We start from the raw sequence: 57671 nt of genomic DNA, 5'->3' as shown, positions 1-57671 counted from the left end.
ACAACGGACCCCCAAATTTTACTATCGACATTGTTAACAATAATAAAAATTATCAAAGTAACAACCATCTAGCGAAACCGAGGTAATCAGGCAATCACAAGTCATTAATAAAATAAATGAACTAGTAGAGCTAACCTTGCATTACGAGGGATAAAATACCTTTTTTTTTAAAGATGTCCACTTAAAAAATCAAATATTGAAAGTTTAAAGATTGAGTGGTTGTATTTTAACCACCCAAGGAGTAAGGAACAACCAATTAACAATTAGATAACAAAATTATTCAGCACTTGCTTGCATAGTTTTAGCATTTGGTTGCCAAACACGATATTTAATTTGCAAATCGTTCGGAACATAAAAGACTAACGGTAATTGGCTGTTATAGCTAAACAAACCTAAATTATGGTTGATTGTCACAAATTGATTTTTATTAGTACCTTCAGGGCAAACCATTAATGTTGAAATGTTACCAACAGTCTTTTCAACTACGTAATAAGAGTATCCCCAACCTTTAAGCTCTTCTTGCTTAACTACACCACCTAAATTTTGCAAATTACAATCAACATTCATTTCTTTACCAATGATCACCTCAACTTTCGCATTGTTTTCATTAGCAATAGTTGGTAAATGAATAGCATACCGCGTATAGCCAACTTGAGCTGCAGGGAATGGCGCTATATCATTGACACTTTGTGCAACAGGTTGCGTTTTTTGTGAATTTGCGCATGCTGTTAATGCTACACCTAATAATGTTAATAACAATAATTTTTTCATTTTTATCTCCTTTAACTAATTAATCATAAACACCATCGTATTAATTTTCAGTGATAATGCGTATAATAACACCATCTAGATTAATAAAATTGGTGTAAAAATGCCAGCAGAAAAAAATACTACCGATTTACTTAAATTGATTTTAAACCTGTTAATAATTGGTTTACTAATCATTATTACCTATCGTGTTGTTGAAGTTTTTTTATTCGGTTTCTTCTGGGCGGTGATGGTCGTAATTGCCACTTGGCCCTTAATGATAAAAATACAACGAAAATTATTTAACAAACGCTGGCTATCACTACTAGTAATGGCACTAATATTAGCCTTTGTTTGTATTATACCTTTCATATTAATTATTAGCTCGGTAGCACAAAACGGTCACCATCTTATTGAATGGGCAAAAACGCTATCTCACCAAAAACTACCAACACTTGACTGGCTTGAAAGCGTACCTGCCTTCGGCTCTGAACTACACCAAAAATGGTTAAACTTAATACAAACTGATGGCTCTGATTTAGTTTCAAGCATACAACCTTATATTGGCACCATGATAGGTTGGCTACTTGAGCAAGCCACCAATATTGGACTATTTATCTTTCATGCTGGTGTAATGATTATTTTTAGTCTATTGCTATTTTTAAAAGGCGAAAGTATCACCAAATACGTTTACCTACTAGCCAACCGATTATCAAAACAATATGGCGAAATCATTGTCACATTAGCAGGACAATCCATTCGAGCTGTTGCTCTTGGTGTTGTGGTTACTGCCATTACCTTAGCCTTAATTGGTGGATTAAGTTTTATATTAACCGACATGCCGTTACCAGGTATACTCACTCTAATTTTATTTATTTGTTGTGTCGCACAAATTGGTCCTGTGATTGTAATGCTTGGGTGCATTTTTTGGCAATTTTGGGCGGGCAACACCATAGCTGGTATCGTATTAATTGTTGTGGCAATTATCTTAACCACCTTAGATAGCGTAATGCGAGCTTACTTAATAAAAAAAGGTGCCAATTTACCGTTTTTACTTATATTATTTGGTGTGATTGGTGGCTTACTTGGCTTTGGTATAATGGGATTATTTATTGGTCCTGTCGTACTAGCTTTAACTTACAAAATAATTCAAACTTGGGTTGATGAACAATCTTAAACAATTTATTATCACCCAGTAAGAAGCATAAGAGCATAAACAAGTTGCTAAATACGCTACATGACTTAAAGCAACTGAGCTAAAATGCATACAAATTAAAAGGAGTGTTATTTTTACTGGCTTAGCTTATTATTAGAAAACAAGTTTCTAAAGTAACTTGACAGTTATAATGACAAAAAATAATGCGAATACCATTTATAAAATACAATCACCAAAAGCATCTTGACGAATTAGGTAAAATTCAGCAAGATGCCAAGCAATATCATATCTACTATACTCCAAAAGCATATCGACTGGCTTTAATTGAAAATATAAAAAGAGCCCAGCACCGAATTTATATAGTTGCGCTCTATCTAGAGCAAGATGAGGCTGGTCAAGAAATTCTTAATGAACTGTACCAAATCAAACGGCAACGCCCTAATTTAGATATCAAAATATTTGTTGACTGGCACCGTGCACAGCGGGGTAGAATTGGCGAAGAAAAAGCCCATACCAACGCCAATTATTATTACCAACTAAAACAGCAATATCCAGATATTGACATTCCTATTTATGGTGTACCTGTCAATCGTCGTGAAGTACTAGGCGTACTGCATTTAAAAGGTTTTATTATTGATAATACTGTCATTTATAGTGGGGCTAGCATTAATAACGTATACCTACACAAGCGTGAAAAATACCGTTACGACCGTTATCACTTTATTACTAACCCACTATTAGCAGACAGCATGGTGCAGTTTATTCACGACCACTTTTTACCATATCAAGCGTTGCAACTACTTAATACTGGCACCCATAAAACCCGCAAACAAATTAAGTCTGAAATTAAAGAGCTACGCCAACACTTAATGAATACCAACTACCAATATAACAGCAATACCGACAACAACACCTTATCGGTTGCACCAATAATGGGGCTTGGTCGCAATAACTCGCTCAACAAAATCATCCATCATTTAATCAACGTAGCCGAACAAAAAATCATATTTTGCACGCCGTACTTTAATTTGCCTAACATCCTAGTTCGCGATATCATTCGCTTGCTTCGTAAAGGTCGTCAAGTTGAACTGATTATTGGTGATAAAGAAGCAAATGATTTTTATATTCCACCAGACCAACCTTTTAACATATCAGGTGGATTACCCTACTTATACGAAATCAATTTAAGAAGCTTTATTGAGCGCCTACAATCTTTTATTGACAAAGAGCAACTTATCATACGTCTGTGGAAGGATGGAGAGCAAACCTATCATCTTAAAGGTATCTGGGTGGACAATACTTGGGTACTTATAACAGGCAACAACCTAAATCCACGCGCTTGGCGACTTGATCTGGAAAATGGCATATTAATACATGATCCAAAGCAAGAATTAAGCCATAAATTTAACCAAGAACTTGACACTATTCGTCAAAAAACCACATTGATCACACATTTTCAACAAATCCAAGCGAGTCAATTTTATCCAAGTCAAGTTCATAAGTTGATAAAGCGACTGAGCCGCATTAAAGTGGATAGGATTATTAAGCGGTTGTTGTAAAGGTAAGATGTTTTGAAAGAAAAGGTTTCTTAAAAAACATAATAAAAACAATATTTTTTCAACTAATTTTGAGAAAAAAGCGCTTTTGCTGTTTAACAACAAAAGCGCAAATTTGATCTAGACTTCATATTAAAGGTCTACAGATAGGTGCGTTCTAATCATTGCAGTAAGGCAATATCGCCTTTAACAAGAAAAGCACATATAGAATTAAGGGGTAACACAAGCCATAAAGTGACTATTAGCTGTACTCTGCAGAAAAATCCCCCCATCGGCTGAATAAACACCATATAGACTGCCATTATATGAATTAGCCCAATATCCTGTATCATTAGCCCAGTTGTTACCAATACTGAGATTCCAATCACTACCTTCATAGAAATTATTCATAGTATTGGCAGTAAAACCCCACTCGTTAAATAGTCCGCCAACCCATTTACCGCTAATATCTTTATAACTGACTTTTCGTTGACAGTTATTAATACTTCTTCCAGGTAAACCTTCTGTCCAACCAGCTCCATTCCCATTGGTATAGTCATTTATATCGGGAATTCGATAACCATTACCTAAATTACGACAAAAGTTTTGAGCATCCGCATACCCATATCTTACTGTGATTCCTGGTTGAGAGATATACCAACGTTCTATCTTAAAGCTATACAGTAATTTTGTATGATTTACATCAGAGTAAAGCTTAAATAACGAAGGGGAAAAAGCCTTATTACTTGAATTTATCGAAGGGCCTTTTAATATAATCTTTAGTGCTTGTTCGCCACCAGGATAAAGGTTACCATCTCTAATACAAGTTCTACATATCCTATCAGTGTCAATAGCCCAATGTTGTGTATTCTCTTTGCTTAACGATAATGATACACCACTACCGCTAACCGCACTCACCATTGTACCATTTGCAGCTATAACTTGTTCAGGAGAGATTCCTCCCAATAATAAATAGAAATATAACCTATCAGATCCTGTCGTCGGAAAGTTTTCTGCTATATTGCTATTATTTGTGACTTTAAACCCTTTTAACGAAACCCAATTTGGACCATCCATATCCCAAATGGTAGTACCAAAAGCATGGTCATCGTAAGCTAAATTTGGTTGCGCATAGCAAGCAACTGGCCTATTCATATTGGCATTAATATAGTAACTATGCTCATTACCAGTAAAATTGCTACTATTGGGAACACCATACTGCGTCGATAAGGTGCTTGCAGTTGCTGTTAAGGTAAGTTTATAAGGCCCATCACAAAGATTTAGCCGTCTATTCGGATTTGCTTTAACTTCTCCTGTAATATCTGTACCATTTTTATCTTGCCATTTTATGGTTAAATTTCCTGTTGCATTTATATTATCATCGCCATCATCGTCTCGACCATAATTATAAGGTGAATCCATTAATTCGCTTAATTGAATTCTTGGGTAATTTACCAATGGTACTATTGCTTGTATATCAGCAAATGTATCTGTTATATTTGGCATTTCAATTGGTGCATCTACGTTAGATTGATCTATTACTGCATTGGGATAAAGTGCACTATTTGCTCCCTGAGGAATATAACTAATATTTGGTAGTCTTATACCCAATAAATCTTCCATACTAACAACTTTAGTTACACCATCAATACTTAAATATGGTGCAGAGCCTTGAATGACCTGTGATGTCTTTGCCGATAACGCCTGCGAGCTCAGCGAATAAGGCAATAAAAGCAATGGAGCAAAAACCAGCGGTGACTTGGATAGCAATCTAAAAATCAAAGATACCCTTGCCAACAACTTTATCGATTTCGATAGATTTGGTGATAAAAATAAGAATCGAATCTGTTTTTGACTACTGTGAAATTGAAAAAGATTTAAGGCGTAGGGTTGCCAGGCCTGGTGCCTGGTGCCTATTATGATATCGCATAACATTCTACCTGTCAAGTAATTCGTTGTTTTATTTGTGTTTTTATGATTATTTGCTTATTTAATAAGCATTATTATACTAAATAATGCGTCGAAATTATAGCTGGTTAAACACTAAAGAGCTAGTATTTTGTTAATTTATTGTAATGTCTTGAATACGATTGAAACATTACAAAAAACTTAGCGTAAATATTTTTTCGCTATATTTTATCGTCATTTATAAAAGTCAAATTACTCATGCCATATTTATGGAAAAGCCCTTTAACGGAAATACTCACTTTAATTTTTTTAAAATAGGGCTTAGGCAGATATTTTCTGAACCTAGTATATAGTCATGGATCGGCTACACTATGTGCCCATTTATTGCTTTAGTATGCCTTATTATCTTGTAAAAAAGATTCAGGAGTTTATACCGTTTCATATCTCAACGAGTCGTTAAAAACTACTAGCTTGAAGATCTTGTTTTTGTAGTCGATTTAAACCGAGCAAGACAAGCTGATAAATGTTGAATATTGATTAAACATTCTTTTTTATTTTTGATCTTTTAAGAAAGTAATTTTGAGACAACTACTGGCATAAATGTAATGCCAGTGCCAAATAATTTTTTTGCTATTTCAGGATGAAGTCCTAGATATCAACAAATATAGATCTTTTTAATATCAAGTAATTTAGGAAAAATTTAACTTTTTAAAAGAATTAGGATGTTGATATTAAACGCTTTGGCAATAATTTGTTATTATGCATTATACCAGCGCCAATAAATTGCTTTCCTTGATAAATTCGCACTAAGGTTTCAACTTTCGTGGAGCTTTCAAGTTCAATGGTTCTTCCTAATAATATATCTTTACCCTGCGTATCGCTAAGGGTAACTTTTGGGCGATCTTGCAATGGGCTGTCGATCGGCATTAGTAGATCATCTTTAAGTTCGATATTTTGTAACTGTTCTAACGTAACCATGTTTTCAATCGGGTAATTGGTAACTTGTAAACGCCTTAAATAAATAACGTGTGCTCCGCAACCCAATAATTCCCCTAAATCATCAATAATGGTTCGGATGTAGGTGCCTTTTGAGCAGTGTATTTCTAACGTTAATTCGTTTTTTATTGTATCAAATTGGATAAATTGATTTTCGTAAACGGTAATTGGTCTAGCTTCACGTTCAACCACAATACCTTGGCGAGCATATTGGTAAAGCGGTTTTCCTTGATATTTTAATGCCGAAAACATAGTTGGCACTTGTAAAATATCACCGCGAAAATGTGTTAAAGCTTGGTTGATTTGTAATTCAGTCACTTTAACAGGTTTGGTACATATAATTTGACCATCGGCATCAGATGTATCGGTTCGTTCTCCTAGTTTGGCGATCACACGATAACGCTTATCTGAATCCAATAAATATTGTGAAAATTTGGTTGCTTCACCAAAACAGATAGGAAGCATCCCTGTCGCTAGTGGATCAAGAGCTCCCGTATGCCCTGCCTTTTTAGCATTAAATAACCATTTTACTTTTTGCAACGCATCGTTTGATGTCATGCCTTGCGTTTTGTCTAGCAACAAAACGCCGTGAAGATCACGGCGAGTTTTTTTTATATTCATCATTTTTATACTGAAACACATAGTTACCTGAAACTTTTTGACAGAGTTCAGGACTATTTTTTAATATTAATCTTTATGACGCTCATTATCTTGTTTGATAACATCCGCCACCAAACTCGACATTTGCATACCTTTAACTAGCGACTCATCGTAAAAGAATTTTATCTCTGGAATGATTCGCAAACGCATCGCTTTGCCAATTAAGGTTCGAATGTAACCTTTAGCATCATTAAGTACCGTTAATCCTTGTTCAATAACTTGTGGATCATCGTCATTCAAAAAAGTCACAAAAACTTTGGCATACGAAAGATCACGCGAGATATCAACGCCTGAAACAGTTACCATACCAAGACGAGGGTCTTTGATTTCTCGTTGTAAGATAATTGCAATTTCTTTTTGTAATTCATGCCCAACTCGAGATGAACGATTAAATGCTTTTGCCATATCTATTTTCCTTATAAATGAATAAGCAAGGACTATACCTTGCTTATAACATCAAATACGTTGTAATTAGATCGTACGTTTGATTTCGATAGTTTCAAAAACTTCAATCGTGTCGCCAACACGAACATCGTTGTAGTTACGCACACCAATACCACATTCGGTTCCATTACGTACTTCGTTAACATCATCTTTAAAGCGACGTAATGATTCAAGTTCGCCTTCATAGATAACAACGTTATCACGCAATACACGAATTGGGTTGTGACGTTTAACAACACCTTCGGTTACCATACAACCTGCAATTGCACCAAATTTAGGTGATTTAAACACATCACGCACTTGAGCAAGACCAATAATTTCTTGTTTGTATTCTGGTGCAAGCATACCGCTCATGGCTTGTTTAACTTCGTCAATTAGATCATAAATAACAGAGTAATAACGTAGATCTAAATTTTCTGATTCAATTACTTTACGAGCTGAAGCATCGGCACGAACGTTAAAGCCTAAAATGATCGCATTTGATGCAGCAGCCAGTGATGCGTCAGTTTCGGTTATACCACCCACACCTGATCCAATAATTTTAACTTTAACTTCATCTGTTGATAGTTTAAGTAATGAATCAGAAATCGCCTCAGCAGAACCTTGAACATCTGCTTTTAGAACAATATTAAGTTCAGAAACATCGCCTTCTGTCATGTTGGTAAACATGTTTTCAAGCTTCGCCTTTTGTTGACGAGCAAGTTTTACATCACGGAATTTACCTTGTCGATAAAGCGCAACTTCACGAGCTTTCTTTTCATCGCGTACAACAGTAGCTTCGTCACCAGCTGATGGTACTCCAGACAAGCCAAGAATTTCAACTGGTATTGATGGACCAGCTTCAGTCACTTCTTTACCTAGTTCATTACGCATCGCTCGGATACGACCGTATTCAAATCCACAAAGTACGATATCACCTTTATGCAATGTACCTGATTGAACAAGTACTGTTGCAACTGAACCACGACCCTTATCAAGGAATGATTCAATCACAACGCCGCTTGCCATACCTGTTTCGTACGCGGTTAATTCAAGCACTTCAGCTTGTAGTAAGATGGCTTCAAGTAGTTGATCAATACCAGTACCTGCTTTAGCAGACACATGAACAAACTGAGTATCACCACCCCAATCTTCTGACATCACGCCATATTGTGCAAGTTCGCCTTTTACACGCTCTGGATCAGCTTCAGGTTTATCAATTTTGTTAACAGCAACAACAATTGGTACATTTGCCGCTTTAGCATGTTGGATTGCTTCTATAGTTTGAGGCATTACACCATCATCAGCAGCAACAACAAGTACTACAATATCCGTTGCTTTAGCACCACGCGCACGCATAGAGGTAAACGCCGCATGACCTGGAGTATCTAAGAAAGTTATTTCTCCATTTGGAGTTTTAACATGATAAGCACCGATATGTTGTGTAATTCCACCAGCTTCGCCTGAAGCCACTTTTGCTTTACGAATATAGTCAAGTAAAGAGGTTTTACCATGGTCAACGTGTCCCATAATGGTAACTACAGGTGCACGAGAAACTTTTTCTGCACCTGTATCACGATCGCTCATAAGAGATTCTTCGAGCTCATTTTCACGACGAAGTACTACTTTATGTCCCATTTCTTCAGCCACTAATTGTGCTGTTTCTTGATCGATAACTTGATTAATAGTTGCCATTGCCCCCATTTTCATCATAGTTTTGATCACTTCGGAACCTTTTACTGCCATTTTATTCGCTAATTCAGCAACGGTAATGGTTTCACCAATAACAACATCACGATTAACCGCTTGGACAGGTTTAGTAAAACTTTGTTGCAACGTGCTTTTACCTTTCTTTTTATTATGGCCGCCACGAGTCACAGCTCGAGCTTCTTCACGTTCCGCTTTGCCTTCTGATAGCTTGTTGCCTTTTTTCTGTTTAGTTTGTTTAGTATTTCGACCACGTCCACGAGCGCTTTCAACTTCACGGTCAGTTTCATCTTCTGCTGCTCTAGCGTATTTAGAGGTTGTCACATGATAATCTTCATCTTCTGTATGATCACTATCATCAACTTCATTATATTGTTCTGCTAGCTTACGAGCTTCTTCAGCCATACGCTTGGCATCTTCCTCTAATTTTCGACGATTTTCTTCTTCCGCTTTACGTTTAATTTCATTCGCTTCAGCTTCTAATCGTGCTTTTTCTTCTTGCGCTTTTTTTACTTTTGGATCAACTACTCGCTCTTGTGCCGCTTTCGCTTTTTCCTCTTGAGCACGCTTTTTCGCTTCTTCTTCAGCTTTCTTTTCTTTTTCTTCCGCTTCTTTACGCGCTTTTAATTCGGCTTCTTGTTTCGCTTTTAGTTCTGCTTCTAAGCGTGCTTTTTCTTGCTCCGCCGCAATTTCAGCTGGATCGCGTTTAACAAAAGTTCGTTTTTTACGAACTTCTACTTTTATTTCTTTGCTTTTGCCACCACCGCTCGACACATTTAAGGTTGAGTGCGTCTTACGTTGCAATGTTAACTTTGTTGGACCTTGCTGAGGTTTTAAATGAGCAAGCAAAGCTTCTTTCTCCTTTTGTGTGACAGTGTCTGTTGCAGATTTCTTCATACCTGCATCAGCAAACTGTTGCAAAAGTGTTTGCACTGGTGTATTGATTTCTTGAGCCAGTGTTTCTATTGATACTTTGGTCATGTATTACTTTTCCTCAATTATTCATCTGCAAACCAACAAATATTACGAGCAGCCATAATAAAATCGCCTGCTTGTTCGTTTGTTATACCTTCAATTTCAGCTAAATCATCAGTACCTTGTTCTGCTAAATCTTCCAAAGTAATGATGTCATGTTGTACTAATTGATAAGCTAACTCTTGTGTCATACCAGGTAGATTTAGCAAATCTTGAGCTGGTTGTTTTTCGCCACTATTTGCTAGTGCAAGTGTTGTTAATGCATCTTTTGCTCGCGTTCTTAAAGCTTCAACAAGATCTTCATCAAGTTCTTCAATTTCAAGCAATTCGTCAACTGGCACATAGGCAAGTTCCTCAAGTGAGGTAAAGCCTTCTTCAACTAATAACTGTGCAAGCCCTTCATCAATATCAAGATGTTTCATCAAATTATTGATTGCAGCAAAAGATTCTGCATGATGTTTTTCTTGTAAATCTTCGTTACTCATCACATTTAGAGTCCAGCCAGTAAGCTGTGAAGCTAAACGGATATTTTGACCATTTCGACCAATGGCTTGTGGTAAAGTTTCAGCATTGACGGCTACATCCATGGTGTGTTTGTCTTCATCAACAACAATTGAAACAACATCTGCCGGCGCCATAGCATTAATTACGTATTGTGCAGGATTATCGTCCCATAAAACAATGTCAATACGTTCTCCACCAAATTCATTAGATACTGCTTGTACGCGCGCACCACGCATACCAACACAAGCACCAACAGGGTCAATACGACGATCATTACTACTAACTGCGATTTTAGCACGTGAGCCAGGATCACGAGCCACGCCTTTGATGTCAATCATCTCTTCACCAATTTCAGGGACTTCAATGCGGAATAACTCTTCCATCATTTCAGGGTTTGAACGGCTAATGCATAGTTGTGCAGGTTTATTATTTTGTTCTACAAGATATAAAATACCACGGACACGATCGCCTATACGGAAGTTTTCACGCGGTAACATATCATGGCGTGACATCATTGCGTCTGCATTGTTACCTAAATCAAGAATCACGCTATCGCGATTGGTTTTTTTGACAATTCCAGTCACAATATCACCAATACGATTTCTAAACATGTCAATGATCATTGCACGCTCAGCTTCGCGTACCTTTTGTACGATAACTTGTTTTGCTGTTTGTGTGGTTATACGGTCAAAAGCAACGGATTCAATTTGCTCTTCAACGTAATCACCAAGTTTAACAGATGGGTCTTCGTATTGTGCAGCGTCTAATGTCATTTCTTTAGTTGGTTGCGTAACTTCATCAACAACAAGCCAACGGCGGAAAGTATCGTAATCACCTGTTTTATGATCTATTTTAACAACAACGTCAATATCAACATTATGCTTCTTTTTTGTGGCCGTTGCTAATGCGGTTTCTAAAGCTTCGAAAATTTTATCACGCGTAAGTGCTTTTTCGTTTGATACAGCTTCAACAACAGCTAAAATTTCTTTATTCATCCTTTACATCCGTACTCTATTTAAGGTTAAAATTAGGTACAATATTCGCTTTTTGAATATTACTAAAAGCAAATACTTCATCTTTATCATCTACAATTAATGTAATCATTTGGCTATCGATAGACTTAATTTGTCCTTTCCATTTACGGCGATTAGCAACAGGTATACGTAGACTGACTGTAACTTCTTCACCAATAAACCGCTGATAATGCTCGAGCGTAAACAAAGGTCTGTCCATTCCTGGTGATGAAACTTCAAGATTGTAAGCATCTTTGATCGGGTCTTCTACATCAAGCACCGCACTGATTTGACGGCTTGCATCAGCACAATCATCAACCGTAATACCATTTTCACTATCAATATAGACTCGTAGTATAGGATAACGACCACGAATATATTCAACTCCGACTAATTCAAAACCAAGTGCATTAACTGGCTCTTGGATAATATCGGTTAATTGTTGTTCTATATTAGCCAAACAAACCTCCACAGCAGAAAATAAAAAAGGGCATAAAGCCCAACATTCTTTTTAAACTTACGCTTAAATCACTACACGAAAAAAAACCTCGACATGCGAGGCTTACATTCAAAAACTAACTATAATGAAGCCACTTTATTCGAACTTTCAGACAATAACAGGATAGATTGGTTTATGAATGAAAATTTAAGTGGTTGCGGGGGCTGGATTTGAACCAACGACCTTCGGGTTATGAGCCCGACGAGCTACCAAGCTGCTCCACCCCGCGATAGATGAATGAGAATTATACGGCATTTTAAATAAAATGCAACTGCAAATCACACCGATTTTATCAGTAAAATTAAAATTATTAAAAATATGTTACACGTCAATTTTAATATATATACCACTTAACTTAAGCATAATTGTTTAACTTATATTGGCACAATAATTCCATTTTCAAGCCTATTATTGTGCCCACTATTTAGTACTATAAAGTAATATAAATTACTTGCTAGTTGCCTGTTTCATTGATTGAACAAATTTGGCTAATTGGCTAAGCATTTGTTCGGGATTGTCGAGGTTTTTCTCAATAATTTTTACTGTTGCCGATCCGCTAATTGCCCCAACTGCACCGGATTTAATCGCTTCGCTAACTTGAGTCGGTTCTGAAATACCAAACCCTTGTAACGCAGGTGGAGCGCCAAACTCAACTAATTTTTTGATCAGATGGGTAAGCGGTTTGTTAGCTCGATTTTCAGCACCAGTAACACCTGCTCGTGATACCAAATAGGTATAACCTTTGCCTTGCTTAGCAATACTTTGAATGACTTTATCATCAGCATTTGGTGGACAAATAAAAATCGGTGCTATATTGTATTTTTCGGCGGCCACTGTAAATTCTTGTGCATATTGAGCTGGCAAATCAGCAATCAATACTGAATCAACTCCCGCTTTGGCACACTTGGCATAAAAGTCGTCGATACCATTTTTGAAAACTAAATTAGCATAAATAAGTAATCCTATTGGAATATTGATGTATTGCGCTCTGACATTGGTTAAAATTTCAAAACACTTTTCAACTGTTATTCCTGCTTTAAATGCCCGAATATTGGCATTTTGAATAGTTGGACCATCGGCCATAGGATCTGAAAATGGGATCCCTAGCTCTAGTGCATCAGCGCCAGATTCAATTAAAGTTTGAATGATTTTAAATGACAGTTCTGGCGTTGGATCACCAACTGGAACAAAAGGAACAAAAGCACCTCGTTTTTCGGCTGTTAATGTTGCAAACAGTTTTTGATAACGGCTCATTCTATTTCTCCTTTTGCTTTTAAAATATCATAAACGGTAAAGATATCTTTATCGCCACGCCCTGACAGATTAACTATTAGTAGCTGTTCTTTAGTTGGATTTTCTTTTATCATTTTCATAGCATAAGCTAATGCGTGTGATGATTCTAACGCAGGAATAATACCTTCATGCCGTGATAACGCTTTAAATGCATCAAGCGCTTCATCATCAGTAATTGAAACATAATCAGCACGACCAATACTATCTAAATACGCATGCTGTGGACCAACTGATGGAAAATCTAACCCTGCCGATATTGAATAAGATTCTTCAATTTGTCCTTCTTCCGTTTGCATCATCGGTGATTTCATACCGAAATAGATGCCAAGCTTACCATGCTTTAACGAAGCGCCATGTTCGCCACTTTCAATCCCATGACCTCCTGGCTCTACACCAATTAATTTGACGGATTTATCATCAATAAAATTAGCAAACATACCAATTGCGTTTGAACCACCACCAACACATGCAATTACTGCATCAGGCAAACGTCCTTCTTTTTCAAGGATTTGTTGTTTAGCTTCACGGCTGATCATCTGTTGAAACTCACGTACAATTGTTGGAAAAGGATGCGGACCTGCTGCAGTACCTAACATATAATGCGCTTTTTCATAACTGCCAGACCAATCACGTAATGCCTCGTTACACGCATCTTTTAAAGTCGCTGAACCAGTTTCAACTGGGATGACTGTTGCGCCCATCAACCGCATTCTAAATACGTTAGGTGCTTGGCGTTTAACATCTTTTGCACCCATATAAATTCGGCATTTTAAGCCAAGTAGTGCGCAGGCTAAAGCCGAAGCAACACCATGTTGCCCTGCACCTGTTTCGGCTATAATTTCAGTTTTGCCCATTCTTTTAGCAAGCAATGCTTGTCCTAAAACTTGGTTAGTTTTGTGTGCACCACCATGCACTAAATCTTCTCGTTTTAAGTAAAGCTTGGTTTTGGTGCCTGCCGTTAGATTTTTACATAAAGTTAATGCTGTTGGTCTACCAGCATAGTTAACTAATAAGTCGTTAAACTCTTTCTGAAAGTTTGGATCGTTGACTGCAGAGATAAAAGCATCTTCAAGTTGTTCAAGCACTGGCATTAATATTTGAGGAACATATTGCCCACCAAATTCGCCAAAGTAAGGATTTAACTTAGACATAACTATTCCTTTTTTTTAAATAAAAATTAAATTTGTTCAAATACAGCTTGGATTTTTTGTTTATCTTTAATTCCTGGGGATATTTCAACACCAGAGTTTAGATCAACGCCTATCACCCCAGTTGCTAAAGCTGACCTTATATTTTTTGAGTTAATACCCCCTGCTAGAATGACATTATTTAAATTATGATTAGTGAGCATTGTCCAATCAAAACATTCAGCTGTACCACCATCCCCGTTATCAAACAAATAACGTGAGATTAAGAGATTATTATGTTCAGGAACGGTGCTACCAATACTTAATGCTTTCCAAATTTGGCAAGTTCTGGGTAATTCTTGTCGCAACATTTCGATATAGTTTTCATCTTCATTACCATGCAGTTGGACAGCATACAAGGATAACTGTTTTGCTATTTGAACTACTGTTTCGATCTCTTCATTTCGAAATACACCAACCCAATTAAGCGGTGCTGCAACAATAACTTTTCGAGCCTTAATTGGCTGTATATAACGTGCTGAATTTGTAACAAAAATCAAACCACCATAAACTGCACCAGCTTGATAAGCACTAACAGCATCTTCGGGACGTGTTAAACCGCATACTTTATTTTCGCCTAACATCACCTTGCGAATTGCCAAAGTTAAGTTTGGTTCAGACATTAACGCACTACCAATTAAGAATCCATCTGCAAAACGACTCAGTTCTTTAACCTGATTGTGAGTATAAATACCCGATTCACTAATAATAATGCGATCGTTAGGAATTGATTTGGATAAGGCTTTTACCCGATTTAGATCAACCGTCAAATCCCTTAAGTTACGATTATTAATACCGATTACTTTCGCACCCAATTGGATGGCTCTTTCAACTTCGTTTTCAGTACTAGCTTCTGTCAAAATACCCATATTTAGCTTATGAGCAATGTTACTTAGATGACGATATTCATCATCCGTCAATACAGATAGCATTAATAGTACTGCGTCAGCTTGATAATAACGCGCTAAATAGATCTGATATTCATCAATAATAAAGTCCTTACAAAGCACGGGTTGTGTGATTTCATTACGAACTATGGGTAAAAATTCAAAGCTACCTTGAAAATATTTTTCATCAGTCAATACTGAAACTACTGAAGCATAATCTTTATAAACTTTAGCAATAGCGGTTGGATCAAAATCATCCCGAATCAATCCTTTTGATGGCGACGCTTTTTTACACTCTAAAATAAAAACCGTTTTAGGTTGATTTAACGCTTGATAAAAATTGCGATCACTAGGGAATATCGCTGATTTAAAGGTATTAATTGGCTTTACTGCTAACTGCTCAGTTAACCATGTTTGTTTATCTTCAATGATTTTTTTCAATACTGTTGCCATTTCAACATTTTTTACTAATGCTGCAATTGCCATGTTATTCTCCACTTATTATCTTGCTGCTAGTTGTTGTAATAATGCATAAGGTTTACCACTTTGCATCATTTCAATTGCCCGTTGTGCATTTTGTTTTAAATTTGACTCGCCAAATAAGCTCATTAACATCGCAACATTAGCGGCAATTGCTGATTGGTGTGCTGGTTTTCCGTGACCTTGTAAAATGGCAATTAACATATCACGATTCTGCTCAGGTGTACCCCCTTCAATATCTTTTAAGGTAAATGTTGGCAAGCCAAAATCATCAGGTTTAAGCGTAAAATATCGAATTTTACCATCTTTAACTTCAGCAACGTCAGTTTCGCCATGAATAGCAACCTCGTCCATACCTGCGCCATGCACCACATAAGCATGTTTATAATTAAGCATTTTTAATGTTTCAGCAATCGGTTGGATCAAATCTGGATGATACACGCCTAATAAAATACGTTTAGGACGAGATGGATTAATCAATGGTCCTAACACATTAAAAATGGTCCGAGTTTTTAATTGTTGGCGTATTGGTGCTGCATGGCGAAAACCTGAATGATATTGCTGGGCAAATAAGAAGCACACACCAAGTTCATCTAATGCCTGACGAGATGTTTGTGCTGACATATTTAATTTAATGCCTAAGGCAGAAAGCACATCGGAAGAGCCTGATTTACTTGATACACCACGATTACCATGTTTAGCCACTTTATAACCTAATGCTGCAGCCACAAAAGCACTAGCTGTTGAGATGTTAATGCTATTGGTGCCATCACCCCCAGTACCAACAATATCAGTAAAATCATAATCTGGAGAATCAAAATGATCGGCATTCTCAAGCAATGCTAAAGCTGCCCCTGCTATTTCATCCGGTTTTTCACCACGAACTTTCATACTAATTATTGCGGTAGCCAATACAGTTGGTTCAATCTTACCTTGAATAATTAAATTAAATAGTATTTTACTTTCCTCTTGTGTAAGGGTTTGCCCTAAATATAATTTATTAACAATAGGTTGAATATTATACTCTTGCTTATCAACAATAGCCTCCTGTTTTGGCTTCTCTTGTTTTTGTGGAGGATTTAGTGCCCATTTAATAGTTTGTTCTAATAATTCTACACCTTGAATGGTTAATATAGATTCTGGATGAAATTGAAAACCACAAACCCGATCCTCATCATTACGAACTGCCATTACAATATTATTGCAAAGCGCATTGATGGTTAGTGTTTTTGGAATATTTTCACCTTTTAAAGAGTGATAACGAGCCACCGGTAGCGGATTTGGTAATCCTTTAAACATCGCTTGCTCATCATGCTCAATTAAAGATGCCTTACCATGCAAAATATCGCCAGCTGGCACAATCGCTCCACCATAGGATTCCACAATAGCTTGATAACCAAGGCAGATACCAATAATAGGCAATTTACCTTTTAAACGTTTTAACAGTTCTGGCATGCATCCAGCGTCACTTGGCGCTCCTGGACCTGGTGATAACATTAAAATAGGGTTTTGCATTTGTGACAATTTTTCAATAATTACATTTGCAGGGATAGTATTTCGATAAATCGTCACACAATGCTTACTATTACGTAATTGATCGACCAAGTTATAAGTAAAAGAATCAATATTATCAATAAATAAGATATTAGCCATTAGAATACACCTTCTACATTATGCGCTACCATGATAGCTCGAATAACTGCACGTGCTTTATTACGTGATTCATCAGATTCTGATTGTGGCTTTGAATCTAGCACCACACCACTGCCAGCTTGTACTGTCGCTATGCCATCTTCGACATAGGCACTTCGAATCACAATACAGGTATCAAGATCGCCATTCGCGGTAAAATAGCCAACAGCACCACCATAGCTACCACGTTTAACTTTTTCTGATTCAGCAATTAATTGCATCGCACGAACTTTGGGTGCTCCTGTTAATGTTCCCATATTCATAGTGGCTTGATAAGCATGAAGCGCATCTAAATCACTGCGTAACTGACCAACCACACGCGAAACTAAATGCATCACAAAAGAGTAACGATCCACTTTTAACAAATCTTTAGTATAACGAGTACCGGGTTTACAGATACGCGCTAAATCGTTGCGAGCTAAATCAACTAACATTAAGTGTTCGGCTAGTTCTTTTTTATCGGTGCGCATTTCAAGTTCTAACCTACTATCTAAATCAAAATCAATTTCACCATTTGTAGTTAATCCACGTGGACGAGTACCGGCAATTGGGTAGATTTCAACTTGATTAGTTGCTTTAGTATACTTAAGTGCACTTTCAGGTGAGGCCCCAAATAACACAAAATCACTATCTTGCATATAAAACATGTAAGGGCTTGGATTATTGTTTTTTAATATCTGATAAGCCGATAATGGTTCAGGGCAAGGTAATTTAAAACGCCGTGAAGGTACTGCTTGAAAAATTTCCCCCTGCTCAATTGCATCTTGCATTTTTTTGATAACTGTATTGAAATCATCATCACTTTTATTACATGTCACATCGATATTAGCAAGGGACTGAGTATGAATGGCTTTCATTGGGCTATTTAATGTTGCTTGTAAATTAGCTAACCGTTGTGTTAAGCGCTCAGTTTCTTTTAAATCAGAAGTGAAAACCGTCGTTTTTAAAATGGATTTATGATCTTTATGATTTATTTCTAATATTGTTTCAGCTAAATAAAAACAGAAATCTTGACAACGCTGCTCTGTAGGTAAATTAGGTAAGTTTTCAAATCCAGCGACAAGGTCGTAACAAAATAGCCCACCAACAAAAATCGCATCTTGACCACATTGTTCAGGGATATTCACAATAGTCAATAATGTGCGTAATGCATCAAAAACTGATAGCGACTTTAATCTTGAATCTTCATCTTGCATACTATCAATAGTGGGAAATACCAATTTAAGTGTTTGTTCATCCACTTGTACATTATCTAACTTGTCTGTAAAAGCCTGTTGTAATAAAGGTAATAGCTTTTCACCATTTGTGGTCAATGCCTTAAAAGTCACTTCATTATTTATTGCCGAAATACGTAATGCACTATCGACAATCATGACACTTTTAATTCCTTGCTTATTATCAATTTCGGCTGATTCTAGTAACAACGTTGCCGGTTTACTATCGCACAATTGATAAAACACTTGGGTTGGATCTTGATAATAACCGATGGTTTGGGTTATTTGTGTTAATGTCGGCTTATTCATTGTTGGCTCTCTACATTTAAATTTTTATTTAGCTGATTCGTTTAACATCCAAAAAACTAAAAAACCCGCATAAAGCGGGTTGTGTAAAAAAGACAATACATCATTACATCACCCGCAAAAGGTAACGCACCACCAACCAAAGCTGGTGAATTGACGAGTAATAAGATGTAAATATTGTGCTTTCATAATTTTTATCGATTAAAAATAAATTTTGTACTATTAAACTAGTTTACTAGCACACTGTCAAGAGATTATTTATTTTTAAAAACAAACTTCGCATTTATAACTAGGCAAAAAATTTAATAATCTATAAAATGGTTGACTCATTTTTATTATAAAAAATTATAAGGATTTTTGAACTATGCCAGTATTTTATATCGTCATTGGTGTTATTGTTTTGCTTGCGTTAATTACTGTCTTAAAGGCAATTACAATTGTTCCCCAAGGTTATCAATATACTATTGAACGTTTTGGTAAATATACCCATACACTTGAACCCGGTTTAAATATCATTATTCCGTTTATGGATGGTGTTGGTCGTAAAATTAATATGATGGAGCAAGTACTCGATATTCCATCACAAGAAGTCATTTCAAAAGATAATGCTAATGTGCAAATTGATGCTGTTTGCTTTATCCAAGTACAAGAAGCAGCAAGGGCTGCATATCAAGTAAATCAATTAGAGCGTGCTGTCATTAATTTAATGATGACTAATATTCGTACTGTTTTAGGTAGCATGGAATTGGATGAAATGTTATCACAACGTGATCATATTAACTCTAAGTTACTAAGTATTGTCGATGAGGCAACAAGTCCATGGGGAATCAAAATTACCCGTATCGAAATTCGAGATGTTCGCCCACCAGCAGAATTGATTGCTGCGATGAATGCGCAAATGAAAGCAGAACGTAATAAACGTGCCGAAATTCTCGAAGCAGAAGGTGTTCGTCAAGCAGCGATTTTACGCTCTGAAGGTGAAAAACAATCTGAAATTTTAAAAGCAGAAGGTGAAAGACAATCTGCCTTTTTACAAGCCGAAGCGCGTGAACGTGCTGCCGAAGCAGAAGCAAGAGCAACTCAAATGGTATCCGATGCTATTGCTGCAGGTAATATTAATGCTATTAACTACTTTGTTGCCCAAAAATATACTGAAGCATTACAACAAATTGGTTCATCGGATAATAGTAAAGTGATTATGATGCCACTTGATGCGTCAAGTTTAATGGGTAGCATTGGCGGTATTGCTGAATTGATTAAAAACACGAAATAAAAAATCAAATTTTATACATAGGCAAAGTGTTCCCTGAAAACTTTTTAACAAAATCGTAAACTCTATATTTAGAAATTTCACTGAATGAATCTTAGAGGTGATTGATAATGAATGGTTTTTTGATGGTTTTCTATAATCCGCCTTATTGGGGATTTATTGTTCTAGGTGGTATTTTGCTAGTTATAAAATTACTCGATACCGGCAAATATGGTTTTTGGAGTGGGATCGCTACTTTTATTATTGTTTTAATTGCTTGGATTTTACCGTTTTCTTGGCCAATTTTGTGGATCATGGACAGCCTTGGAGGCATTAATGAAATAATTAAAAATACTAAATAAAAATCAAATTTTATACTTAAACATAGTGTTTCCTGAAACTTTTTGACAAAATCTATAAACGCTATGTTTAAGATTTTTACTGAATGAATCTTAAAGGTAATTGATCATGACTGATTTTTTTATGGTTTTCTATAATTCGCCTCAATGGGTATTTATTGCTTTAGGCGGTATTTTGCTGATTATAGAATTACTTGGTACCTGCGGATACGGGCTTTGGAGTGGGATTGCTGCCATTATTGTTGGTTTAATTGCTTGGATTTTACCTCTTTCTTGGCCAATTTTGTGGATTTTATTCGCAATTCTAACGCTTGTATCTGCTTATCTTTGGTGGCTTTGGCTCAAAAAGCAAGGTAAAGATAAATCAAATAAAGGCGAAATCAATCAGCCACAACAAGATTTAATTGGTATTAAAACAGTTGTCACAGATGCTATTGTTAATGGCTCAGGTCGAGTAAAAATCAAAGATGGAACATGGTCGGCAAGATGCGTTGAAGATCTTAATGTTGGGCAGCGTGTTGAAATTATTGCTGTGGATGGTCTAATTTTAGATGTGCTACCTATAAATCAATAGTTTTTTGCTAGTTATAAAAATAAATAGGGCGCATTAACAATGCGTCTTTTTTATTATAAGAGCGAAAAATGAATTACAAAAAAATGATTTTCATTGGGGTATATGTCAGAAATTACTTTTTTCAAATCACTCAAAGTCATATTCTCTTGTTGGGCATGGTTTTCGGTAAGTTGATCAAATGTAATTTGTGTAATATTAACTATTTTAATTGTACAAAAATACTCATCAGTTTCAAAAGTTCCAACACGAAGCTTATCACCAACTTTAAAATGTGATTCACTCTTATCTCGAATGGTAATGACTTTTAAACCAGCTAAAATATCAGACTTAAAACGTTGATAAAAAGTAATATCATTTTGCACAGCATTATCCTATGTGAAAATTACCCAAATTACTTAACAAGTATTAATCAAGCAAAGTAAATGTTTGCTTGTCCTGAGTTGTCGAATCACTACCTATATACACATTAAATTTTCCTGGTTCGGCAACATATTGCATTTTATTGTTCCAGAATTTCAGCATATCATATTTAATCACAAATTTTACTTGCCCCTTAGTGTGCGGTTTTAAAGTAATATTATCAAAACCAATTAACTCTTTCACTGGGCGGCTAACCGACGCTGTCACATCTTGCAAATAAAGCTGGACGGTCTGCATACCTTCTCTATTCCCTGTATTTTCAACATTAACGGTGACAATAATTTCACCATCTCGATTCATTTTAGTACTTGATAATGAAAAGTCCATCGTAAAATTGGTATAACTCAAACCAAACCCGAAGGGGAATAACGGCTCATTAGGACTATCAAAATACGAGGTTGTATATTTGCCCATATTTTCCGTACCACGAGGACGGCCTGTATTCAAATGGCTATAATAGACTGGGATCTGCCCAACATTATAAGGAAAAGACATGGGTAATTTACCCGAAGGGTTATAGTCACCAAATAGTACATCGGCAATGGCATTACCTCCTTCAGTTCCTAAAAACCAAGTTTCAAGCATAGCATCAGCTTGAGCATACTCTTCAGATAATGTTAAAGGACGACCATTCATTAAGACAATGACCAAAGGTTTACCTGTTTTTTTCATTGCTTTAATTAATTGTTTTTGAGTTGCTTGCAAAGATAGATCTGTTCGACTTGATGACTCATGAGCCATTCCTTCTGCTTCACCAACAAAAGCAATAACAATATCAGCTTTTTTAGCTATTTTCACCGCTTCTGCAATCATTTTATCGGCTGGTCGATTATCAAATTTAGATGTTTCTCCGTATAAATTTAAAAACCGATATAAATTTTCATCATCAGAAAGGTTGGCACCAAATGCATAGCTAATTGATTCAGGATTTTTAACTGCATTTTTAATACCTTCTAATGGAGTTACCGCTAAATTAGCACGCCCAGCTCCCGACCAACTTCCCAAAATATCACGTTTTGAATCAGCTAATGGACCAATCACCGCAATTTTCTTATTTTTAGCTAGCGGTAATATCTCATTCTCATTTTTTAATAACACAATACTGCGGCGTGCCACATCACGAGCTTCTTCACGATGTAATCGATTATCAGCAAACATTGTATCGATATCTAATTTTGGATCTAAATTACGATTAGGATCACTAAATAACCCCATATCATATTTAAGTTCAAGTACATGACGACAAGCTTGGTTTATTTCATCTTCTGTAATGGCACCTTCTTCGACTAATTCAGGCAAAAATTGTAAGAAATATTCATCATTCATACTTATATCAATGCCAGCTTTAATCGCAACACGTACAGCATCTTTCGGATCACTAGCTACGCCATGATTTATAAGTTCACGAATAGCTCCATGATCACTAACAACAACACCATCAAAATGCCACTGATTCCGTAGTACTTCGGTTAACAACCAATGATTCCCCGTTGCTGGAATACCATTAACGCTCACTAACGAAACCATCACAGCTCGACTACCTGCATCAATTGCTGCTTTATAAGGCACAAGATATTCTTGGAACATTTTGCGTTCGCTCATATCCGTACTGTTATACTCACGCCCTGCTTCAACTGCGCCATAAAGTGCAAAATGTTTTACTGATGCCACCAATGATTTTTTATCGGCAAGCGATTGCTTTTGCATCTTTTCAACAAAAATACGCCCAGCTTCTGAGGTTAAATAAGGATCTTCACCAAACCCTTCAGACACACGCCCCCATCTAGGATCACGTGTAATATCAACCATTGGCGCCCAAGTTATATTTACCCCATCCGAGGTAGCTTCGTCAGCTGATACTTCAGCAGCTTTTGCAATTGCACTACGATCCCAAGTGGATGCAATACCTAAATTAATCGGGAAGATAGTTCTATGTCCATGAATTATATCAAAACCAAAAAATAGAGGAATTTTATTGCGAGATTTTAGAGCACGCTCCTGCATTTGAGAAAGGTCAGGTTCGACAACAGTATTAAAAATGCCACCAATTTCACCTGCTTCGATTTTATCAAGTACTTTATCTAACGTTAGATCACCACCAACACTAATTAGGCGCAATTGTCCCGCTTTTTCTTGAAGCGTCATTTTTGATAATAGATTATCAATAAAAACTTTCTTTATTTCCTTTACTTCGCTATTAGGTTCTTGTGCAAACAAATGCCCAGAAAAGATAAGAAAAAATAAATATATAGCTACTTTTTTCATCATAATAAATATTGTTATAATTAAGAGGATAGACAAGCAGACAGCATAACGTATTTACAAAAAATCTCGTTTTTTATCTACTTACATTCAGGTTTAAAACATCATAATAGTTATTGCATCCCCTTATTCAAACGCTGTCTTTTCTGAAATTTTTTACAAAGTTCAAGGGATAATATTGCCGACAATTGTTGGCAATATCAACTCAATAACACATTAATCTCTAAAATTGGTAAATTGAAACGGTTGACCAAATTCGCTATTTTTAACTAATGCCATAGTAGTTTGTAAATCATCACGTGATTTACCTGTAACACGAACTTGTTCACCTTGAACTTGAGCTTGCACTTTAATTTTGCTGTCTTTGATCGCTTTTACAATTTTTTTAGCTAGCTCTTTATCAATACCCTGCTTAAGCTTAACCGTAATGCTATAAAGTTTACCGCTGTGCTCCATTTCTTCAGGAATTTCAAGTGCACCACCATCAATACCACGTTTAGCTAGCTTATCACGCAGGATATCGAGCAGTTGCTGTACTTGGAAATCAGATTGGCTTGTTACTTTAATCGTTTCATTTTTTTCATTTAATTCAAACGATGCTTCAACATTTTTAAAGTCCCAACGAGTAGCTAACTCTCGAGTGGCATTTTCAACACCATTTTTAACTTCTGGCATTTGAATTTCTGAAACGATATCAAAAGAAGGCATAAATTCTCCTCTTCTAATGGTTATAAAACTAAAATTATCTAGTTAATAAATAGAATAATTGTCGCCTAACAATAATTTAGGCGACTTTAAAATATAAGCGTGAATTAATCGATAGTACGAAGCAATTCATTGATACCTACTTTACCTAAAGTTTTAGCATCAACTTTTTTCACAATAACTGCACAATAAAGACTATATTTGCCATCTTTTGTCGGTAAGTTGCCAGAAACAACTACTGAACCAGCTGGTACACGTCCATAGTGAATTTCACCAGTTGCACGGTCATATATTTTAGTACTTTGACCAATAAATACACCCATTGAAATTACGCTACCTTCTTCAACAATAACGCCTTCAACAATTTCGCTACGTGCACCAATAAAACAGTTATCTTCAATAATGGTTGGGTTAGCTTGTAACGGTTCTAAAACACCACCAATACCAACACCACCCGATAAATGAACATTTTTACCAATTTGCGCACAAGAACCAACAGTTACCCATGTATCAACCATCGTACCTTCATCGACATAAGCACCAATATTGACATAAGATGGCATTAATACAGTATTTCGAGCAACATAGGCACCTTTACGAGCAATAGCAGATGGAACAACACGGAAACCTTCTTGTTGGAATCTTGCTTGATCATATTCAGCAAATTTTAATGGCACTTTGTCATAATAGTTAGTCGGACCGCCATCAATCAGTTGGTTTTCGTTAATACGGAAAGAGAGCAAAACCGCTTTTTTTAACCATTGATGAGTTACCCAATCACCATTGATTTTTTCTGCGACACGCATTTTACCACTGTCTAATAAAGCAATGCATTGGTTAATCGCATCACGTGTAACTGTATCAACATTTGACGGTGTAATCTCAGCACGACGTTCAAATGCTGCTTCAATAATAGTTTGTAATTGTTGCATCTCAAGTTTCCTTTAATTTATAGCCCGTTAGCAAATAATAAATAGATAGACAGTATAATATAATCTTTCTCGCTTTTTAAGTGGTTTAATCATATCCTCTCAATCAATACCGTTTTTGGCCTTTTTTATAATGATGATTCATATTTTCAAAAAACAAAAACATTAAATAAAAAAATATCTAATAAAATAAATGTTCTACCTGAATGATTTTGAACTAATTTCTATCAAAGTTTTATCAATATAAAAAAGTACAATTTATTTGCGTAGCTCATCACAAATTAAAAGCAATAAATAATTAGTTATTTTATTCCAAGCTACACTTGCTTTACTACGATCTTAAAAAAATAACATTATGCAAAATTGGGGATTTTCATTACTAGAACTGTTAATAACTATTTGTATTAGTGCTATTTTAGTCACAATAGGCGTTGAGCATTGGAAAGAGCAACAACTGCGTAATGAATTAGCTTATACAACCAAACAGTTAGCTTATTTTTTGTATGAAGTTCAAATAAAAGCGTCGATTAAAAATGAGAATTACATTATTCATCAATTTACTTCACCTTGGTGTATTGCTATCACTAATGATGAAAAACCCACTTCGTGCAGTGAAGGAGTACTTTATTTTATCAAACCTGATAATTCTGTTGAAATTAGTGAATTATTAAACAATAAAAATGCTTTGATCTTAGGTCGTCGCAACTTAGCACAAACAATGTCTTTCCAATTAAAAAATAAGATAGGTACTAGCAGGATTTTTATTTCTTTATTTGGACGCATTCGATTCTGTGCAGAAAATAGCTATATAACAGGCTTACCTCCATGTTAAAAGCATCTGGATATTCCTTATTTGAAATGCTTATTAGCTTAATATTATCAAGTCTAATTTTTATGGGTATAACCTCGTTTTACATTCAATTACAAACAAGTATGATGCAATATTATCAAAAAACACGTTTACAACAGGCAATTGAACTTGGATTAGCTGGTATGAAAAAAGACATAAGACGAGCTGGTTTTATTGCTAATGACCCCAAAAAAATAACAGCTAAAGCTATTAAAATCGATAAACAAGGAAAATGTATTGTTCTTCGATACGATAGCGAAATTCGCAATTCTTGGGTTTGGGACAAATTTTCCCCTATAAAGTCAGATGTTTTTACCTATCGCTATAAAGAAAACAATATAGCCTATAAAACAGGAGCAATAGATTGTTTTGGAACTAAATGGGAAAACTTATTTGATTCAAACGAAATCAAAGTAACCGATTTTACAATAAAACAGCTACCCGATGCCATTAGTCTATCTGTTACTGCTGAATTAAGAAAAAACAAGCAGATTAATTATCACATAACTGAAATAATCAAAAATGAAAACCTATTTTAAACAAATTTATACTTCGTCTGGGTTTAGCACTATTTTAATGGTAATTATTTTGATGGTTGTGGGATTGGTGCTATTAATTGGTTTTAATATACTTATTACCTCGTGGCAAAAAACTATCTTAATGGAAAGTCAATACTATCAAAAATTTAATCAAGCTAGTTCATCTTTAACTTGGGCAATAACCCAAAATTGGCAAACTCCTAAAACAAATTGGTATTGTATGACTGAACCCACTTATCAATTAAAAGCATGTATAAAAAAGTCTTTATTAAAAATTGATAAGTATGTGTTAGTAAGGGGCGAATCTAAAGGCTTCTATTTATATACACTTGCACATTTTGATAACAATCGATTGATTGTTGAAAAAGGTCATTGGCTCGATTATTGCCCAGAAAAAAGGGCTATTTATTGTGAATAACAAAAAGAAAAAAATAGCTGGCTTTAGTTTAATTGAAGTTATGATAGCAACGCTATTATTTTCAATTATTATGTTAGGATTTGTTAATTACCAACAAGCATTGTTTTATAAACATCACTACTTTACAAACTACTTACGTGCCAACAAAATTGCTTTTCAGCTACTTGATAGCTACCCTTATACCACAAACCAAATTATTCCTTCTGGTTGGCACTATAAGCTCACCAGTAAAACTTATAATGCTCAGTGTAAAATGGTTGTTATAACGGTTAATGCACCTAACAAACAAGTTGCCAAGCAGCAACGATTATTTTGTAATTCACTCTAAATGTTTGCAAGTTAAATACCATTCATCCCTCTATCCAGTTATGTAGAAGTTGCAAAACTTGTGACGTTTTTTCAGCGTGAACATTATGCCCAGCACCTTCAACTACTTCAATTTTTGCATTAGGAAATTGTTCGAAAATCGCTGGATAAGCTTCATTTGTAATATAAGTAGAGTTACCTCCCCGAATAAATAACGTGGGTTTTAAGCAAGGAGAGATATTTTGCCAATCGCATATATGAGCATATTGTGAATTAATTGCTTCAATATTAAACAACCATTTATCATTCTTAAACGATTTTAGTAAAAAAAGAATGGTTGGCATGTTAATCCCTACTTGTTCCATTAAATTGATGATCTGCTTTTTATCGGTAATTTGGTTACTAAGGCAATACATTAACACTCTTAAAATAGTGGCATTGGCCGAACGGTGATATTTTATAGGCGCAATATCGATAGCAACAATTTTTTGGATAGAATCTGAAAGCATTTGCGACAATTGCAAAGCAACCTTCCCCCCCATTGAGTGACCAGCTAATATTATATCTTTTAATTGTAAATCATAACAAAGTTCAGCTACATCTTCAGCCATAGTTTGATAAGTTATCTTATCAGACCAAGGGGAATGCCCATGATTACGAAGATCAACTTGCACGGTTTGATAATGCTGCACAAAATTTTTCGCTATCATATTTAAATTATCTAAACTACCAAACACCCCATGTAAAAACACTATCGGTTGTCCATCACCCTGTAATTTATAGTTTAATTTCATACTCTAATTTGACCAATTATTTTAAGTGGCATTATTATACGTCTATTTTCAATACCATCACCGATTAATTCAATAACCACAATTTACATAAATATGATAGAATTTAACACCAACTTTTTAACTAGTATTAAGCCATATGTTTCAAAATAACCCTCTACTTGCACAATTAAAACAAGAACTCCATGAACAAACACCACGCGTTGAAGGCACTATTAGAGCTCATGAAAAAGGATTTGGTTTTTTAGATGTTGATAATAAAAAAAGTTATTTCATCCCTATTGCTAAAATGAAAAGAGTTTGCAATGGTGATAAGGTATCAGGGACAGTAATAAGTAATAACGATAAAGAGTCTTTTGAACCTGAATCATTAATTGAAAGTGCATTGCAAAAATTTATTGGCAAAATAGGCTTTCAAGATCGTGCAATGGTTATTTATCCTGAAAATATGTCAACTAATCTAGCCATTCGTTGCAAAATAAACAAGCAAGTTAGCGAAAAACTAAAAGAAGGCGATTGGGTTGTGGCAACGCTTGTTTCTCACCCTTTGCAAGAAGAACAGAATCAATTTCTTGCCGAAATTGTTCGTTTTGTTGCTGAAAGCAATTCACCTTATCAACTTTGGCTAAAAACGTTAGCGCGCTACGATTTAGAAACTCACGCCCCACAGTTCGATTCATTATCAATTAACGTTACTGAACTTGATAACCGTCAAGATTTAACCGATGTTAACTTTTTCACCATCGATAGCGAAGATACAGAAGATATGGATGATGCTATTGCGATATCAAAAGGTGAACAAGGAGATTATCAATTGACGGTTGCCATTGCCGATCCTACCGCTTATGTATTACAAGATAGCGAACTTGATCGTATTGCCAAAATCAGAAATTTTACCACTTATTTGCCTGATTTTAATATCCCTATGCTACCCAAAGAGCTTGCCAATGATTTATGTTCATTAAAAGCAAATCAAAAACGTCCAGCAATGATATGTAAAATGAGTATTGACGAAACGGGCAATATTAATAGCGATGAGATCACTTTTATACCAGCTTGGATTGAATCAAAAGCTAAATTAACTTATAACAATGTTTCTAATTTTTTAGAAAATAATGAAGATTTAGAAACTAATAATCCAATTATTAAACAGCAACTTAAACATTTAGCTGACTTAGCAAAAATTCGTATGACATGGCGGCAAAATCATGCATTAGTTTTTAAAGATAATGGAGATTATCGTTTTGAACTTGATGAAAATCGCCAAGTTAAATCAATAATTAAAGAGTCTCGTCGGATTGCAAATCAAATAGTAGAAGAAGTCATGGTTTTAGCTAACCAAGCTTTAACATTGCAATTAAAAAATAAAATTGGTTTTGGAATTTTTAATATTCATTCAGGTTTTGATAATAAATATATTGAACAAGTAGTGACTTTTTTAAATGACAACGGAATCACTGAATTTGATAAAGAATCATTATTATCTTTCGATGGTTACGTAAAGTTGCGTCGTATAATCGACAACACTCCATTTTTGTCAACAAAACTTCGCAAGTTCCAAAGCCCTGCTGATTTTTCAACTGAACCTAAACCACATTTTGGTTTGGGATTTGATGCCTATGCAACATGGACTTCACCAATACGTAAATATGGTGATATGGTCAACCATCGATTAATCAAAGCATTTATCCGATCACAAGAATTAATCGCACCCGATAAAGATCAATTAAAAAACATGAATGAAAGACGCAAAACATTACGCTATGCAGAACGTGATATGGCTGAAAACCTTTATGCTCAATACTTGTCAAATAAAGTAGGTGAAAGTTTTTCTGCTGAAATTATCGATATCAATCGTGGTGGTGCTCGAGTTCGTTTATGTGATATAGGCGCTTTTGCATTTGTGCCACTTTCAATGATTCACTCAGTCAAGGAAGAAATTATCTCGTTACCTGAGGAAGGAATCATCAAAATTAAAGATGAGGTTTGCTACAAACTTGCTGATACTATCTCTGTTGTTATTCATCAGGTTAAAAGCGAAAATCAATCAATCATTACAAAATTAGCCAACAATTAAAAAATAAAAGAAAGATTATTCTTACTTGAATTTACAGCTTTTTTGCTGTTATTTCTTCCCCCGATGTAAATCAGGGGGAATAATTAAAACTTTATTATATTTTTAATATTAAACCTCTTTTTCTTATTAAAAATATCTGTTATCTTTCGCGGCTAGAAATAATGAATTAATCATTAAAATGAACAATAATTCAAGGAGGCTATAATGTCAATTCATGGACACGAAGTATTGCATATGATGAATGGAAACAATTATACCGAATCTTCTTTACTTGATGCTATCAAAAGTAAGTTTGGAGAAGATGCCATATTTCATACTTGTTCAAAATCCAACATGAATGCAGAGCAACTAATCGCTTTTTTAAAAGCAAAGGGGAAATTTAAACCCTCAGTTGATCATGAAACTAAATTTACGGTCGATAATAAAAAAATATGCAAACATTAGAGAAAAATGACCGTATATAAAGTACAATTTTTATAAATTTAATTTAATCTGCTAGTGTTTTTTAAATTAATAAGAGTATATAATTTCGCGCTACAACAATAATCGTTATAAGTGGCTGTTGTTACTAATAACGTGACTAAACTAGTGGCAAAGTTGCTCGCTTTAAAATTAACCTAAAGAATATGCTCATGGAATTTGATAAATGAAAGTAAGTAATATCCTTATATGCACCTTTGTTGCTATTCTTGTCACAAGTTGTGCAAAAAAAAATTTACCTTTAAAAAATAATGAACCAATTTCCGAAACAGAGCAACTATCTCTATTAAAACAACAAACTGAAACTAACGACCCTTATGTTGTTGATGCTAAAAATCAATTAATTCGGTTTGTTGGTGATAAAAACTTCGATAACTACATTATTAAACAAGGTATTCTAAATTGTAAAGGCGATAATAACCTCTCCTCTTGTGTATTGAATTTTTATTTAAATGAACTATATAAATTAAAGTATCATGTGCAACTCAAAAAAGTAGTTGAGGAAAACCAAGCCGAACATAATATGGAACTAAGTAAAATAAAAGCAACTGAAAACAATATAAAAAGTTATTGCCAATATTCAGCTGATTTCGTTGCAGCAATTTATACAAAAGATAATGCAAAAATAACACAATATTTTCGACCACAATTTAGAATGTCAGAACAAGATATATCATCCTTAAAAGCAAAGATTACTAAAGATGACTATTCTTACTTCCTAATAAACGAAAACCCAAGCATTCTTCAAGAAATGAAAGTGGATTACGTTGAGAAATGCTTAGATGATCCAAAAAACAATATTATCAATTATTTTAATATTTTTAGATAATACTAACGCGAGTCTTTTATGTGCAATTTATTTCCAATTCATAAGTTTAATAAAACTTTAATTTGCAAGGTGCTTTGCTTAGCTTCAGCTACTTGTATTAGTTTTTCTGCATGGGCTTTTTCGCTTGATGATGTAGTTGAAAAAGCTGAAAAACTATCTAAAAAGGCTTATGTTCAACCATCTAAAAATATTCCTAATGAATTAGCATCTTTACAATTTGCTGATTACCAAAAAATTCTATTTAATCATAAAAAAGCTTACTGGGGTGATCAAAAAAGCCGTTTCAAACTTGAGTTTTATCACGAAGGAATGTACTTTGATGTTCCAATAAAGATTAATGAAATTGTTAATAACCAAATAACTCCAATACAATATGATCCTAGCTATTTTGATTTAAGCCAGATTAATCTTGATAAACTAGATACTAAAAATTTGGGTTTTGCTGGTTTTAAAGTCCATTACCCAATTAATAATCCAACAAAAACCGACGATGAAATATTTTCAGCTCTTGGTGGCAGTTATTTTCGTGCGGTAGGTAAAGATCAACGCTATGGTCTTTCGGCAAGAGGGCTTGCCATTAACACTGGAGAAATGTCTGGTGAAGAATTTCCACGTTTTAAAGAGTACTGGATTGAAAGACCAGAACCAAATCAAAAACATTTAGTTATCTATGCATTACTTGACTCACCAAGCGTAACTGGTGCTTATAAAATTACATTGATTCCAAGTATTGATACTACTGTTACAGTTCAAGCTAAGGTCTTTTTCCGCGATTCTGTAAAAAAACTTGGCATTGCCCCACTAACCAGTATGTTTTTATTTGGGCCTAATCAACCATCACCATTGTTAAATTATCGACCTGCAATGCATGATTCTAATGGACTATCAATTTTAGCAAATAATAACGAATGGATCTGGCGTCCATTAAATAACCCTAAACGTCTATCGTTTTCATCGTATAGTTTAGAAAACCCAAAAGCTTTTGGCTTAATTCAGCGTGATAAAGGTTTTGATGATTATCAAGATCTCGATGATCACTATGAAAAACGACCAAGCGTTTGGACTGAAATTTTAGGCGATTGGCAAAAAGGACGAGTCGAATTAGTTGAAATCCCAACAGCAGACGAGACTAACGATAATATTGTCACTTTTTGGGTGCCAGAAAAACAATATAAAGCTGGCGACGTGCTTGATATAAAATATCGATTACATTATTCATTACATGAATTACAGCGTTATCCTAATAATACAGCAAGAGCTATTAGTACCCGATTATCACTCGGCGATATAAAACAAGCTAATTTAATTCGTAAACTTGATGGCTCTAATGCGTACGTGATTGACTTTGCTGGTCCTTCATTATCAGAAAAAGAACCTGTCAAAGTAATTTCAAGTATTACTAACGGCTCTATTGTAAGCTGTGATTCACAGTACAATCCAATAATAAAAGGATGGCGTGTAATTGTTAGATTCAACGTCCAAGATAGTAAAAAGGCAACGGATATTCGTGTACAACTTGCTTCGCAAACAACCAATGAAGTGATTTCTGAAACTTGGAGCGGGCAATACCCAGCACAATAGTAATGTAATAGTCATTATTATTATAATAAGATAAAAATATGAAAAAAGATTACTTTACAAATCTACCTGATGCTGAAGCTTGGCGTCAAAAATATGAACATAATACAACACCACCTGATGATGTTGAGTTCTTAAAATATCGCTTAAATCAGATTGGCGATACTAGTTCTTTTATTGATGACCGAAAACAACAACCAAGTTATCCTGAAGTTGAACGCGTTTCAATTCAACCTCAAATCTGGAACCAGCGCTATATTGCCAAGTCAAAACATAACTTTAATATTTTAGCTATAATTCGACGCTTTATTATGTTTGCGTTGATTGTAGTACAAACATATTATGGAACCACTTATCTATCTTCTTTATTACCATACCAGAGTTGGCAAAAAATCAATTTTATGACTAATTGGGATATCAATCCTGAATTAGCCATCTACAGCATAATACCTTATATCATACAAGGGGCGATTATTATCCTGTTTGCTATTTTGTTTTGTTGGATCTCTATTGGATTTTGGACCAGCATTATGGGACTAATTTTAGCCGTCATGGGTAAAGACCGTTACACTATTCCTATTCCCAAGGATCCAGCATCACATATCGACACAAAACATCGAACCGCTCTTGTTATGCCAATTTGTAATGAAGATGTTGCTCGAGTATTTGCTGGGTTACAAGCAACTTATCAATCTTTAGCAGAAACAGGCCACGCAGCTTGTTGTGATTTTTATATATTAAGTGATACTAACGATCCCGATCTATATGTGAACGAACTTAAAGCTTGGGCTGAATTTAATGCAGCAAAACAAAACAATGGTTGCAACGTTTTTTATCGCCATCGCAAACGCCGAGTAAAACGTAAAAGTGGTAATATTGATGATTTTTGCCGTCGTTGGGGGCACCAATATGAATACATGATGATCCTTGATGCCGATAGTATCATGACAGGTGATTGTATTTTAAAAATGATCGCCATGATGGAAATGACACCTAAAGCAGGTATTTTACAATCACCACCAAAATCAGTCAGAATGACGACACTTTACGGACGTATTCAACAATTTGCCAATCAGATTTATAGTGATATATTTTGCTCTGGCACACACTTTTGGCAACTAAGCGAAGCACAATATTGGGGTCACAATGCAATGATTCGCTTAAAACCTTTTATTGAGCATTGCATATTATCGCCATTGCAAAAACGTAAGGGTCCAATTCATATTTTATCGCATGATCTAGTTGAGGCGACGCTTATGCGTCGTGCTGGTTATGGCGTCTGGATTGCTTATAATATGAATGGAAGTTATGAAGAGCTTCCTGGTAATATGATTGAAGATTTAAAACGTGATAATCGCTGGTGTATGGGTAACTTAATTAATTTAAGACTAATCTTCAAAAGCGGTATTAAATTGACCCATCGTTTAATGTTTGCAACTAGTGGCATGGCTTATATTTCTTCATTATTGTGGCTAATATTTTTAATATTTTCGACACTATTACTATTGGTGTTTAATATTTCTGAGCCTCAATATTTCTTCCAACCTAACCAATTTTACCCAACTTGGCCAAGATGGGACGAACAATTAGCAATTCAACTATTATCAACCACAATGGTTTTACTGTTTGCACCTAAATTCTTCAGCTACGGTATTATTATAGCCAGAACTGGAGCAAAAGATGTTGGTGGTATATTTAAATTAACCTTATCAATACTAATTGAAATGATCTGGTCTATGATTTTAGCACCAATACGCATGATCTTTCATAGTAAATTTGTACTAAAAGCATGGATGGGCAGTAAAATACAATGGAAATCACCATCTCGAAATGACGATGCTTTAACATGGGGTGAATCATTTTATTTTTGTTGGCCACTTTCATTATTAGGTATTGTCTGGTTAGGAGTAATTATCTGGTTAAATCCACAATTTACTTATTGGTATATAGCCATATTAATACCTTTAACCATTTCACCTTTAGTAATTAGAGTATCTGGGCTTTCAAGTATCGGCATGAAGGCAAAAAAAGCAGGACTATTTTTAACCCCTGAAGAAACGCATCCTACAAGAGCTGTTACTCTTACAGGCGAATATTTAATTAAAACTGAAACTGCATTTGTTGAGCATGGCTTTGTTATGGCGTTGGTCGATCCTATATATAATGCGCTAACTTGCGCTTTATCGACTTCAAGACATAGAGTTAATAATAAAAACCAACAAAAACGCAATGAGCTTATTGAACAATATCAACACATAGACTTAGAAAAAATGAGTAAAGAAAAGCAGTTAGCTATTTTAGAAGACCCAATTATTCTTTCCGCATTACATCGTCATATTTGGCAGCAACAAGAAAAATACGACAATTTGTTCTCAATATGGCAAAATGAACGCCAACAATAAGAAATAGGGCTTTTGCCCTATTTCACTTCTTTTTAGTAACTAATCAAAATCCATGGATATTTTTATGACTTGGCAACCTTCTGCACCTATAAATAATTTACTTAAGCGCGCGAAAATTGTTTCTCAAATTCGTCAATTTTTTGCTGATCGCTGTATTTTAGAGGTCGAAACACCTACCTTAAGCCAATATGCAGTAACAGACGTACATTTAAGCTCTTTTCACACTAAGTTTTTAAAGCCTGGTGAAATCGATGATCAACAAGGGCGAAACATGTCATTAATTACCAGCCCTGAATATCATATGAAACGCTTACTAGCTGCTGGTAGTGGTCCAATTTATCAAATGTGTAAATGTTTTCGTAATCATGAAGAAGTCAGCCGTTATCATAACCCTGAATTTACCATGTTAGAATGGTATCGCATTCAATTTGATATGATGCAAATGATTAATGAAGTCGATGATCTATTACAAACTATTTTAGATTGTGAACCTGCTGAACGCATCTCTTATCAAAAAGCATTTCAACGACATCTTAATATTGACCCTTTGGAAGCCGATCACGCAACCTTAGCTAATGCAGCAAATCAGCTTGATATCGGACTTAACACAGATAATTATGATAAAGATGGATTGTTACAATGCTTATTCACTTTCGGCGTTGAACCACATATTGGTCAAGACAAACCTATTGCTGTATTTAACTTTCCATCATCACAAGCGGCATTAGCCGCTATTAGCCCGGAAGATCATCGTGTAGCTAACCGATTTGAATTCTATTACAAAGGTGTTGAACTTGCTAATGGCTTTAAAGAGTTGACTAATGCCCAAGAACAACGAATGCGTTTTGAACAAAATAATTTAGATCGTACTAATCAAAACCTACCAGCTCAGAATATTGACATTGAATTACTGGCCGCTATGGAAGCTGGGCTACCAGACTGTGCTGGAGTTGCTATCGGATTAGACCGTTTAATTATGCTTGCTCTAAACTGTAATAGCTTGAATGATGTAATGTCATTTACTTTTGAAAGGGCTTAATTATGTTCAATGCTTTAGGATTCACAGAATGGATTGCCATTATTATTGGGATTGTTGCCTTAATGTTATTTGTGTTTGCTATAAAATCTCAATTAACAATTAATAATTTACAGCAACTATTCGATCTACAACTAATTCAAAAAAAGGAAGAAAACCAAACTTTAATAATTCAAGTAAAACAACTCGAACACGAATTAGAGCAGTATCGACAACAAAATCTAGCGCAGAATGTTAAAATTAGCGAACTCAAAACGCGTTTAGAAGAAACGTTAAGTGCAACACATGAACGACAAACCATACTAGAACAAAGCGAACAACGGCTTACGACTCAGTTTGAAAACCTAGCTAATCGTATTTTTGAACAGAGTGGCAAAAAGATTGAACAACAAAATAAGCAAAGCCTTGATTTTTTACTTTCGCCACTAAAAGAGCAACTAGAAGGTTTTAAAAAACAAGTACAAGATAGTTTTGGAGAAGAGGCAAAAGAACGCCACACACTGACGCATGAAATCCGTAACTTGCAACTACTTAATGAACAAATGAGTAAAGAAGCAACCAATCTAACTAATGCGTTAAAAGGCAATAACAAAACCCAAGGGAATTGGGGAGAATTTATTCTAAGTCAAATTCTGGACAATTCAGGATTACGTTCAGGTTATGAGTACGAAACACAAGTTAATCTAACCAACGAAAACAATCAACGATTACAACCTGATGTCATTGTTCACTTACCGCAAGGAGGTGATGTAGTTATTGATTCTAAAGTGACCTTGGTTGCCTACGAACGCCATTTTAATAGTGATGACGAAAACGTTAAAGCAAAAGCAATGGCCGAACATTTAACGGCTGTGCGTAACCATTTAAAACAACTTAGTCAAAAAGATTATCATAAACTTATTGGAATTAATTCATTAGATTATATTTTGATGTTTATTCCTGTCGAGCCAGCATTTTTAAGTGCAATAGATAATGACCCAACATTAATTAACGATGCTCTGAAAAGTAATATTATGATAGTAAGCCCCACTACTTTATTAGTTGCATTACGGACTATCCATAATTTATGGCGGTTTTAATATCAAAATCGTAATGCTGAACTTATTGCCGATAGAGCAAGCAAATTATATGACAAAATGCGTGGCTTTGTTGAAGATATGGAAAATCTGGGCAATTGTTTAGACAAAGCTCAACAAACCTATCAAAATTCCATGAACAAATTATGTAAAGGTCGTGGCAATGTAATTGGACAAATTGAACGATTTCGTGAAATGGGTATCGAAGTTAAAAAACCGATTAATCCAGATATTACCTTATTATCAATGAATGAATTGAATAACGAAAATGAGAGTAAATAAACAAAACCTAGATTCACGATTAGGGGAAATAAGTGTATACTCATCGCACGCAAAGAGGAATTGAATATGGCAAAAAAAAAGCAAGACAAAGAAGTAAGTTTCGAAGAGACACTTAAACAGCTCGAAACCATTGTAGCTCAATTAGAAAACGGTGATCTACCATTAGACGAAGCACTAAATGAGTTTGAAAAAGGAATCAAATTAGCAAAAGCAGGACAAAAGCAGTTACAACAAGCTGAGCAGCGCATTCAGATTTTATTATCTGAAAATAGTGACGCCGAACTTTCAGAATTCTCAAATGATGATAATGAATAATTTAAAACCATTACAAGAACGAATTGACTCGTTTTTAACTACCTATATTTCACAAATTGAATCATCTCAACTTCAACAAGCAATGAGTTATAGTTTGTTGGCTGGTGGAAAACGAATTCGACCTATTTTAGTCTATTTAACCGGACAAATGTTTAATTGCCCCCTTTCTAAGTTAGATGAAGCCGCTGCTGCCATTGAATCAATTCATACTTATTCATTAATTCATGATGACTTACCTGCAATGGATAATGATGACTTACGCCGAGGCAAACCAACCTGCCATATCCAATTTGGTGAAGCTCAAGCAATACTTGCCGGTGACGCCTTACAAAGTTTAGCCTTTTCAATGCTAGCAAAAAGTAAATTAATCGATGATGAAACTAAAATTAATATGATAACTGAACTTGCACATGCCAGTGGCGTTAATGGCATGTGCCTTGGTCAATCACTTGATTTACAGGCCACACATCAATCAATTAGTCTTGAACATTTGCAAAAAATACATTGTTATAAAACAGGAGCATTGATCAAAACGGCAATCCGTTTGGGTGCTTTTGCATGCGGTGAAATAGCTAAACCTTATCAGCTAATGCTCGATCGCTATGCTGAGGCAATTGGGCTAGCATTTCAAATTCAAGACGATATTTTAGATATAATTGGCGAGCAATCTATTATGGGTAAACCACAAGGTTCAGACATTACTCATGAAAAAAGTACATACCCTGCATTAATTGGGCTAGATAGCGCAGTAAAACTAACCCAGCAACTCTATCAGCAAGCTATCGATAGTCTAAAACAAATACCTTATAATAATCAGCCATTACAGGAACTTGCTGGTTATATTATTAATCGCAATAGTTAATAACTAGCTAAAATACAACATTACATAATGAATTTAGATAATTACCCTTTGTTAAAACAAATAAACTCGCCTAAGGATCTAAGACGTTTTCCTCAGTCACAGTTATCGTCTATTTGTCACGAGCTGAGGCAATACTTACTCGCATGCGTAAGTCAATCAAGTGGTCATTTAGCATCGGGACTAGGCGTTGTTGAATTAACAACAGCCTTGCATTATGTTTATCACACACCTTTTGATAAAATTATTTGGGATGTTGGTCATCAGGCTTACCCTCACAAAATTTTGACTGGTCGACGAGACCAAATGCTCACTATTCGTCAAAAAGGGGGACTTCATCCATTTCCTCATCGTAATGAGAGTGAATATGATGTGCTAACCACAGGTCATTCTTCAACTTCAATTAGTGCAGCACTTGGTATTGCAATTAGCGAACAAAAAAAACAATCAGGTAAAAAAGTAGCCGCTATTATTGGTGATGGAGCATTAACTGCTGGTATGGCATTTGAAGCAATGAATCACGCTGGTCATGTTAAGCCAGATATGCTAGTGATTGTCAACGATAATGATATGTCAATTTCTGCAAATACTGGAGCACTTAACCAACATCTAACTCAAATCTTATCAAGTAAAGCCTATACATCTTTTAGGGAAAATAGCAAACGGATATTAGCTAATATTCCACCATTAAAAGAACTTGTTAAAAAAACTGAAGAACACTTAAAAGGATTGGTCACACCGGCTATCTTATTTGAAGAACTTGGATTTAATTATATAGGTCCTGTTGATGGACATGATATTAATGGATTGGTCGCAACTTTACAAAAAGTTCGCCAATTAAAGGGTCCACAACTGCTTCATGTAATAACACAAAAAGGCAAAGGCTACGCACCAGCTGAAAAAGATCCGACTTTATGGCATGGCGTACCAAAATTTAATCCAAATGATGGTATATTACCTACTACTCAAAAAGTTGCGCCAACATATTCGCAAGTATTCGGCGATTGGTTATGCGAAATGGCGCAAAATGATAAACGTTTAATGGCAATAACCCCTGCAATGGGAGAAGGTTCAGGTATGACAAAATTTGCAAATAGTTATCCTGACCAATTTTTTGATGTTGCAATAGCCGAACAACATGCGGTAACCCTTGCTGCTGGGTTTGCAATTAGTGAATTAAAACCTGTTGTAGCTATTTACTCAACTTTTTTGCAACGCGCTTATGATCAAGTGATTCATGATATTGCTATTCAAAACTTACCCGTATTGTTTGCTATCGATCGTGCAGGAATTGTCGGCGCCGACGGTGAAACTCACCAAGGTGCATTTGACTTAAGTTATCTACGCTGCATACCCAATATGGTCATTATGACACCGAGTGACGAAAACGAATGTCGACAAATGCTCTACACAGGCTATTTACATAATGGTCCTGCAGCAGTACGTTACCCCCGTGGTGAAGGCACTGGAACGCCATTAATCCCATTAACAGCAATTCCTTTGGGACAATCTAAATTGTGCCGGCAAGGTGAAAATATTGCTTTACTAAATTTTGGCTCTTTAATTACCGAAGCTTTACAAGCTGCAGAACAAATCAATGCTACAGTTATCGATATGCGTTTTGTTAAACCATTAGATGAAAAAGTCCTTTTGCACATTAGCCAAACTCATAATATACTTGTCACCATCGAAGAAAACAGTATCAAAGGCGGAGCAGGTAGCGCCGTCTGTGAATATTTATTATCGAAAAAAATAAAATGTGATATTTTAAATATTGGACTCCCTGACAAGTTTATTTCTCAAGGCTCTCAAAGCGAAATAAGGCAAGAAATAGGACTAGATAAAAAACACATTATCGATAAAATTAATCGTTTTATGAATCAATAGGTTAAATATGGAAACTCAAGCTGTCACTATTCAAATTTTTGGACGAACATTAAAATTTAATTGTCCTGTTGATGAAGTCGACGCACTTAACAATGCCGCAAAAGATTTAGATGCGCGCTTAACAAATTTACGAGAAAAGTCTCCACATGTTGGCAGTGATCAACTTATTATGACTGCAGCTCTAAACATTTCTTACGAACTCTCAAAAGAAAAAGAAAAAAGCAATGAATTTGGCGATCGGTTAAAAATGTTACAACAATTACTCGATTCAGCCCTAAATCCTAATAATTAACTACTTGAATTGTAAATTTAATACAAATAATATTGTATGATCCGTCAAATTTTGTATTATAGCACACGACTCTGAGATGATCGCCATATGGGTTAGTCCCCTGAGCCGATATTCTAAACTTAAGAACGGAGTGACTTTTAATTGGTGTGTATGCCTTACTTGTAAGGAAACCTAAAAATTAAAACACAATGTTCACCTTGAACCTTGGGTTCAAGGGTTACGACCCTAACGACATCTTGGAGCACTCTTTTACTTTTAAACAACAGTGAAAACTGATGAATATAAGGCAAATCATTCGTCAAAAACGGCAACAATTATCTTCCAGTGAACGAGACATTGCACAACACGTTATATATCAAAAAATTGCCTGTCACCAAGCGATTAACAAAGCAAAAAATATTGCCATATTTTTATCATTTGATGGCGAAGTCGAAACCCAACCTATAATTAACTATTTATGGCAACAAAATAAATCTGTCTATTTACCTATTATTCACCCTTTTTCCTCTAAACATTTACTCTTCTTAAAATATACTAGCCAAACTCAACTTATAAAAAATAAATTTGGTATATTAGAACCAAAGTTAAATGTATTAAATGTACTTCCTTACCATCAACTCGACATTGTTTTTACGCCACTAGTTGCTTTCGATCAACGAGGTTATCGTATGGGAATGGGGGGTGGATTTTACGACCGATTACTAGCAAATTATCAAACTCAACAAATTTTACCAATTGGACTTGCTTTTGCTTGCCAAAAAGTCCAACATATTGATAACAAACCTTGGGATGTTCAATTACCTGAAATTATCTATGCTTAAGTTGTTTTGTTTTTTATTGAAACTATAAATTACAATCATTCTTATTATAAAGAATAAATTGTAACAGTTTTACCTTCATATCTAGAAATTCAGCCTAGATATAAAAATTAGTTTATTAGGAAAACGAAGATTCAAAATAAGAAGACTTGCCATAATTAGACACCTAAAATAAATAAAATACCGTTGTTTAAGCAAATTTAATGGCTCATGGTTTAAACTGGAAACCATATTTTTATTTATATAAGGCATCTTTTTGTCACTAAAAGTTTGATTAAACAATAAGCCGATCATAATTATGAGAGTAGGACATAGAGATTACCCGTATAAAAATATCTAAAATATAGGATTAAAAGTAATACCCCATATGCTGGCTTATTACTTTAACTCCATAACAAAATTAATAATTTTATTGATTCAAACTGTTGTTTTCTTTTGGTAATAAAGTGAAAATTTTTGGATTTTTACCTAATAATTGCTTCGCTAAATGATTGGTATCCTCCAATGTGATAGCTTCAATGATATTTGGTTGTGTCTTTAACTCATCAAAACGATCTCCATCAGCGGCTATTTGTGCCATAGCTGTTAACCAATAAGTAGAACTTGTCACCTTTTCTTGATGATCGAGTAACCATGATTTTTTCGCCTGCTCTAGTTCATCTAAGGTAATACCATCATGTGCTACTGATTGAATCACTTTATCAGCCAGTAAAGTTAAAGCGTTAACCTTATCTGGTGCCGTGGTGAAATTTAACCTAGCCAAATAATAAGAAGTCGGATATTTAATCAATTGTTGAGAAAAAATAATCGTATAAACACCAGACGCTTGTTCCCTTACATAATGACGTAGCCTTAAATTAACAATATAATCAAGTAATTCAAGTTTCAGTTGATCACTCAACTGCCATGATTTTTGCTCAGAATAAAGTATGCTGACCATCGACTTATCACTGCTAGCCATTGGATAGGCTTTTTGCATTGAATGATGAATTGGTGTGATACCATTATCTATCCATGTCGTTTTCCTATCAACAACAGGTAAACCTGCAAACCAACGTTCCACTAATGGCTTAATGTCATCAATATTAAAACGTCCAGAAATAATAATATTAGCTGATAGCGGTAAGTTAAACGTTTGTGAATAGTATTGTTTAAGTTGATCAACAGTAAAATTGATCCAAGGTCCTTTTGGCGAAACGAGTAATCGCTCGCCATGGTTAAAAGCATTTTTATTGATTAAATCTAAAAATTGTCTTTCAACAGGTTTTTTTTCGTAAGCCAAGCCCAATTTTTGTTTGGTCTTAGCTAATCTTTCTGGGTCAAAATTAGCCGCTGTTAATTTCAAATAGAATAATTTAAATAATGATGCTAATTGATCATTGGGGGCTTTTCCACGTAAACCATGATAAAGTAATTCTGCATAAGGGTAAACGCTAACTTGATGTTGCCGTTCAAATTGGTTTAATTTTGCTGCACTATAAGATCCATATCCACTTGCTTCAGCCAATCTTTGAGACCAACGCATAATACCTAATTGTTGATAGGTATCTAGGGATAATCCTCCTGGAATTTGTAATAATATTTCAACATCACTTGATAAAGTATTATCAGGACGAGCAATAACACGAAGTCCATTGCTTAATTGCCACTCATATGCTTTTATTTCGCTGATGTTACGGGTTGTTTTAATCTTTCCTTGCTCTAACGGTACTATATCAAGCTTAACGTCCACCTTTTTAAAAGAAAAGTCACCAAGCTGAGTTTGCCTAATAGATTGCCATAATTGTTTGATTTGAGATATATTAATAGCTTCTTCATCACTATCAGGTCCAATAATAGCAATCCGTAAATCAGCACTATTTAACCTTTCAGCCACCATTGTTTGCAATTGTTCTGTATTAACCTTTTTTAAAATCTTTTCTGTTTGTGTTAATTGTTGCTGTTTATTTTGTATGGGCAAACTATTGGTGATGTTGTTAACTAATTGATTAGCTAAATAATCATTTTGATAATTACTTTCATTTTCTAATTGTTGTTTTAATTTTGTCAAGATTTGCGTTTTTATCTGCTGCAATTCAATTTCAGATACACGATTGGTTGACATCCGCTGTAATTCAGTAAAAAGATGCTTTATTGCATCTAAATACTGTTGATCTTTTGGCTGTGCAAAAATAAGATATTGCATACGTTTATCATCGAATAAGATCCCTTGTTGATTAACTTGAGAATTAGGCAATATCTGATTTTCTACCAATAACGATAACCGTTGATTAAGTAGTGTTAACCAGACTAGATCAAAAACGTCTTCTTTTATGCCTTGTGGTGTATTTAAGGTTGTTGGCAAATTACGTTGTAATGCTAATTGTATTATCCTTTGCCCTTGTTCACGATCAAGAATAATCTTAACTAATGGCTCACTCTGCGATGCAAAAGCCCTTAATTGAGGAACATCAACAGGTGCATTACCTCGAGGACGTTGGCCAAAAAACTTAGCAATCCATTGTTTTGCGACTTTAGTATCAAAGTTTCCTACAACAACTAGGCTCATTCTTTGAGGTTGATACCAATTGGAATAAAAGGTTTTCGCCTCTTCTACAGGCGCATTTTTTATAATATCTAACGAACCAATCGGTGCTCGATCAGCATATAAGCTACCATGATAACGTAATTCATCTAAGATAGTATTAATACGATAAGCCACACCTTGTCGTAAACGCCATTCTTCGATAATAACATCGCGTTCACTTTCATAATCTTTCGATTCAAAAGAAATATGATAAGCCCAATCAGATAATACCATTAATCCCTTTTCTACCTGTTGATCTGTACTAGTTGGTAACGACAAACGGTATACAGTAGAATTAAAGCTGGTCGCCGCATTTATATGGCTACCTAAATGAATACCATGCTCTTCTAGCGACTTAAAACTTGATTTATCTGGGAAATTTTTTGTTCCTTTAAATGCCATATGTTCAACAAAATGTGCTAAACCTAGTTGCTTTTCATTTTCTTGCAAGGAACCACTGTGCACAATTAACCTTAATTCTAATCCTGCTTTTGGGCGTGGTTGTAGATAAACGGTTAAACCATTCTCTAATTGGTAAGTTTCTATTGCAGGATCAGTGTCAATTGGCGTTATTGCCCAACATAAATGAGGAAAATTTAGCAATAAAATAAATAAAGTACAATATAAATAATTTTTTAACATAGTATTTAAACCTTAGATACAAACATATTAACAGCATTACTGCGCAGTTTAGTTGATTGTTGATTTGACGGAGTAACAGTAGTATCTAAATTGATCATGTATTTAACATAATTTTGTATCGGCTGATGAGAAACAAAGATCACAGCACTTTCAGACAGTTTTTCTTGTAATAACGAAATAAGTTGATAAACGCTTGGTAAATCCAATGCGGAAGTTACTTCATCTAATAATATCAGATCGGGTTTATTAAGTAATAATCGAGCAAACATTAAGCGTTGCTGTTCCCCACCCGATAGACGGTTGCTCCAATCATCTTCCGTTTCTAATTCACTATTTAATTTATCTAAACCCACCAATGACAACGTTTCAATTAGTGCATCTCGAGCAAAACTTTGCCGACACGCTGGATAAGTCAATAAATTATCTAATCTATCATAGCTAAGCCAAATTTTTTGTGGGATCCACAGATAATTATCTGTGCGTTGAATAACACCTTGATAGTTTGCCCCAAAACCACTAATGGCTTTTAATAGTGTCGATTTGCCTATACCAGAAAGCCCTTGAAGTAATAGAGTATCTCCCTTAGCTAACTCAATATTAGTTGATAATAATACCTGCTGATTATCCGCACTTCGTAATACTACTTGTGCATCGAGTAACTTATCCTTATTGGTAGATGGGATAACAGTGTTTTCAGGTAGCTCATCTAAAAGTCGAATAAAATGATAAAGCCGAGTTACCGTTGCTTGCCAAATAGCAATATCTCGGTATGCATAAATAAACCAACTTAATGCCGATGAAACTTGCATAAAGGCTTGCCTAATCTGCATTAAACCACCTAAATTAATTAAGCCAGCAATAAATGCCGGTAAGGCAAAAAAAATGGGCGCTAAAGAAGAAACTTGTTGATAACCTACACTAAAAAATGAAAGATTTCTTTCATTACTCATCAAATTTTGCCAATTATGAATAATAGCAGTAAATTTGTTTTGTAATCTAGCTGTTTCTTGTTTTTCACCATGTTGACCAGCAATTGCTTCGCTAGATTGATGACAATAAATCAAGGCTGCACGATAATCAGCTTCACTTCTTTGTTTTTCCACATTAATCTTATGTAATGGTTTGCCTATAGCATGCGTACAAATAACTCCTAATAATGTATAAATAAGACAGACAAAAACCATATAACCTGGAATATAAATATCTATCGATAGCAAAGTAAAGGAAATAGTACCAGATAGCGTCCAAAGAATGGCAGTGAAAGAGATTAACGTCATACATGAACGCAAAAATGAAAGCAATAAATCCAATGATTGTTTGATTAGTAAATAAACATCTTCCGCAATACGTTGATCGGGATTATCTAGTTTATCTTGCCTACATTTAAGGTGATAATGGTGAGAATGTTTAGATAACCATTGCTTAGTTACCTTTTCTGTCATATGGTGACGCCAAATTATTAACAATTTCTTTTGTAAATAATCAGCGTACACAACAACCAAAATCATAATAACAATAAGAACAATAAAATCGCCTAATAAACGATAAAGAATTTGCCCATTTAAAGTCTGTAAAGCATTATAAAAATCACCATTCCATTGATTTAATTTAACATTAAACCATACAGTAGATAAGCTTAATACGACAACAGAAAGTAATAATAACCAAGCCACCTTTGATGCTGATGAACACCAAAATGGCTTTACTAAATATAAAAATTGTTTAATTTTTTGCATATTTATGCGGCACTAAAATTTATATTATTTTGACAAAAGTATAACGTTTTATGTAAATTAGAAGTCATAACCAACTTGAATCCAAAACTGACGACCTGGAGCATAAGCATTGACAACTCTATCATTACCAACCTTATCAGCACCATAAACATAACGATCGATAACATTTTTTTTATTTAAAATATTATTAACTTCTACCGAAAAATTAGCTCCTTTAGCAAAACTTGGTGTCCAACCGAGTTTAGTATCCCACCGAAAAGTACTGGCAAAGCGTTCTTTTTCGTATTTTGCCATTTTATTACCCGTATTAGGATCTATGTAATATTGGTTGCTATAGCGAACAGCTTGATGCCGTGAACTTTGCCATTGTAGTAAATTATAAAGAGTTAAATCATATTCAGGGATCTTACTTGTGAGCTCAACATTGACTTTAACAGGGATATTAAAATCTGTTGCGGGTAAATCCGATGCATTAATTATTTTGCCGTTATACCAAACTTTATCATGGCGAACGTTATTTGCTGGATCATAATGCGCATATCCTAATTCTTTAGGTGAATTACTTTTGCTTTGCTGCCATGAAATAGATGCTGATGCTGTATGTTCAGCATGATAAAACTCAATAGGTAGCCTATTTTTTACCGTTAGTGAAACAGTATCATGCTTACTACGCCCAGAATTATCAAAGGTTCGAACATTTGATCTACCATTATTATATTTAGGGCGACTGCGAACTTCATCATAGCTTTTACGATGCACATATTGTAATTGCCATAAACTATTATCTACGATTTGCTCAATGCCTAAGCTAATTTCGTCATTGTAAGGCGTAGAAAGTGAATCTAACCCCTCAAAATCGCTTGAACTTATCCAATCTTCATCAACTTGTCCAGGAGTACAAAAATAATAACAGTTCTTTAATCCTGCATTTTGTGCACCATATAAAGCATAAGCCATCATAGTACGGCCATAATAACGGTTAAACCCCGTAGTTAAGACCGTATTACCGTTACCAAAAGCATCAAAACTAGTCACTAATCTTGGGGCCAGATTGGCATCTTTAATAAAACTATCATAATCAATTCGTATCCCTGGACGAACAGTTAAGCGACCATATTGCATTGTATCATCAGCAAATAGTGTGTAATTATCATAGCTTGCTTGATAACGACCTGCTTGGAAAACTGAAGCATGATCAGCAAAAGAGAGCCAAGGAAGAGAATCCCATGTACCAGTATAGGTATAACGATAAAAATCTTCATTGCGAATATAGCGAGCTTTGGTTTTTGTCAATTCAAACCCCATAGAGGGCTCATGCGTTACATTCAACCAATTAATAGGCATAAACTCAAGCTTTGATTTAAATCCCCAATTATTTTGTTTAGTGGTTAAATTACCGACGCCTCCCGAATGATATTGCACGGGATTTCGCCAGTCAGAATAATCAACTAACGTAACAAAATAATTTTGATCATTGGTTCTTTTATCTTCTAGCATTTGATAACTAGTCGTCACATCTAATTTGGCAAAATCAAACTCATGCATTAGTTGCAACGCCATGCTTAACCCATTGTGCTTAGTATCATAGCCAGAATTAGCTACAGTTGCAGCAAAGGAATAATTATCATACTTAGAATAATTGGCCGAAATATTGACGATTGTTTGATCAGTAGCATACCAAGTAAATTTAGATGAAAAATTATCTGAAACACGTGTTTGGTTTTTCATGCCACCGTTTTTTCGAATTTCAATCAAATCATCTCCTTCTAATAATAATGAAGGTCCTTGATAAGTGACTGAAGAAATATCCGATTCTCTTCTAGATGCAGCAAACATCAAACCAAGATTGTCGGTAATCCCCGTTTCAAACCAACCACCAAAATTTTGTTTACTATATTTAGGTTGAAATCGACTCGGATGACTTGCATCATTTGCTGAACTATCAAAATTAATTGCTGGATCAACATGTGTCTTATTCCATGAAGAGTGAGTTCTACGATAAAAAATACTACCATTAGTCTCATGATTCCAATGACGACTAATCACATCCACAACACCGCCTGTAAACCCGCCATATTCAACAGGAATATTATTGTCATATAATTTAATTTCATTGATTAGACGACTATCAATGTAAAGACCTTGTTCATCACTATCGACACGGGTATTGGTTACCCCTAATCCAGGATCAACCGGATCGACATCATTATTAAAACTAACGCCGTCTAACTGATAATTGTTCTGATAACTAGTATTGCCATGAATTGAGATATCGGCGGGTTTAATCTCTCCTTGAGTCATACCATTATAACTACTATTAGACATTTGTACTGCTGGTGACGTCTTTAATAGATCGGTGATGTTACCATCACCTGTATTCATTTGCGTTATTTGAGCAGAATCAACCGATTGTGGCTTCGATATTTTAGGAATAGGTGATGTCACAACAATAACATCATCTTGATTATTGACTTCATCATCACTATTTTCGACGATAGTTTGACTGATTTGATTTTGCTTGGCGAAAACTGCAGGATTATAACTAACTAACAACAAAGGTAAAGCCGATATTACTACTTTTTTCATGTAAAAAATCCATCCACAAATATAATAACGATGCATTCATCATTAAATTTTCACTTTATAATAATAATGATAATCATTCTTAATAACATTTCATCATAAAATTTATATTTGTCAATCGAAAAGAATAAATTTGCTATCAAATAGAGCACTCCTATATACACATAGGGGCCTTACCATCGTAACAAAATAGTAGCTAATCAGTAGTTTGCGCCCCCCTTGTATTAATGTTTAGATGTAACCAAAAATCATTTCTGTTAAACGCACTATGTTTTTATACTGAAACGGTATAGATTCCTGAATATTTTTAACAAGAGTTGATCTATTTAGAACCAATAACCAATAAAATAGGTGATAACCCTCATATAAATGAAAAATTCACTCAACCTGCTAGCCAAGCAACGAATAAGAAAGCCGAAAGATTAATATGCACTTGAATGATGATATGGCATCAACCGGCAAATATTTAGCGATTCAAAAAATAGAAAACAGAAGTTTCAGCGATTTTGGATAAAATACCTTATAGTTTTCTAGAGGATTATTTTAAGCATATAATGTAAACAGTTCGACGTTTATAATAGATTATGTTAGTTGAACAGGTATGAAGTAATTATTAAAGGTTTTATTCAAACAACTTAATGTTTTACAAACAAATATTTGTAATATCTTCAAATAAAAAATATTCTACTTGAAAAGTAAAATATATTTTTTTAAAGTAGGTAAGATCAATTTAAAAATGATCTTTTTTATCACGCTCTACAAGTCCCAAACAAAGTCTCTGGGACACAATATTCAAAAAACGATTGAGTATTTATCCCTCAAGGCTTTTTTAATATCATATAAAGGAGTGTTGCAATGTCAGAAAAAAAAGAACTAACCACCAATAACGGTGCCCCAATAGCCGATAATCAAAACTCTCGAACTGCTGGTCCCCGAGGTCCAGTATTGCTTGATGATTATCAACTCATTGAAAAACTAGCCCATTTTAACCGTGAAAATATTCCTGAAAGACGTGTACACGCCAAAGGCTCTGGCGCACACGGTACCTTTACGGTAACAAATGATATCACTCGATATACTCACGCTAGTATATTTGCTAAGATAGGTAAACAAACCCCTCTTTTTGCAAGATTTTCAACAGTTGGTGGAGAACGTGGCTCATCAGACACCGCCCGTGACCCTCGTGGATTTTCGGTAAAATTTTACACTGATGAAGGCAACTGGGATATAGTAGGTAATAATACACCTGTATTTTTTATACGTGATGCATTAAAGTTTCCTGACTTTATTCACACCCAAAAACGTGATCCCAAAACCAACTTAAAAGATCCACAAATGATGTGGGATTTTTGGTCTTTATCACCAGAATCACTTCATCAAGTTACTATTTTATTTTCTGATCGCGGAATCCCTGATGGTTACCGCCATATGCACGGCTATGGTAGCCATACTTATAGCTTAATCAATAAAGATGGCGTTCGCACTTGGGTTAAATGGCATTTCAGAACTGAGCAAGGAATAAAAAACATTCATCCTAAAAAAGCAGCAGAAATGGATGGAACTAATCCAGATTCAGCACAAGAAGATTTGTTCAAAGCCATTGAGCGAGGAGATTATCCAAAATGGCGACTTTACATACAAGTAATGACAGAAGAACAAGCTAACAACCATCCTGAAAACCCATTTGATGTTACTAAAGTTTGGTCACAAAAACAGTTCCCATTAATCGAAGTCGGCGTAATGGAACTGAATCGTAATCCAGAAAACTATTTTGCTGAAGTTGAACAAGCAGCATTTGAACCAAGTAATGTAGTGCCAGGAACGGGTTTATCACCCGATAAAATGCTTCAAGGTCGAATTTTTGCTTATGCCGATGCGCACCGCTATCGTATTGGTACTAATTATCAACAATTGCCGATCAATGCTCCAAAATGCCCTGTTCATAATTATCAACGCGATGGCGCAATGCGCTTTTATAGCCCAGATAATGCGCCTAATTATGAGCCTAATAGCGTCGATAGCGCACCAAAACAACAACCACAATATGCCGAACCGCCAATGCATGTACCAGCTGGCACAATGGACAGGCATGATCATCGTGTTGATGACGACTATTACTCACAACCACGCGCACTATTTAATTTAATGCAGCCTGATCAAAAACAACTGCTTATTGATAATATCGTTGGCTCTATGAAAAACGTAAATCGAGACATTCAAATCAGACAGCTCAAACACTTCTACAAAGTCCATCCTGATTATGGTTCAGGAATTGCCAAAAGATTAGGGATTGATATTGATCTAATAAAAAGTTAGTACTTAAAAATAAAAATGCCGACAATTTTAGTCGGCATTTTTAATTATTGGCTGTAACTAAATACACAAATATATATTGATCACGGTACAAAATTTATAAAAACACTCCATCAATTTAGCAAAGTTACATATTATTAGCATAGATTGCAGTAAAATTATATAACGGATTGAAGTTAAAAGGATTCTCCGATGAAAATCATTAGTCTAGTTGTTATATTGTTGTTTAATTGTGTCGGAGGATTGTTAAGTTATCAATGGTGTTATCAGTTTATAAGAAAACACAGTACACCAGAATCTCATTTTTTAATATTGTATTGCTTGTGTTATTTCTGTTTTATTCTTATTTCAGTCTTTATGCTAGATAAAATAAAACGACCGTCAGGTTTAATCTTTTGTGGGATAGTTATTGGTGTTTTAATAAACTTTATCTCATGGATTGTCCGCCCATTCATTATGGGAGATCACAATACATTAGTTCTAGATATTGACGCAATTATTGCATATCTGTGTATATCATCAGGTGTTACCCTTAATTTTATAATATACCCAGCTATTTTATTATGCTGTCACTACTCAATTTTTTGGATTGAAAAAATATATAAGAAATGTATTTTCAAGCAATGATAAATGTTTTCCCATAGATAAAATATTAGGCAGTACGCACGAGTATAAATAAAAATAAGATCGCAACTTGTTAAAAAGCATTTAACGATCTAAAAAACAATATTTTTTACTGAAACGTAGGGTTACCTGAAACTTTTTGACAAAATTATACTCACTTGTTTACTTAATTTTTTAAAGACAAATGAAAAATTCATGATAATAAAAAAGATGCTTGCTAATATATTTTTACGATTGTTTTAATTAACCGTATTGAAGATTCAACTAATCTATTGATTTCGTATGAAACTTAAATAGTTAGGTAGCCAATACGGTTATAACCATCTAAATTAGGTTCTGATAGCTGATTTTTGCCGAACAATTTCAAATAAACAAACACCAGTTGCAACCGATACATTTAGTGATGACACAATACCTGCCATTGGAATGCTCACCAATTCATCACAGTGTTCTTTGGTTAAACGACGCATACCTTCACCTTCAGCACCCATTACCAATGCAAGTGCGGTCTGTGTTGATGTTTTATAGAAGTCTGTTTGATAAAGCGTTCTATCAGCTTCTCCAGCGGTGCCCACAATCCAAACTTGGTACTCATCTTGCAGCATTCGCATTGTACGGGCTAAATTGGTCACCCTAACCACAGGCACGCTTTCAGCTGCACCACAAGCAACTTTTTGTGCCGTTGAATTGAGCGGTGCGGAGCGATCTTTTGGCACAATAATAAAATCAACCCCAGCGGCATCGGCAGTACGAATGCAAGCGCCTAAATTGTGTGGATCAGTCACACCATCTAAAATTAAAATAACTGGATTTGGCTGTTGTTCCATGAGCATAGGTATATCATTTTCTTGATAACCTCGATTCGGCGTAACCATGGCTAAAATACCTTGGTGCACGCCGTTTTTTGACTTTTCATCTAACCATTGGCGATTAGCAACTTTAACTGGCAAGCCAAGTTGTTCTAATTGACGCACAACGGCAAGAAGGCGTTTATCTTCACGCCCTTTAATAATAAATACTTCAATAATTCTTTCTGGCGAACGTGCTAATAATGCTTCAATGGCGTGCAGGCCATAAACTGTTTCACTCATTTATTTGTTACTCTTTTATTTTATTAACTATTTAGTTTTATTCGTTGATTTAGATTTACTACGTTTTTTACTTTTGGCTTTCACTTCAACTTTAGCACTTGCTTTCATGTTTGATTTAGCGCTTGATTTTACCTTTTTTTGTGTACTTGATTTAGTACTTGGTCTCGCACTACTTTTTTTACTGGTTGATTTTTTGCCCTTTCGTTTTATTGGTAAATCGGCAATTTGATCGTTTTTGACTTGTTTGGACTTATCTTTTGCCGTTTTACCCTGACGTTTTGGCTTATTATTACTGCCAACCAATGAAAAATCAATTTTACGTTCTTCTGGATTAACATTATCGACTTTCACTTGCACTTTATCGCCTAAACGATAAGTAAAACGTGTATTTTCACCAACTAGGCGATTGTGCGAGGCATCAAAAAAATAGTAATCATTTTCAAGCGATGACACATGCACTAAACCATCGATAAATAGATCGTCCAACCGCACAAAGAAACCAAAATTAACCACGCTTGAAATAGAGCCGTTAAATACTTCACCTACATGATCTTGCATGTAATCACACTTAAGCCAATCCACCACATCACGTACGGCCTCATCAGCTCGCCGTTCGGTCATTGAACAGTGTTCACCAAAGTAAAGCATTTCATTTGTATCATAACGATACCCCCCTGTTTTACTGGTTTTATGTTTTTCATCAGCTAAAATCCATTTGATAGCACGATGCAAAAGCAAATCAGGGTAACGGCGAATTGGCGAAGTAAAATGTGCATACTCCTCAAGTGCCAAACCAAAATGTCCTCGATTTTCTGGGTCATAAATAGCTTGTTTCATAGAGCGTAAAATCACGGTTTGCAACATATCATGATCAGGGCGTGTTTCAACCACTTTCATTAATTCGGCAATATCTTTAGGTTTAGGACTTGCACCACCACCAAGTGATAAACCAAGTTCACTTAATACACTGCGCAAGTTACTCATTCGATCTTCATCAGGTCTGTCATGCACACGGAATAATGATGGCACTTGGGCACCAATCACTAATTTTGCCGCTGAAACATTGGCTAAAATCATACACTCTTCAATAATTTTATGTGCCACATTTCGCTGTGCCAGTTCAATACTTTCAATACGTTTATCGGCATTAAAAACAAATTTCGGCTCTTCTGATTCAAATCCTATCGCACCACGAATAACCCGTGCTTTATCAAGCACATTATAAAGTCCATAAAGATTTTCAAGATGAGGGACTAATTCATGATAGTGTTCACGAAGTTCTTCATCACCATCTAAAATCTTAGCCGCTTTAGTATACGTTAACCGAGCATGCGAGTTCATTACCGCTTCATAAAACTCAAACCCTGTTAAACGCCCTCTATTGGAGACGGTCATTTCGCAAACTAAACATAAGCGATCAACTTGCGGATTTAACGAACAAAGCCCATTAGATAATGCTTCTGGAAGCATTGGTACAACTCGTGATGGAAAGTAAACCGATGTCCCCCGTAAACAAGCCTCTTTATCTAACGCCTTATCTGGTCTAACATAATAACTGACATCTGCAATAGCCACCCATAACCGATAGCCACCACCACGATTTTTTTGGCAATAAACCGCATCATCAAAATCACGGGCATCTTCACCATCAATTGTTACCAAAGGTAATTGTCGCAAATCTCTTCGCCCTTTTTTAGCGCTTTCTGGCACTTGTTCAGTGAATTTGCTTACCTCTTTCTCAACAGCCTTTGGCAATTCATAAGGGATTTCGTGATTCCGCAGAGCAATATCAATCGCCAAATTAGTCCCCATCATTTCGCCAAGCACTTCTTTTATAATGCCAACAGCTTTTTGACGGCGTTCAGGGCGTTGTTGTAACTCAACCACCACCACCGTTCCCATACGAACCGTGCGGCTAGGTTTACCCGCAATTAAAATATCAAAGTTTAAACGGCTATCATCAGGGACAACAAAACCAACACCTTGCTCAATAAAATACCGCCCAACAATTTGATTATTGCGTGGCTCTAAAATTCGCACAACACGAGCTTCCATTTTTCCGCGATATTTAGTTCCCATTGGCTGAGCTAAGATTATATCGCCTTGTAAAACCTTTTTCATTTGCTCTGGTGATAAAAAATAGTCTTCAGGACTTCCTTCAACACGTAAAAAACCAAATCCATCACGATGCGCAATCACACTGCCTTTAACCATATCAAACTTTTCAGGCAAGGCATAACATTTACGGCGTGTAAAAACTACTTGTCCATCACGTTCCATTGCGCGCAAACGACGATGCAATGCCACTTTTTGCTCTTCATTTTTAATATCAACAGCTTGAGCAATTTTTTCTAAACTTGCTGGTTTTGCTTCTTGTTTAAGGTAATCTAAAATAAGTTCTCGACTAGCAATTGGGGAATCATACTTCTCGGCTTCGCGATCAAAAAAAGGATCTTTTATCATAAGGAATATCCTGTGACTAATATTAACTGTAGCATAACACAGAGTCGTATAACTTAAAATGAAGATTCAATTTATAACCAAGAATCAAAATCTATAAAAATAAATTATAAAAACATAAAAAACATCAACATCCGTATCAAAATAACGTATTGAGCCTTAATGTCACTGCTAAAGAGTCATAATTCAATAGATAATTGTTTTACAGTACTACATAAATCGTATTATGTTGATTTATATTAATGATAATTTTTAAATCACCTGGATTCAAACATGAAGTGCAATTTTAAACACGGTGGAGTGAAGAAAGTAGAAAGGTGATTTATACTAGCACCTTCGTACCACCACAGTTTGGAGATTGCTATGTATTATAATCACCTTTCTAGGAAGGAAAGATACCAAATTTTCGTATTATTACAAGCCGGAAAGAATAAAAAAGAGATAGCCCAGCTACTCAATAGACATCCTTCGACAATAAGTCGAGAGATAAAAATGGTGGTATGTCCACACTTTTTAGTACCAAAAAGATAAGGTCATCGATTTCTTTTGTATTCAATCGGCGACTGGTAATTTAATGTTGAATGAAGTCGATTATAATTAAACCAATCCACATAGTGATTAAATTCCAATTTAAGTTGCGCCAGTGAATCAAAAATAGTATTTGACACAAATTCTGTTTTCACTGCTTTGAATGTGCTTTCTGCAATTGCGTTATCATAGGGGCAGCCTTTGCGACTTAAAGACCGTTTAATTCCAAATGCTGTTAAACATTCATCAATCAAATGATTATCAAACTCTTTTCCTCTATCAGAATGAAACAACTCAATCGTCTGTAAGTTCATTGGAATTTGACTCATAGCTTGCATGACCAGTGCCGCTGTTTTATGCCTGCCAGCACTTCGCCCCACTATTTCTCGATTACTGATATCAACAATTACACAAAGGTAGTGCCAACGTTGTTTAACCCTTACATAGGTTAAATCGGTCACCAATATCTTTCGTGGTTGACCTATATTAAATTCTCGATTCAGTTCATTCCCCACCGGCGATTCATTGCTTTTTTCTGTATGAATACAATATTTTTTACAGGTGTATTTCGAAACCCAGCCATTTTTCGCCATGATTCGACCTATTCGGCGTC

General features: G+C 35.2%; 45 protein-coding genes, 1 tRNA gene, 1 other RNA gene and 1 pseudogene. 24 read left to right on the top strand and 24 right to left on the bottom strand.

The window, feature by feature from the left end:
- Positions 1 to 276 precede the first annotated feature (276 nt).
- Entirely contained in the window at positions 277 to 771 is a 495-nt protein-coding gene (eco, locus tag A9G37_RS04240) for a serine protease inhibitor ecotin (protein WP_065574714.1), read from the bottom strand.
- A gap of 100 nt (positions 772 to 871) precedes the next feature.
- On the opposite strand from eco, the gene ydiK reads away from it, so the two are divergent.
- The gene (gene ydiK / locus A9G37_RS04235; protein ID WP_065574713.1) at positions 872 to 1924 is read left to right on the top strand and encodes an AI-2E family transporter YdiK; all 1053 of its coding nucleotides are present in this window, start codon (positions 872 to 874) and stop codon (positions 1922 to 1924) included.
- A 182-nt stretch (positions 1925 to 2106) separates the two neighbouring features.
- On the top strand, positions 2107 to 3462 hold the full coding sequence (gene pssA / locus A9G37_RS04230) for a CDP-diacylglycerol--serine O-phosphatidyltransferase (protein ID WP_065574712.1): 1356 nt from the start codon (positions 2107 to 2109) through the stop codon (positions 3460 to 3462).
- 207 nt (positions 3463 to 3669) lie between these two features.
- On the opposite strand, the gene A9G37_RS04225 is transcribed toward pssA, so the two are convergent.
- The 12 genes from A9G37_RS04225 to A9G37_RS04170 all read right to left on the bottom strand — a co-directional run bounded on the left by A9G37_RS04225 (position 3670) and on the right by A9G37_RS04170 (position 19185).
- The gene (locus A9G37_RS04225; RefSeq protein ID WP_141671049.1) at positions 3670 to 5208 is read right to left on the bottom strand and encodes a hypothetical protein; all 1539 of its coding nucleotides are present in this window, start codon (positions 5206 to 5208) and stop codon (positions 3670 to 3672) included.
- Between the two features lie 855 nt (positions 5209 to 6063).
- Complete coding sequence (truB, locus tag A9G37_RS04220; protein WP_141671051.1) at positions 6064 to 6963, bottom strand: tRNA pseudouridine(55) synthase TruB; 900 nt, start codon at positions 6961 to 6963, stop codon at positions 6064 to 6066.
- Positions 6964 to 7029: 66 nt separating this feature from the next.
- On the bottom strand, positions 7030 to 7407 hold the full coding sequence (rbfA, locus tag A9G37_RS04215) for a 30S ribosome-binding factor RbfA (RefSeq protein ID WP_065560170.1): 378 nt from the start codon (positions 7405 to 7407) through the stop codon (positions 7030 to 7032).
- Positions 7408 to 7473: 66 nt separating this feature from the next.
- The gene (gene infB, locus A9G37_RS04210) at positions 7474 to 10113 is read right to left on the bottom strand and encodes a translation initiation factor IF-2 (RefSeq protein ID WP_065574709.1); all 2640 of its coding nucleotides are present in this window, start codon (positions 10111 to 10113) and stop codon (positions 7474 to 7476) included.
- A gap of 17 nt (positions 10114 to 10130) precedes the next feature.
- On the bottom strand, positions 10131 to 11606 hold the full coding sequence (nusA, locus tag A9G37_RS04205; RefSeq protein WP_034910699.1) for a transcription termination factor NusA: 1476 nt from the start codon (positions 11604 to 11606) through the stop codon (positions 10131 to 10133).
- Positions 11607 to 11622: 16 nt separating this feature from the next.
- Positions 11623 to 12084 carry a ribosome maturation factor RimP gene (gene rimP, locus A9G37_RS04200; RefSeq protein WP_034910697.1) on the bottom strand — a complete coding sequence of 154 codons (462 nt, stop codon included), beginning with the start codon at positions 12082 to 12084 and terminating at the stop codon, positions 11623 to 11625.
- Between the two features lie 191 nt (positions 12085 to 12275).
- Positions 12276 to 12352 (bottom strand) — tRNA-Met (locus A9G37_RS04195).
- A 218-nt stretch (positions 12353 to 12570) separates the two neighbouring features.
- Positions 12571 to 13377 (bottom strand): tryptophan synthase subunit alpha, encoded by an 807-nt coding sequence (gene trpA, locus A9G37_RS04190; RefSeq protein WP_065560174.1) that lies wholly within the window; start codon positions 13375 to 13377, stop codon positions 12571 to 12573.
- The gene (gene trpB, locus A9G37_RS04185; protein ID WP_065560175.1) at positions 13374 to 14567 is read right to left on the bottom strand and encodes a tryptophan synthase subunit beta; all 1194 of its coding nucleotides are present in this window, start codon (positions 14565 to 14567) and stop codon (positions 13374 to 13376) included. The genes trpA and trpB overlap by 4 nt, the downstream gene beginning before the upstream one ends.
- Before the next feature lie 26 nt (positions 14568 to 14593).
- Positions 14594 to 15976: a bifunctional indole-3-glycerol-phosphate synthase TrpC/phosphoribosylanthranilate isomerase TrpF gene (trpCF, locus tag A9G37_RS04180; protein WP_065574708.1), complete on the bottom strand. Its 1383-nt coding sequence runs from the start codon at positions 15974 to 15976 to the stop codon at positions 14594 to 14596.
- 15 nt (positions 15977 to 15991) lie between these two features.
- Positions 15992 to 17623: a bifunctional anthranilate synthase glutamate amidotransferase component TrpG/anthranilate phosphoribosyltransferase TrpD gene (gene trpD, locus A9G37_RS04175; RefSeq protein ID WP_034910686.1), complete on the bottom strand. Its 1632-nt coding sequence runs from the start codon at positions 17621 to 17623 to the stop codon at positions 15992 to 15994.
- Positions 17623 to 19185 carry an anthranilate synthase component 1 gene (locus tag A9G37_RS04170; protein ID WP_065574707.1) on the bottom strand — a complete coding sequence of 521 codons (1563 nt, stop codon included), beginning with the start codon at positions 19183 to 19185 and terminating at the stop codon, positions 17623 to 17625. Before A9G37_RS04170 ends, trpD begins: the two co-directional genes overlap by 1 nt.
- Positions 19186 to 19546: 361 nt before the next feature.
- On the opposite strand from A9G37_RS04170, the gene A9G37_RS04165 reads away from it, so the two are divergent.
- From A9G37_RS04165 to A9G37_RS04155, 3 genes are all read left to right on the top strand, one after another.
- Positions 19547 to 20455 carry an SPFH domain-containing protein gene (locus A9G37_RS04165; RefSeq protein ID WP_034910684.1) on the top strand — a complete coding sequence of 303 codons (909 nt, stop codon included), beginning with the start codon at positions 19547 to 19549 and terminating at the stop codon, positions 20453 to 20455.
- 107 nt (positions 20456 to 20562) lie between these two features.
- A complete protein-coding gene (locus A9G37_RS04160; RefSeq protein WP_034910680.1) occupies positions 20563 to 20793 on the top strand; it encodes a hypothetical protein in 231 nt (76 codons plus the stop codon).
- A gap of 106 nt (positions 20794 to 20899) precedes the next feature.
- Positions 20900 to 21364: an NfeD family protein gene (locus A9G37_RS04155; RefSeq protein WP_034910677.1), complete on the top strand. Its 465-nt coding sequence runs from the start codon at positions 20900 to 20902 to the stop codon at positions 21362 to 21364.
- Positions 21365 to 21417: 53 nt separating this feature from the next.
- On the opposite strand, the gene yqfB is transcribed toward A9G37_RS04155, so the two are convergent.
- The 4 genes from yqfB to dapD form a co-directional block, all read right to left on the bottom strand.
- Positions 21418 to 21726 (bottom strand): N(4)-acetylcytidine aminohydrolase, encoded by a 309-nt coding sequence (gene yqfB, locus A9G37_RS04150; protein WP_034910676.1) that lies wholly within the window; start codon positions 21724 to 21726, stop codon positions 21418 to 21420.
- A gap of 43 nt (positions 21727 to 21769) precedes the next feature.
- Entirely contained in the window at positions 21770 to 24052 is a 2283-nt protein-coding gene (gene bglX, locus A9G37_RS04145) for a beta-glucosidase BglX (protein ID WP_065574706.1), read from the bottom strand.
- 210 nt (positions 24053 to 24262) lie between these two features.
- Entirely contained in the window at positions 24263 to 24754 is a 492-nt protein-coding gene (locus A9G37_RS04140) for a YajQ family cyclic di-GMP-binding protein (RefSeq protein ID WP_034910675.1), read from the bottom strand.
- A gap of 104 nt (positions 24755 to 24858) precedes the next feature.
- A complete protein-coding gene (gene dapD, locus A9G37_RS04135; RefSeq protein WP_034910674.1) occupies positions 24859 to 25683 on the bottom strand; it encodes a 2,3,4,5-tetrahydropyridine-2,6-dicarboxylate N-succinyltransferase in 825 nt (274 codons plus the stop codon).
- A gap of 352 nt (positions 25684 to 26035) precedes the next feature.
- On the opposite strand from dapD, the gene A9G37_RS04130 reads away from it, so the two are divergent.
- The 4 genes from A9G37_RS04130 to A9G37_RS04115 are packed head-to-tail and all read left to right on the top strand — an operon-like array spanning position 26036 to position 27815.
- Positions 26036 to 26512, top strand: coding sequence for a prepilin-type N-terminal cleavage/methylation domain-containing protein (locus A9G37_RS04130; RefSeq protein WP_034910673.1), 477 nt, complete (start codon positions 26036 to 26038; stop codon positions 26510 to 26512).
- Positions 26506 to 27069, top strand: a complete 564-nt coding sequence (locus A9G37_RS04125) for a prepilin peptidase-dependent protein (RefSeq protein WP_034910671.1) — start codon at positions 26506 to 26508, stop codon at positions 27067 to 27069. Before A9G37_RS04130 ends, A9G37_RS04125 begins: the two co-directional genes overlap by 7 nt.
- Positions 27053 to 27487, top strand: coding sequence for a DUF2509 family protein (locus A9G37_RS04120; protein WP_065574705.1), 435 nt, complete (start codon positions 27053 to 27055; stop codon positions 27485 to 27487). Before A9G37_RS04125 ends, A9G37_RS04120 begins: the two co-directional genes overlap by 17 nt.
- Positions 27480 to 27815, top strand: a complete 336-nt coding sequence (locus A9G37_RS04115; RefSeq protein WP_051634165.1) for a prepilin-type N-terminal cleavage/methylation domain-containing protein — start codon at positions 27480 to 27482, stop codon at positions 27813 to 27815. Before A9G37_RS04120 ends, A9G37_RS04115 begins: the two co-directional genes overlap by 8 nt.
- Positions 27816 to 27837: 22 nt before the next feature.
- Here the strand turns inward: A9G37_RS04115 and A9G37_RS04110 are convergent, their stop codons facing one another.
- The gene (locus tag A9G37_RS04110) at positions 27838 to 28587 is read right to left on the bottom strand and encodes an alpha/beta fold hydrolase (RefSeq protein WP_034910666.1); all 750 of its coding nucleotides are present in this window, start codon (positions 28585 to 28587) and stop codon (positions 27838 to 27840) included.
- A 136-nt stretch (positions 28588 to 28723) separates the two neighbouring features.
- Here A9G37_RS04110 and A9G37_RS04105 point away from each other — a divergent pair, with 136 nt between their 5' ends.
- From A9G37_RS04105 to A9G37_RS04040, 13 genes and pseudogenes are all read left to right on the top strand, one after another.
- Complete coding sequence (locus tag A9G37_RS04105) at positions 28724 to 30661, top strand: exoribonuclease II (protein WP_034910664.1); 1938 nt, start codon at positions 28724 to 28726, stop codon at positions 30659 to 30661.
- A gap of 204 nt (positions 30662 to 30865) precedes the next feature.
- Complete coding sequence (locus A9G37_RS04100) at positions 30866 to 31105, top strand: YecH family metal-binding protein (protein ID WP_034910662.1); 240 nt, start codon at positions 30866 to 30868, stop codon at positions 31103 to 31105.
- 202 nt (positions 31106 to 31307) lie between these two features.
- The gene (locus A9G37_RS04095; RefSeq protein ID WP_034910661.1) at positions 31308 to 31970 is read left to right on the top strand and encodes a hypothetical protein; all 663 of its coding nucleotides are present in this window, start codon (positions 31308 to 31310) and stop codon (positions 31968 to 31970) included.
- 18 nt (positions 31971 to 31988) lie between these two features.
- Positions 31989 to 33551, top strand: a complete 1563-nt coding sequence (locus tag A9G37_RS04090; RefSeq protein ID WP_081297643.1) for a glucan biosynthesis protein G — start codon at positions 31989 to 31991, stop codon at positions 33549 to 33551.
- Between the two features lie 38 nt (positions 33552 to 33589).
- Positions 33590 to 35950, top strand: a complete 2361-nt coding sequence (mdoH, locus tag A9G37_RS04085; protein WP_065574704.1) for a glucans biosynthesis glucosyltransferase MdoH — start codon at positions 33590 to 33592, stop codon at positions 35948 to 35950.
- A gap of 64 nt (positions 35951 to 36014) precedes the next feature.
- On the top strand, positions 36015 to 36989 hold the full coding sequence (gene epmA, locus A9G37_RS04080; protein WP_218059300.1) for an elongation factor P--(R)-beta-lysine ligase: 975 nt from the start codon (positions 36015 to 36017) through the stop codon (positions 36987 to 36989).
- Between the two features lie 284 nt (positions 36990 to 37273).
- A pseudogene (gene rmuC / locus A9G37_RS04075) lies at positions 37274 to 38344 on the top strand (DNA recombination protein RmuC); the annotation flags it as partial.
- A 66-nt stretch (positions 38345 to 38410) separates the two neighbouring features.
- On the top strand, positions 38411 to 38659 hold the full coding sequence (xseB, locus tag A9G37_RS04065; protein ID WP_065574700.1) for an exodeoxyribonuclease VII small subunit: 249 nt from the start codon (positions 38411 to 38413) through the stop codon (positions 38657 to 38659).
- Positions 38646 to 39521, top strand: coding sequence for a (2E,6E)-farnesyl diphosphate synthase (gene ispA, locus A9G37_RS04060; RefSeq protein WP_081297647.1), 876 nt, complete (start codon positions 38646 to 38648; stop codon positions 39519 to 39521). Before xseB ends, ispA begins: the two co-directional genes overlap by 14 nt.
- Positions 39522 to 39548: 27 nt before the next feature.
- Positions 39549 to 41405 (top strand): 1-deoxy-D-xylulose-5-phosphate synthase, encoded by a 1857-nt coding sequence (gene dxs / locus A9G37_RS04055; RefSeq protein WP_065574698.1) that lies wholly within the window; start codon positions 39549 to 39551, stop codon positions 41403 to 41405.
- 7 nt (positions 41406 to 41412) lie between these two features.
- The gene (gene zapA, locus A9G37_RS04050) at positions 41413 to 41697 is read left to right on the top strand and encodes a cell division protein ZapA (protein WP_034910649.1); all 285 of its coding nucleotides are present in this window, start codon (positions 41413 to 41415) and stop codon (positions 41695 to 41697) included.
- A 65-nt stretch (positions 41698 to 41762) separates the two neighbouring features.
- A non-coding RNA gene (gene ssrS / locus A9G37_RS04045) (6S RNA) lies at positions 41763 to 41944 on the top strand.
- A gap of 28 nt (positions 41945 to 41972) precedes the next feature.
- Positions 41973 to 42518: a 5-formyltetrahydrofolate cyclo-ligase gene (locus tag A9G37_RS04040; RefSeq protein WP_065574697.1), complete on the top strand. Its 546-nt coding sequence runs from the start codon at positions 41973 to 41975 to the stop codon at positions 42516 to 42518.
- A gap of 406 nt (positions 42519 to 42924) precedes the next feature.
- Here the strand turns inward: A9G37_RS04040 and A9G37_RS04035 are convergent, their stop codons facing one another.
- From A9G37_RS04035 to A9G37_RS04025, 3 genes are read right to left on the bottom strand one after another with little or no spacing between them, the layout of a single operon-like run.
- Complete coding sequence (locus A9G37_RS04035) at positions 42925 to 45723, bottom strand: M16 family metallopeptidase (RefSeq protein ID WP_065574696.1); 2799 nt, start codon at positions 45721 to 45723, stop codon at positions 42925 to 42927.
- A 5-nt stretch (positions 45724 to 45728) separates the two neighbouring features.
- The gene (locus tag A9G37_RS04030; RefSeq protein WP_065574695.1) at positions 45729 to 47459 is read right to left on the bottom strand and encodes an ABC transporter ATP-binding protein/permease; all 1731 of its coding nucleotides are present in this window, start codon (positions 47457 to 47459) and stop codon (positions 45729 to 45731) included.
- A 57-nt stretch (positions 47460 to 47516) separates the two neighbouring features.
- Positions 47517 to 50045 (bottom strand): TonB-dependent receptor plug domain-containing protein, encoded by a 2529-nt coding sequence (locus tag A9G37_RS04025; RefSeq protein WP_162162642.1) that lies wholly within the window; start codon positions 50043 to 50045, stop codon positions 47517 to 47519.
- Between the two features lie 852 nt (positions 50046 to 50897).
- Between A9G37_RS04025 and A9G37_RS04020 the strand changes: the two genes are divergently transcribed.
- The gene (locus A9G37_RS04020; RefSeq protein ID WP_034910647.1) at positions 50898 to 52358 is read left to right on the top strand and encodes a catalase; all 1461 of its coding nucleotides are present in this window, start codon (positions 50898 to 50900) and stop codon (positions 52356 to 52358) included.
- Positions 52359 to 53308: 950 nt separating this feature from the next.
- Here the strand turns inward: A9G37_RS04020 and rlmB are convergent.
- Positions 53309 to 54070, bottom strand: a complete 762-nt coding sequence (gene rlmB / locus A9G37_RS04015; protein WP_034910645.1) for a 23S rRNA (guanosine(2251)-2'-O)-methyltransferase RlmB — start codon at positions 54068 to 54070, stop codon at positions 53309 to 53311.
- A 27-nt stretch (positions 54071 to 54097) separates the two neighbouring features.
- Positions 54098 to 56533, bottom strand: a complete 2436-nt coding sequence (rnr, locus tag A9G37_RS04010) for a ribonuclease R (protein ID WP_065574694.1) — start codon at positions 56531 to 56533, stop codon at positions 54098 to 54100.
- 360 nt (positions 56534 to 56893) lie between these two features.
- Here rnr and A9G37_RS12085 point away from each other — a divergent pair, with 360 nt between their 5' ends.
- A complete protein-coding gene (locus tag A9G37_RS12085; RefSeq protein WP_081297642.1) occupies positions 56894 to 57061 on the top strand; it encodes a helix-turn-helix domain-containing protein in 168 nt (55 codons plus the stop codon).
- Positions 57062 to 57063: 2 nt separating this feature from the next.
- Here A9G37_RS12085 and A9G37_RS04005 read toward each other — a convergent pair.
- Positions 57064 to 57671 (bottom strand): IS3 family transposase (locus A9G37_RS04005; RefSeq protein WP_065574693.1); only part of this gene is annotated, 608 nt, incomplete at its 5' end.

The sequence above is a fragment of the Gilliamella sp. GillExp13 genome (genome assembly GCF_001690815.1).
GTDB classification, from domain to species: Bacteria; Pseudomonadota; Gammaproteobacteria; order Enterobacterales; family Orbaceae; genus Gilliamella; species Gilliamella bombi.
Note: the sequence above shows the minus strand (reverse complement) of the source record. Positions and strands in the feature narration are given on the sequence as shown.

Excerpts from the sequence above, each read along its gene's own strand:
- eco (WP_065574714.1), bottom strand. The coding sequence starts at position 771 with ATGAAAAAATTATTGTTATTAACATTATTAGGTGTAGCATTAACAGCA.
- ydiK (WP_065574713.1), top strand. The coding sequence starts at position 872 with ATGCCAGCAGAAAAAAATACTACCGATTTACTTAAATTGATTTTAAAC.
- pssA (WP_065574712.1), top strand. The coding sequence starts at position 2,107 with ATGCGAATACCATTTATAAAATACAATCACCAAAAGCATCTTGACGAA.
- truB (WP_141671051.1), bottom strand. The coding sequence starts at position 6,963 with ATGAATATAAAAAAAACTCGCCGTGATCTTCACGGCGTTTTGTTGCTA.
- rbfA (WP_065560170.1), bottom strand. The coding sequence starts at position 7,407 with ATGGCAAAAGCATTTAATCGTTCATCTCGAGTTGGGCATGAATTACAA.
- infB (WP_065574709.1), bottom strand. The coding sequence starts at position 10,113 with ATGACCAAAGTATCAATAGAAACACTGGCTCAAGAAATCAATACACCA.
- nusA (WP_034910699.1), bottom strand. The coding sequence starts at position 11,606 with ATGAATAAAGAAATTTTAGCTGTTGTTGAAGCTGTATCAAACGAAAAA.
- trpA (WP_065560174.1), bottom strand. The coding sequence starts at position 13,377 with ATGAGCCGTTATCAAAAACTGTTTGCAACATTAACAGCCGAAAAACGA.
- trpB (WP_065560175.1), bottom strand. The coding sequence starts at position 14,567 with ATGTCTAAGTTAAATCCTTACTTTGGCGAATTTGGTGGGCAATATGTT.
- trpCF (WP_065574708.1), bottom strand. The coding sequence starts at position 15,976 with ATGGCAATTGCAGCATTAGTAAAAAATGTTGAAATGGCAACAGTATTG.
- trpD (WP_034910686.1), bottom strand. The coding sequence starts at position 17,623 with ATGGCTAATATCTTATTTATTGATAATATTGATTCTTTTACTTATAAC.
- A9G37_RS04170 (WP_065574707.1), bottom strand. The coding sequence starts at position 19,185 with ATGAATAAGCCGACATTAACACAAATAACCCAAACCATCGGTTATTAT.
- A9G37_RS04165 (WP_034910684.1), top strand. The coding sequence starts at position 19,547 with ATGCCAGTATTTTATATCGTCATTGGTGTTATTGTTTTGCTTGCGTTA.
- A9G37_RS04160 (WP_034910680.1), top strand. The coding sequence starts at position 20,563 with ATGAATGGTTTTTTGATGGTTTTCTATAATCCGCCTTATTGGGGATTT.
- A9G37_RS04155 (WP_034910677.1), top strand. The coding sequence starts at position 20,900 with ATGACTGATTTTTTTATGGTTTTCTATAATTCGCCTCAATGGGTATTT.
- bglX (WP_065574706.1), bottom strand. The coding sequence starts at position 24,052 with ATGATGAAAAAAGTAGCTATATATTTATTTTTTCTTATCTTTTCTGGG.
- A9G37_RS04140 (WP_034910675.1), bottom strand. The coding sequence starts at position 24,754 with ATGCCTTCTTTTGATATCGTTTCAGAAATTCAAATGCCAGAAGTTAAA.
- dapD (WP_034910674.1), bottom strand. The coding sequence starts at position 25,683 with ATGCAACAATTACAAACTATTATTGAAGCAGCATTTGAACGTCGTGCT.
- A9G37_RS04130 (WP_034910673.1), top strand. The coding sequence starts at position 26,036 with ATGCAAAATTGGGGATTTTCATTACTAGAACTGTTAATAACTATTTGT.
- A9G37_RS04125 (WP_034910671.1), top strand. The coding sequence starts at position 26,506 with ATGTTAAAAGCATCTGGATATTCCTTATTTGAAATGCTTATTAGCTTA.
- A9G37_RS04120 (WP_065574705.1), top strand. The coding sequence starts at position 27,053 with ATGAAAACCTATTTTAAACAAATTTATACTTCGTCTGGGTTTAGCACT.
- A9G37_RS04110 (WP_034910666.1), bottom strand. The coding sequence starts at position 28,587 with ATGAAATTAAACTATAAATTACAGGGTGATGGACAACCGATAGTGTTT.
- A9G37_RS04105 (WP_034910664.1), top strand. The coding sequence starts at position 28,724 with ATGTTTCAAAATAACCCTCTACTTGCACAATTAAAACAAGAACTCCAT.
- A9G37_RS04100 (WP_034910662.1), top strand. The coding sequence starts at position 30,866 with ATGTCAATTCATGGACACGAAGTATTGCATATGATGAATGGAAACAAT.
- A9G37_RS04095 (WP_034910661.1), top strand. The coding sequence starts at position 31,308 with ATGAAAGTAAGTAATATCCTTATATGCACCTTTGTTGCTATTCTTGTC.
- A9G37_RS04090 (WP_081297643.1), top strand. The coding sequence starts at position 31,989 with ATGTGCAATTTATTTCCAATTCATAAGTTTAATAAAACTTTAATTTGC.
- mdoH (WP_065574704.1), top strand. The coding sequence starts at position 33,590 with ATGAAAAAAGATTACTTTACAAATCTACCTGATGCTGAAGCTTGGCGT.
- epmA (WP_218059300.1), top strand. The coding sequence starts at position 36,015 with ATGACTTGGCAACCTTCTGCACCTATAAATAATTTACTTAAGCGCGCG.
- xseB (WP_065574700.1), top strand. The coding sequence starts at position 38,411 with ATGGCAAAAAAAAAGCAAGACAAAGAAGTAAGTTTCGAAGAGACACTT.
- ispA (WP_081297647.1), top strand. The coding sequence starts at position 38,646 with ATGATAATGAATAATTTAAAACCATTACAAGAACGAATTGACTCGTTT.
- dxs (WP_065574698.1), top strand. The coding sequence starts at position 39,549 with ATGAATTTAGATAATTACCCTTTGTTAAAACAAATAAACTCGCCTAAG.
- zapA (WP_034910649.1), top strand. The coding sequence starts at position 41,413 with ATGGAAACTCAAGCTGTCACTATTCAAATTTTTGGACGAACATTAAAA.
- A9G37_RS04040 (WP_065574697.1), top strand. The coding sequence starts at position 41,973 with ATGAATATAAGGCAAATCATTCGTCAAAAACGGCAACAATTATCTTCC.
- A9G37_RS04035 (WP_065574696.1), bottom strand. The coding sequence starts at position 45,723 with ATGTTAAAAAATTATTTATATTGTACTTTATTTATTTTATTGCTAAAT.
- A9G37_RS04030 (WP_065574695.1), bottom strand. The coding sequence starts at position 47,459 with ATGCAAAAAATTAAACAATTTTTATATTTAGTAAAGCCATTTTGGTGT.
- A9G37_RS04025 (WP_162162642.1), bottom strand. The coding sequence starts at position 50,045 with ATGAAAAAAGTAGTAATATCGGCTTTACCTTTGTTGTTAGTTAGTTAT.
- A9G37_RS04020 (WP_034910647.1), top strand. The coding sequence starts at position 50,898 with ATGTCAGAAAAAAAAGAACTAACCACCAATAACGGTGCCCCAATAGCC.
- rlmB (WP_034910645.1), bottom strand. The coding sequence starts at position 54,070 with ATGAGTGAAACAGTTTATGGCCTGCACGCCATTGAAGCATTATTAGCA.
- rnr (WP_065574694.1), bottom strand. The coding sequence starts at position 56,533 with ATGATAAAAGATCCTTTTTTTGATCGCGAAGCCGAGAAGTATGATTCC.
- A9G37_RS12085 (WP_081297642.1), top strand. The coding sequence starts at position 56,894 with ATGTATTATAATCACCTTTCTAGGAAGGAAAGATACCAAATTTTCGTA.